Raw genomic sequence first — 55,727 nt, 5'->3', positions numbered from 1 at the left:
GCAAACGAATCACTGCTCCCAGTCGGACGGGCCCCACCCGGGGAAAAGGCATGGACGGGCAGGGCGAAGGCGGGCAGCACGCCCGCCACTCCGTTTCGAATCTACCCGTGAGCACGGACAACGCCTGACCGTCCTACCCGGCACGAACCGACGCCACGCGCACCGGTACGGCGATTGACGTGAACGTTGGGTGACCACTCGGAAATTCCCGGCGACTTCCGGGTGCGGTATTTCCGCGACCGCCGGAATCAGCTCTCCTCGTCGTCGTCGCCGCTGGTCAGGACGGGTGAACCGTGGTGGGACCAGAGCTTCCACCCGTCCGGGGTGCGACGGAACAGGTTCGTCGACACGACCTTTCCGCCGACCAGCGGCCCGAGTTCCCCCTCCTCCTCCGACTCGCCGCCGGAGAGGATGTTCTCGGTGCACGTGACAAGGGCCACATCGCCGTGCACCTCGGCCTCGACATCGGTCAGGAAGAACTGGATGTACTCCGTGTTCATCATGATCAGCATGTACGAGCGGGTCACCTGGGCCCGGCCGCGGAGCACCGGCCAGCCCGGGTGCACGCACACCACGCCGCCCTTGTCGTCGGCGTCCGCCGCGCCCAGCCAGGCGTTCTCGACCGCCTCCAGGTCCCCCCGCTCCAGCGCCTCGTAGAGCCCCCGGTTCGCCGCCAGCACGGCCTCCAGATCCGCCTCGCGGGCCCTTCCGGCCGTACCGCCGCTCAACCTGCCGTCACCCGTCACAGACCCTCCCTCACACCGACCGCTCCGCGTGCTGCCAGGCCGCGACGACCCGGACGGCATCCGCCGTGCCGGACACGTCGTGCACCCGCACCGCCCAGGCCCCGGCCCGTGCGGACAGCACCGACACCGCGGCCGTCGCGTCGTCGCGTTCCCGGGCCGGGCGCAGTTCCCCGGTTGCCGGGTCGGCGAGCAGCGTACCCAGGAACCGCTTGCGCGAAGCCGCCACGAGCACGGGACGGCCGAGCGCGGTGAGCGCGTCCAGCCGGCCCAGCAGCGCCCAGTTGTGCTCGGAGGTCTTGGCGAAGCCGAGCCCCGGGTCGAGGATCAGCTGGTCCTCCTTGGCCCCGGCCGCCAGCAGCGCGTCCACCCGCGCGGTCAGCTCGGCCACCACGTCCCGCACGACGTCGCCGTAGACGGCCAGCCGGTCCATGTCGGCGGACTGCCCGCGCCAGTGCATCACCACGAAGGGCGCGCCGGTCTCGGCGACCACCCGGGCCATCGCCGGGTCGGCGAGCCCGCCGGAGACGTCGTTGACGATCACGGCGCCGGCCTCCACCGCCCGCTCGGCGACCGAGGCGCGCATGGTGTCCACGGAGACCAGCACCCCGGCGTCGGCGAGCTCGCGCACCACCGGGATCACCCGGCGCAGCTCCTCCTCCTCGGGCACCCGCCGCGAGCCCGGCCGGGTGGACTCGCCGCCGACGTCCACCAGGTCCGCGCCGCGCGCCCGCAGCGCCAGGCCGTGCGCGATCGCCTTCGCGGGGTCGTGCCACATCCCGCCGTCCGAGAAGGAGTCGGGAGTGACGTTGACCACGCCCATCACGGCGCAGCGCTCCAGTCGCGGCAGGCCGGCCGGCAGGGAGAAGGAGGGCGAATCGTTCATGCCTCCCATTATCGAACGGGGCCCCCGCCGGGGGTTCCCGGCGGGGGCCCCGGTGCGGGCCGACGGGCCTCAGGCGGCCTCGGTGACCTCCCGGGTCGACGGGGCCGGCATCAGCCCCTCGCGCTGGCGCCGCCGGCCGAAGCGCGGCATGCCGAGCGTGATGAAGGCCTCCGCCTGCATCGCGGCGAAGCCGATCCGCGGCAGGTCCCGGGTGCTCGGGAAGACCAGGAAGCGCGGCTCCCACTCGGGCTGGAACTTCGCGTTGAACTTGTACAGCGACTCGATCTGGAACCAGCGCGACAGGAACACCAGCAGCCCGCGCCACGCCCGCAGCACCGGGCCGGCGCCGATCCGCTCGCCGCGGGCCAGCGCCGAGCGGAACATCGCGAAGTTCAGCGACACCCGGCGCACGCCCATCGCGGGCACCGCCTGGAGCGCGGCGACGATCAGCAGCTCGTTCAGGCCGGGGTCGGCGGCGCGGTCGCGGCGCATCAGCTCCAGCGAGATGCCGTCCGGCCCCCAGGGCACGAAGTGCAGCACGGCCTTCAGGTCGTCGCCCTCCTCGCCCTCCTCGGGGGCCTTGTGGGCGGTGACGACCACGCACTCGTCGTCCAGCGGGTCGCCGAAGCGGCCGAGGGCCATCGAGAAGCCGCGCTCGGTGTCGGTGCCGCGCCAGCGGGCGGCGGCGTCCGCGATCCGGTACTTCTCCTCCACGGTGAGCTCGCGGACCCGGCGCACCCGGCACGAGTAGCCGTTGCGCTCGATCCGCTTGACCATCTGGCGCACGTTGCGCATGGCCCGGCCGGAGAGCGAGAAGGTCGCGGTGTCCACGATCGCCTCGTCGCCGAGCTCCAGCGCGTCCAGCCCGGCCTCACGGGTCCAGACCTCGCCGCCGACCTCGCTGCACCCCATCACGGCCGGCACCCAGGCGTGCTCGCGGGCCTCGGCCATGAACACCTTGATCGCGCCCGGCCAGGCCTCGACGTCGCCGACCGGGTCGCCGGAGGCGAGCATCACGCCGGAGACCACCCGGTAGGAGATCGCGGCCTTGCCGGTGGGCGAGAACAGCACGCTCTTGTCGCGGCGCAGCGCGAAGTAGCCGAGCGAGTCGCGCTCGCCGTGCCGCTTGAGCAGCTCGCGGACCTTCTCCTCGTCCTCGGTGGTCAGCTCGGGCTTCGGCCTGCCCGGACGCAGCGCCAGGTAGGCGGTGGTGAAGGCGGTCAGCAGGCCGAGCCCGCCGAGCAGGTAGGCGACCAGGTCGGACATCCGCTCGTTGCTGTACCGGACGGGGCCCTCGAAGCCGAACAGTCCGTACCCGACGTGCTGCAGCCGCTCGGTCAGGCCCGGGTGGCCGATCTCGTACCTGGTCCGGGTGCTCACGATCAGCAGGCCGAGCAGCACGCTGAGGGCGCCCATGACGACCAGGTTGGCCACCGCCCGCCAGCGGGTGCGCGGGTCGGCCTTGGCGTAGAACTCGCGCTGGTGGACCAGCATCACGGCGAGGAGCACCAGCGAGACCACCGCCGGGCCGATCTGGTGCCAGCGCACGATGTGCAGCCCGGCGCTGAGCGGCAGCAGCACGCACACCGCCCGCCAGGCCCGCCGCTTGCGCCGGCGCAGCGCGTGCGCCAGCGGCACCAGCAGGATGCCGACCATCAGCGCGCCGACCGCCGCCAGGCTGGTGGTGCCGCCCGGCAGCTGCCCCGCGAAGGTGTGCACCTTCGTGTGCCGGAGCTTGGGGAACACCGCGCTGGCTATGTCCACGAGTCCGATCAGCAGGCAGGCGTAGCCGACCGCTCCGGGGAGCCAGGCCCTCGGGACGGCGGACGCCTGGGTGCGCAGCGTCTGCAGGCCGCGGCGACGGCGCGACGGCTGCTCGGGGCTCGGCTCAACGGACACGGGAACGCTCATGGAAGCTCAGCGTAGAGGCTGCGGTGCGGTGTCCCGTCACTCCGGGGGAGGACGAGTGATGGACCTTCATGCCTATTCCTTCATCAGGCAATGCGCATACCAAGGACCCGGAAACGATCGGTAAACCGGGGCCGGGGCGGCGCTGCGGGTTGAGCCGGCGGTGGGAGCCGGGGGCCCGCCGCAGCGTGGCGCGACGGAACCCTCCGGGACGCGTTACGTACGGTGGACGCCGCATTCTAGGGCGCCGGTTGCCTGCGGTTCGCCCCACCCCGCGCCGGCCGCCCCGGCATCCGGACGGCCTAGCCACGGTGGCCCGGCCTGACGGAGCGCCAGACGATGAAGCCTGCACCGACAGCGTCCCACCGGAAGGCCGACGGCATGGAACTGACCAGCGACGCGCTGGTGAACTCACTGCTCGCACTCGGCGTCGCGGCGATCGTCACGACCCTGTGGATCTGGCCGCGGCTGGCGCCGCAGCGCCCGCTGCCGGTGCTCGGCCGGATCGGCCTGCTGACGGTCGTTCAGGCCTCCGTCCTCGCCGTGCTCGCGCTGTCGGTGAACAACTCCTTCGGGTTCTACACCTCCTGGGCCGACCTGCTCAGCCCGGGCGGTGCCAAGCTCGCGCTGACCAGCAACGAGAACCACAAGGGCGGCACCCCGGTCGCCGACGCCCTGGTCCAGCCCACCACCGAGGGCGGCCTGGAGACCATCACCAACCTGCCGAAGGGCCCGCCCGAGGAGGTCGGCCGGGTCGAGTCGGTCCGGGTGAGCGGCAAGGAGACCGGCTTCTCCGACCAGATGTTCGTCTACCTGCCGCCCGCGTACTTCGACCCGAAGCTCGCCCTGGTCCGCTTCCCCGTCCTGCTGGCCATCGCCGGCTACCCGGGCACCACCCTGAACCTGCTGCACGAGCTGCCCCTCGCCCAGACCGCGATCGAGCTGATGCGCACCGGCAAGATGCCGCCGACCGTCCTGGTGATGGCCCGTCCCGCGGTCGTGCCGTCCCGGGACACCGAGTGCGTGGACGTCCCCGGCGGGCCGCGCACCGAGACCTGGTTCGTCAAGGACGTCCCCGAGGCCGTCCGCAGCAGCTACCGGGTCGGCCGCACGGCCGGCTCCTGGGGCACCCTCGGCTACTCCACCGGCGGCAGCTGCGCGCTGCGCCTGGCGATGCGCTTCCCGAACGTCTACGGCAACGCGGCGAGCCTGCACGGCGACTTCACGGTGCGCCAGGACAACTACACCGGCGGCGACCTCTTCAACGGCGACAAGGCGCTGACCCAGCAGCACGACCTCGGCTGGCGGCTGCAGAACCTGCCCGTCCCCGAGCTCAACCTGCTGGCGGTCTCCACCCGCACGGAGGGGGACTACCCGCAGACCGTCCAGTTCGTCGAGCAGGCCACCCGGGCCGCGGCCGCCAACCCGCAGTTCACGGTCGACTCGCTGTACCTGGACGACGGCGGCCACAACTTCGACAGCTGGACCAGGGAGCTGCCGGCCACCCTCGAATGGCTCGGCGCGCACCTCGGCTAGGACGGTGCCCCGGCTAGGGCGTGTGAGTGACTACCCGCCGGTCGGGCCGGACGGCCGGCGCTCCGGGGGAACGTATCGCGACCGCCCGTCGGCCCCCGCCGGGCGCCGCCCCGGACCCGTGCAGGAGGCACCGTGCTGAGCACCCGCTCGCTCTTCGACGAGATCTACCGGAACGACCAGGCGTACCAGCTGTTCTGCAGCATCGCGGCCGGCGGCGAGGACCAGGGCGGCTGGGAGAACGAGCGGATCTCCGCACTCGTCCGGGACCCGGTCCTCGCTCCGAAGGTCGCCCGGCACGGCGCCGACGAGCGCAAGCACGGCCGGATCTTCACCCAGCTGCTGAACAAGCGCGGCCTGCCCAAGGTGCCGGTGCCGGACGAGGCCGACTACTGCATGCTGCTGGAGCGCCAGGGCGTGGGCCTCTCGCACGAACGGCTGAACGGCGACCACCCGCTGACCGAGCGCGAGATCATCACCTACCTCGCGCACAGCAGGGTCACCGAGCAGCGCGCCGCCGAGCAGATGCGCCAGCTGGTCGCGGTCTACGGGGACAACCCCGACCTCGGCCGGGCGATGCGGATGATCTCCGCCGACGAGGACGACCACCTCGCCTACTGCCACGAGGAGCTGCTGCGGATGGTCGCCGCGGGCCACGGCCCGTACGTCCGGCACGCCCTGGAGACCAGCGCCCGCGGCGAGATCCGCACCCACCGGGACGTCGGCCTCGCCGTCACCGCCCGGATGGCCCGGATCCTGCGCTGGCCGCGCTGGCAGCTGGCCCTGGTCACCCTCGGGGTGCACGCGCTCTACCTGTACGACCGCGCCTACGGCTGGCGCCGGATGGTCACGCTGCGGATGCCCGAGCGCCGCAACGCGCTGGGCACCCCGGCCCCGCCGCACGCGGAGCGCGAGGTGCTCTGAACGCCGCCCCGCGGGCCGGCGCCGCTACCGGCCGATGATGAGGCTCATCGCCTCGGCCCGGGTGGCCGGGTCGCGCAGCTGGCCGCGTACGCAGGAGGTGATGGTCTTGGCGCCGGGCTTGCGGATGCCGCGCATCGACATGCACATGTGCTCGCACTCGACCACGACGATCGCCCCGCGCGGCTCCAGGATCCGCATCAGCGCGTCGGCCACCTGGCTGGTCAGCCGCTCCTGCACCTGGGGGCGGCGGGCGTAGACGTCGACCAGCCGGGCGAGCTTGGACAGCCCGGTGATCTTGCCGGAGGTGGACGGGATGTACCCGACGTGCGCAACGCCGCGGAACGGCACCAGGTGGTGCTCGCAGACCGAGGTCAGCTCGATGTCCTTGACCAGGACCATCTCGTCGTGGCCGAGGTCGAAGGTGGTGGTGAGGACGTCCTCGGGCTCCTGCCACAGGCCCGCGAATATCTCCTTGTAGGCGCGCGCCACCCGGGCCGGGGTCTCCAGCAGGCCCTCGCGGTCCGGATCCTCCCCGACGGCGAGCAGCAACTCGCGGATGGCGTTCTCGGCCCGCTTCTGGTCGAAGGCCCCGACGGCGGGCGGACCGTCGAGCGTCACCGGGTCGATCATGCGGGCCTCGCTTACGTGTGGGAAGACTGGCTGAACAGCACGGATGCCGCGCCTCCAGGGTACAAACCCTGGTGACGCGGCATCCATTCCCCTCGGAGTCGGGGTCAGCCCTCGGTCGGCGGCTCGGAGGTCGGCAGCGGCGGGAGCTTCACGACGTCCACCGGGGCGCCCTCGGCGGGGACGGCGCCGTTGGTGAGCGCCAGCTCCTTCGGGGACTGCACCGGCGGCCGGGTGGACGGCGTGCGGCGGGCGGAGCCCGTCCAGGCCGGCCGGGCCGGGCGCTTGACGATCGGGGCGAAGATCTCGGCGATCTGCTCCTTGTTCAGGGTCTCCTTCTCCAGGAGCTCCAGGACGAGGTTGTCGAGCACGTCGCGGTTCTCGACCAGGATCTCCCAGGCCTCGTTGTGCGCCGTGTCGATGAGCTTCTTGACCTCTTCGTCGACCAGCCCGGCGACCTCTTCCGAGTAGTCGCGCTGGTGGCCCATCTCGCGGCCCAGGAACGGCTCCGAGCTGTCGGAACCGAACTTGATCGCGCCGAGGCGCTCGGTCATGCCGTACTGGGTGACCATCGCCCGGGCCGTCGCGGTGGCCTTCTCGATGTCGTTCGAGGCGCCGGTGGTCGGGTCGTGGAAGACCAGCTCCTCCGCCGCGCGCCCGCCCATCATGTAGGCGAGCTGGTCGAGCATCTCGTTGCGGGTGGTGGAGTACTTGTCCTCGTCCGGCAGCACCATGGTGTAGCCCAGGGCCCGGCCGCGGGACAGGATGGTGATCTTGTGCACCGGGTCCGCGTTCGGGGAGGCCGCCGCGACCAGGGCGTGGCCGCCCTCGTGGTACGCGGTGATCTTCTTCTCCTTGTCGGACATGATCCGCGTGCGCTTCTGCGGACCGGCCACGACGCGGTCGATCGCCTCGTCCAGGATGGCGTTGTCGATCAGCTTCTTGTCCGAGCGGGCGGTCAGCAGGGCCGCCTCGTTGAGGACGTTCGACAGGTCGGCGCCGGTGAAGCCGGGGGTGCGCTTGGCGACGGCCGACAGGTCGACGTCGGGCGCGATCGGCTTGCCCTTCTGGTGCACCTTGAGGATGTCCAGCCGGCCCTGGAGGTCGGGGCGCTCCACCGCGATCTGGCGGTCGAAGCGGCCCGGGCGCAGCAGCGCCGGGTCCAGGATGTCGGGGCGGTTGGTCGCGGCGATCAGGATCACGCCGCCCTTGACGTCGAAGCCGTCCATCTCGACCAGCAGCTGGTTGAGGGTCTGCTCGCGCTCGTCGTGGCCGCCGCCGAGGCCCGCGCCGCGGTGCCGGCCGACGGCGTCGATCTCGTCGACGAAGACGATCGCCGGGGCGTTCGCCTTGGCCTGCTCGAAGAGGTCGCGGACGCGGCTGGCGCCGACACCGACGAACATCTCGACGAAGTCCGAACCGGAGATGGAGTAGAACGGCACCCCGGCCTCGCCCGCGACGGCGCGCGCCAGCAGGGTCTTGCCGGTACCGGGCGGGCCGTAGAGCAGCACGCCCTTGGGGATCTTGGCGCCGACGGCCTGGAACTTGGCCGGCTCCTGGAGGAACTCCTTGATCTCGTGGAGCTCCTCGACCGCCTCGTCCGCGCCCGCGACGTCCGCGAAGGTCGTCTTCGGGGTGTCCTTGGTGAGCAGCTTGGCCTTGGACTTGCCGAACTGCATGACCCGGGAGCCGCCGCCCTGCATCTGGTTCATCAGGAACAGGAAGACCAGGACGATGATCACGATCGGGAGCATCGACAGCAGCAGGCTGACGAAGGTGCTCTGCTTCTCGGGGCTGACGGTGTAGCCCTCGGCGAGCGTGCTCGCGTCCTTGTCGTTGACCTGCGCCTGGAGCTTGTCGGCGATGGCGACGCCCTGGTCGCCGATGTACGAGGCCTGGAACTTGGTGCCGGACGGGGCCTTGCCCGTGCCGGCGGGGGACAGCGTGGCGCCGTCCTTCAGCTGGATCTTGATCGTGTTCGAGTCACCGGTGGTGATCTGCGCCGACTTGACGTTGTGCGCGTCGATCGCTGCGACGACCTGACCGGTGTCCACCGTCTTGTAGCCGTTCGAGTCAGAAACGACCTGCATCAGAACGATGACGGCGAGGACGGCCAGCACGATCCACATGATCGGCGCACGGAAGTATCGCTTGACGTCCATCCATGCGGGGCGTTGCCGCCCCGTCCCTCCTGCCACTCAACGGCGCCGGGGGGCTTGTGGGCCGCGGCGCATCCGATTGGTGCTCATGTGAAGAGCGGTTTATTGGACCGTACCGCAGTCCGACCCGCCCGTGGCGGGAGCACAGCGAGACGGCTTTGGTTCCTTGTCCCCCGGATCCAACGGGCGGGAACGGCCAACTGTTCCCGCCCGTAACCCGAACGGGGCCGTCAGCCGCCGTAGACGTGCGGGGCGAGGGTCCCGATGAAGGGGAGGTTGCGCAGCTTCTCCGCGTAGTCCAGGCCGTAGCCGACCACGAACTCGTTGGGGATGTCGAAGCCGACGTACTTGACGTCGATCTCGACCTTGGCCGCGTCCGGCTTGCGGAGCAGGGTGCAGACCTCCAGCGAGGCCGGACCGCGCGAGCCCAGGTTGCCGAGCAGCCAGGACAGCGTCAGACCGGAGTCGATGATGTCCTCGACGATCAGGACGTCACGGCCGGCGATGTCGGTGTCCAGGTCCTTGAGGATCCGTACCACACCGGAGGACTTGGTGCCCATGCCGTACGAGGACACGGCCATCCAGTCCATGGTGACCTGCGAGTGCAGGGCCCGGGCGAGGTCGGCCATGACCATCACGGCCCCCTTGAGGACGCCGACGATCAGCAGGTCCTTGCCTGCGTAGTCCCGGTCGATGCGCTCGGCCAGCTCCAGGAGCTTGGCGTCGATCTCGTCCTTGCTGATGAGCACCTTCGCGAGGTCAGCGCCCATGTCGTTCTGGTCCACCGGGGATACGTCCTCAAACGTTCGGGGTCTGTGTGGCCGGCGGCCGGCTCCCCCGGGGCATGCCTCGCCCGTCAGTCGCCCTGCCGCCGAAAGACCAGCGTGCCACACCTGCGGGTGGCCTCGACGCCCCCGGGTAGGTGCAGCGGGCCCTGTCCGCGCCATCCGGTGACCAGCAGGTCGATCGTCTCCAGGTGCCGGGCGAACAGGTCGCCGGCCGGGCAGCCCGCCCGCAGCGCGGCCCGGCGCAGCACCCGGCGGCGCACCGCGGGCGGCAGTTCGGCCAGTTTCACCGCGTCCAGGGCGCCGTCGCCCGTGCGGACGTCGCGTTCCGCCAGGGAGGCCCACTGGTCGAGGGCGTCGGCGTCGTCGCGGAACAGCCGGGCGGTGCGGGCCAGCGCCTCCACCACCCCGCCGCCCAGGTGCTTCTCCAGGACGGGCAGCACCTCGTGGCGGACCCGGGAGCGGGTGTAGGCGGGATCACAGTTGTGCGGGTCGTCCCAGACCGGGATCGACTGGGCGGCGCAGGCCTGCCGGGTGGCCGCCCGGTCCAGCTCCAGCAGCGGGCGGCGGTAGCGGCCCTTGTGGGCCGGCATGCCGGCCAGCGAGCGGGCGCCGGAGCCGCGGGCCAGGCCCAGCAGCACCGTCTCGGCCTGGTCGTCCCGGGTGTGGCCGAGCAGCACCGCGATCGCGCCGTGGCGGTCGGCGGCCGCGTCCAGGGCGGCGTAGCGGGCGTCCCGGGCGGCGGCCTCCGGGCCTCCTGCCCGGCCGACCCGCACCGGGACCGCCTCCACCGGGTCGAGGCCGAGCGTGCGCAGCCGGTCGGCCACCTGGGCGGCACGCTCGGCGGAGCCGGCCTGGAGGCCGTGGTCGACGGTGACGGCGCCGACCCGCAGGCCGATCTTGGGGGCCTCGAAGGCGGCGGCGATGGCCAGCGCCATCGAGTCCGCGCCGCCGCTGACGGCGACCAGGACCAGCGGCGAGCCGGGCGCGGCCGGAGTGCGAGGCAGCCCGGAGGGGTGCCGGGCGGCGTTGCCGATCAGGGTGGTGCCGACCGCGGCACCCACCAGCGGCGCCCCGGCCGGGCGCTCCCGGGGCTCGCGCACGGGCGCGGTGAAGGTGGAACCGGCCTCGGCGGCGAGGTCGGTGAGGGTACGGCGAACGGCCAGGCGTATCGCGGCGACGGCGGGGTGAGGGCCCACGGCGGACGACTCCTCGACGGAGGGGGGACAGGACGTGCGGCGGACGCGGCGGGGACCGCGCACCCGCATGAGCGCCCTGTTACCGGGCGCTCACAGATGGTGGCAGATAGTGGCGACCCGCCAGGCCACCCGCGCCCCCGGTACGACCACCGTCCCACGTTCGGGTGAATGAAGAAACGCTTCTTCACGAGCTGTCCGCCGGATTGGACCACTCGTACGAGCGGGTGCAGCCCGCCCGCGCCGCCCCCCGCCCGGCGGGCGGCGCGCCCGTCGTCCGGCCGCGCTCAGCGGGCCACCCGGGCCACCCAGGCGGCCGGGTCGTGGATCTCCTCCTTGGTCGGCAGGGTGTTCGGGGAGGTCCACACCCGGTTGAACCCCTCCATGCCGACCCGCTCCACCACGCCGCGCACGAACACCGCGCCGTCCTGGTACTGGCGCAGCTTCGCGTCCATCCCGAGCAGCCGGCGCAGCAGCAGGTCGAGCCGGTTGGCGCCGCGGTCCCGGCGCTGCTGGAACTTCTCCCGGATCTCGGCGACCGTCGGCACCACGGCCGGCCCGACGCCGTCCATCACCACGTCCGCGTGGCCCTCCAGGAGCGACATCACGGCCGTCAGCCGGCCGAGGATCTCGCGCTGCGCGGGCGACTGGACGATCTCCAGCAGGTTCCCGGCCGAGGAGCCCTCCCGCCTGCCGCCGCCCGGCAGGCCGCCGAGCGAGCCCGCCGCGTCCCGCAGCCGCTCCAGCAGGGCGCCCGGGTCGACGTCCGTCTCGGCGAGGAAGGACTGCACCTCGGACTGGATGTGGTCGCGCAGCCACGGCACCGCCGTGAACTGCGTCCGGTGCGTCTCCTCGTGCAGGCAGACCCAGAGCCGGAAGTCGGACGGGTCGACGTCCAGCTCCCGCTCCACGTGCACGATGTTCGGCGCCACCAGCAGCAGCCGGCCCGGCCCGGGGGCCTCCGGGCCCAGCCGCGGCTTGTCGAACAGCGCGGCCGGGCTGTCCGGCGCCTCCAGCGGCGGCTCGGCCGGGGCGAAGGTCTCGTACTGGCCCAGCACCTTGGTGGACAGGAACGCCAGCAGCGCCCCGACCTCGATCCCGGTCGCCTTCTCGCCCACCGCGCCGAACACCCCGGCCGCCGCGCTGTTCGCCCGGCGCGCCTGGAGCTTGTCCACCAGCGGCTGGACGACGGTGCGGAAGCCCGCCACGTTGGCCCGGATCCACCCGGGACGGTCCACCACCAGCACCGGCGTCGCCGCGGCCTGCGCCAGGCTGGACGAACGCATGCCGGTGAACTCCCGGACGTGCTCCTCCGCCGCCAGGGCGTGCCGCCGCAACTCGGCGACCACCGCCGCCGCTTCCTCCCGGCTCACTTCCGGACCCGGCCGCACCAACCTGGTCGCGGTTGCGACCGCGAGGTTCCAGTCGACCATGTCAGCACCGCCACTCGCGCTCGTCATGCCCTCACCGTACGTGCTCCCCACCGCCAACGGCAGCCACCCGCCGCGAACGCCTCGCGCCGAGGGGGCCGCCCGGCCGGTTCCGCGCGAGCCGGGCGGGTCAGTGGCAGCCGCAGCCGGCGAGGCGGGCGGCGATCCGGTCCATCGCGGCGCGGGCGGCGTCGGCGGGGGCGGTGGTGCGGGTCATGACGGCGAAGGCGAGCAGGCGGCCGTCGGCGTCGACGACGGTCCCCGCGAGGGTGTTGACGCCGCTGAGGGTGCCGGTCTTGGCGCGGATCAGGCCGGCCGCGTCGGCGGCGCCGGACGCGGCGCCGTACCGCCTGTCGAGGGTGCCGGTGAAGCCGGCGACCGGGAGGCCGGTGAGCACCGGGCGCAGGGCGGGGTGCTCCTCGGAGGCGGCCAGCGCGAGGATCCGGACCAGGACGGCGGGCGGGATCGCGTTGCCCTGGTGCAGGCCGCTGCCGTCGTTGAGGACCACGCCGGCCATCGGCACGCCGAGCCGGGAGAGCTCCTGGGTGACGGCGGCCGCGGCGCCCTCGAAGCTCGCCGGCTGGTGGGCGGCGAGGGCCACCTGACGGGCGATCGCCTCGGCGAGCTGGTTGTCGGAGGTGGTCAGCAGGCGCTCGACCAACCGGGCGACGGTCGGTGAGACGACCTCGCCGAGCGGGGCGGGGCCGGCGGCGGGCGTGGGCGCGGCGGTCGGACCGGCGGGTGTGGGCGCCGCGGCCGGGGCGGCCTTGCCGGTCACGGTGATGCCGCGGGCCCTGAGCAGGGCGGCGAAGGCCTCGGCGGCCGCGGCCGCCGGGTCGGCGACCCGCTCCGGCGCGTCGTCCCGGCTCTTCGGGTCCGCCTTGCCCTCGTCCACCATCAACGGGACCACCAGGGCGATGTTCTGACCGTCGTGGTTCCGGTGCTGCGGGGCGCCCGCGTACAACGACAGGTCGTAGTCCAGCCGGACGGTCGTGGTGCCGAGGCCCTTGAGCGCGTCGGCGGTCTGCTGGGCGAGGGAGTCCAGCGAGGCGGGGGCGGTGTCGGCGTCGGCCGGCTGCCCGCCGACCTGCACCTGGTCGGCGGGCAGCGCGGTGAGCGTCGGGTCCCCGCCGCCGACGAGCGTGATCGTGCCCGGGTCCGCGCCCCGGACCACCCGGGTGCGCAGCCGGGTGTCGCCCGGGATCAGGGACAGGGCCGCGACGGCCGTCGCCAGCTTGGTGGTGGAGGCGGGGGTGGCCGGGCTGTTCTCCCCGGAGCCGTACAGGAGCCGGCCGGTGCCGGCGTCCGCGACGGCGACGGTGACCTCGCCGAGGCTGCGGTCGGCGAGGGCCGCGGCGAGCGCCTGCTGGAGGCCCTGCGCGGTGGGGACGGCGGCGCCCGCGCCGCCGTCGACGGCGGTCAGCACGGCGCCCGGCGCGGGGGCCGGGCGCGCACCGGGCGCGTCTCCGCTCGCGGAGGGCGCGGGGGCCGCCGGCGCGGAGGAACCGGGCTGGGCGGCCCGGCGGGTGGGCGCGGTGGCCGGGCCGTCGGCCGACCGGGCGCCGCCCCTGCCGTGCTCGCCCTTGCGCCCGTCGTGGTCCTCGCCCCCGCCGTGCCCGGTGCTGTGCCCGCCCGGCGGCGGGGACGGCTGCGCGTACGCACCACCCGTGGTCAGGACGGTGCCCGCGACCAGGAGCGCCGCTCCGAACAGCCCCGCGGCCGTCCCCCCGCGGCGGCGCGCCGCCCCTCCCCGTGCTCCCACCGACCGGCCCCTTTCCCGAGCACCCGCTCCCGTAGGAGACACTTGGATTCTGTCAGTCCCTACCTTGGAGGAACCGTTGGAGTTCGACGTCCTTATCGAAATCCCGAAGGGCTCTCGTAACAAGTACGAGGTCGACCACGAGACCGGTCGTCTGCGGCTCGACCGGATGCTCTTCACCTCGACCCGCTACCCGGCCGACTACGGCTACGTCGAGGGCACGCTCGGCGAGGACGGCGACCCGCTGGACGCCCTGGTCATCCTGGACGAGCCGACCTTCCCGGGCTGCCTGATCAAGTGCCGCGCCATCGGCATGTTCCACATGACCGACGAGGCCGGCGGCGACGACAAGCTGCTCTGCGTCCCGGCGACGGACCCGCGCTGGGAGCACCTGCGCGACATCCACCACGTGTCGGAGTTCGACCGCCTGGAGATCCAGCACTTCTTCGAGGTCTACAAGGACCTGGAGCCGGGCAAGTCGGTCGAGGGCGCCAACTGGGTCGGCCGCGCCGAGGCCGAGGCCGAGGTCACCGCTTCGATCAAGCGTCTGGCGGAGCAGGGCGGCCACTGAGCCGTCGTTCCGATCTCATTCGATCGAGGACGGTTCGAGGCAGGTCGGGACAGCCAGGGGCCGGGGTTCGCGGGTTCTCCCGCGGGCCCCGGCCCTCGTCGTGTCCGGGGGCGGGGCGGCTTGCCGACAGGCCGTCGGCAAGGGGCCGTCTCCGCGGCCCGCCCCGTCGTCCACGGGCGGTCAGTCGTCCAGGCGGAAGCCGACCTTGATGCACACCTGGTAGTGCTTGATCCGGCCGTCCTCCAGGTGGCCCCGGACCTGCGAGACCTCGAACCAGTCGAGGTTGCGCAGCGTGCGGGAGGCCCGCTCCACCCCGTTGCGGATCGCGGCGTCGACGCTCTCGGTCGAGGACCCGACGATCTCGGTCACCCGGTACACGTGGTCGGTCATGGCGGACTCCCTCAGCTGTGCGACGGCCCCCGGTCCTCCACCGTGCACCGACCCGGGGCCGCCCGCACCCCGGCGGACGGCCGCCGGGTGCCCTCGCGTCGCCTAGAACGCCGCCCGCACCGCGCCCACCGGAACCCCGCCGCCATGCAGCGGGGCCGCGCCGATCCGCTCGACGGCCTCGTCCGCCCCGGTCACCCCGAGGCGGCGCAGCGCGGCCGCCAGCACCGGGCCGCGGGCCCGCTCGGCGCCGTCCTCGATCTTGAACGCCAGCGCCCGGCCGTCCGGCAGCGCGACCACCTGGACGGCCTCGGCGCCCATCTTGGACAGCGCGCCCGGCACCGCCCGCATCAGCCAGGTGTCGGCCCGGCGGGTGCCGGCCACGTACTCGGGGTGGGCGCGCATGGCGTCGGCGACGCGGCGCGGCGCGGTGCCCTCGGCGGCCAGCACCAGGCCGCGGTAGCCGCGGGCCAGGCCGGCCAGCGAGACGGCCAGCAGCGGGGCTCCGCAGCCGTCCACCCCGGCGTGCACCGCGGTCTCGCCGGTGCCCTCCTCCAGGGCCTCGCGGGCCAGCCGCTGGATCGGGTGGGCCGGGTCGAGGTAGCTCGCGGTGTCCCAGCCGTTGGCCGTGCAGGCGGCCAGCCAGCCGGCGTGCTTGCCGGAGCAGTCCATCAGGATCGGGGCGCGTCCGCCGCCGCCGGCCAGCAGCAGCTCGGCCTCGGTCTCGTCCAGCGGCAGGTCGGCCGGGGTGCGCAGGGCGGCCTCGTCGAGGCCCGCAGAGCCGAGGATGGTCCGCACCCCATCGAGGTGAAACGATTCTGCAGAGTGGCTGGAGGCCGCCAGCGCCAGCAGCGCGCCCTCGATCGCCAGCCCGGCCCGCAGCGTGGCCACCGCCTGGAACGGCTTGGCCGTCGACCGGGGGAAGACCGGGGCGTCCGGGTCGCCGAGCGCGAACTCGACCGAGCCGTCGGCCGCGAGCAGCACCAGGGAGCCGCGGTGGCGGCCCTCGACGAAACCGGAGCGCACGACCTCGGCGAGGACGGGCGCGGTGGCGGGCAGGGACATGGCGGTTGTGCCTTCCGGGGCGAGGGTGGGCCGGGAGCGAGCCGGGCCCACCGCCCGCGGCGACTCACCCGGTCAGAGCGGCCCACCTGCGAGCAGGTCGTCGACCCGTGCTTCCCCATCACGGTACCTGCGGGTGATCTCGGCATTGCAACCGTCCGCCGTGCGCAGCAGCCGCTGGCGCCGTCCGGACACCTCGCGCTCGTACGCGCGCAGCCGCTCCAGGGCGGCCAGCAGCTCCTCGGCCGGGTGCGCCGCGAGGTCGGCGAGCTGGACGTCGCCCATCAGCGCGTCCGCCTCCAGCCGGGACTCCCGGGTGCGCGGCGGGCCGAGGGTGACGTGCCGGGCCGAGCGCCGGACGGTGGAGGGCGCGTCGGTCAGGATGGCCGGCAGCCGGTCCAGCAGGTCGCCGGGCGCCTGGTCCGGATCCGGGCCGGACGGGCGCACCGGGCCGCCGCCGGGGCGCCGGTCGAGTTCGGCGCGCAGGATGTCCATCCGGCCGTGCAGCAGCCGCCGCAGGTAGGACAGGTCGGCCTCCTGCTCCATCGTCTCCCGGCGCAGCACCCGCAGCTGCTCCAGGCCCAGCCGTTCCAGGTCCGGCTCGCCCGGCTCGCCCGGCTCGCCCGCCGCCGGCCCGTGCGGGCCCTCCGGAGCCCGCGCCACCGGCCCGGACCGGTCCCGCGCCACGCTGCTCGCGTCCATCACCCAACCACCTGACGTCGTCCGATCCCGCCCGCTCGCGGCACCCCGTCCCTGCCGCCGGTCCCGGCCCGTCCCCCGACGGGCCGCGCGTCCCGTCCACCGGCCCGCCCGGGAACCCGGGAGGCTCCGGTCCCCGGCCGCGACCGCCCACCGGGGCGGCACCGCCAGACGCCTGACCTACCGGCTCGACCGCCCGGTCGAACCCGGGCCCGGCGCGGCGGACCTCCTGGCGCCCCGGACCCTCGTACGGTCCACCAGCGTGCCACCCCACCCGGCGCACGCGCACCGCCCGTGCACCCGAACGGCCCCCTGGCGAACGGGGGTGGCTGATATGACCGGCCCTTTTCCCAGGAAGAACGGCGCCCGATCCAGCGCAGGCGCGCACCCCGGGGCGTGCGAATCCCCTTCGCGCGCCCCTGGGGTGCGCCCTCGGGAGTCCGCCGGGGCGGGCGGGGCGGGAGCCGGGGGCGGGGCTGCGGCCAAACAGCGGGGCAGGGCCGCGGCGCGGGGCCGGGGGCGCGGCCGGCCCGCGGGCGCGCGCGGGCAGCGGACGCGCGGGCGCGCCGTGCGCGGGAAGTCCGCGGAACGTCCCCAGGGCCTGGGAGCCTCCACGGCGCTCCGGCACAATGGCGGCATGCGAGCAGTGGTGCAGCGAGTGACCGAGGCCCGGGTGACCGTGGCCGGTGAGACCGTCGGCGCGATCGAGGGGCCCGGGCTCTGCGTCCTGGTCGGCGTCACCCACGACGACGGCCCCGCCGAGGCCGACCGCCTGGCCCGCAAGCTCTGGACGCTGCGGCTGCTGCCCGCGAACGACGAGGGCGTCGAGCAGAGCTGCTCGGACCTCGGCGCCCCGCTGCTGGTGATCAGCCAGTTCACGCTCTACGGCGACGCCCGCAAGGGCCGCCGCCCCACCTGGAACGCCGCCGCCCCCGGCCCGGTCGCCGAGCCGCTGGTCGACGAGGTGGTGGCCCGGCTGCGCGCGCTGGGCGCCAAGGTGGAGACGGGCCGGTTCGGCGCCGACATGCGGGTGGCGCTGGTGAACGACGGCCCGTTCACCGTCCTCGTCGAGGTCTGAGCGGCCCCGCCCCCTACTGCGGGACGATCACGTCCTGGGTGCCCGGCACCGTGCCGGCCAGCAGCACGGCGTCCACCGGGACGTTCCGCTTGACGATCGCCAGCGCGATCGGCCCCAGCTCGTGGTGGCGCGCCGAGGAGGTCACGAAGCCCAGCGCCCGCCCGTCCGGGTCGGTGGCCAGCCGCACCTCGGCACCGTGCGGCGGCAGCGTCTCCTCGGTGCCGTCCAGGTGCAGGAAGACCAGCCGGCGCGGCGGGCGGCCCAGGTTGTGCACCCGGGCGACGGTCTCCTGGCCGCGGTAGCAGCCCTTCTGGAGGTGGACGGCGGTGCGCAGCCAGTCCACCTCGTGCGGGATGGTCCGGTGGTCGGTCTCGAAGCCCAGCCGGGGCCGGTGGCCCTCGATCCGCAGCGCCTCGTACGCCCAGACGCCGGCCGCCGGCCCGTACCCGGCGGTGAGCCGCTCCAGCTCGCCGCGCGGCACGAACAGGTCGCGCCCGTACGGGAGTTCGCGGACGGCGGCGGCGCCCTCGACGGAGGCGGTGGAGCCGGCCGGCAGGTGGACCACGGCGTACTCGGCGGTCGCGTCGGCGACCTCCACCCGGTAGAAGAACCGCATGCTCTCCAGGTAGGCCACCAGCGCCTCCCGGGTGCCGGGCTCGACGTGCGCCCAGGTGGTGGTGCCGTCGTCGACCAGGTAGAGGGCGTGCTCGACGTGCCCGTTCGGGGAGAGCACCAGCGCCTCGGCGGCCTGCTGCGGCGGCAGCTCGCTGACGTGCTGGGTGAGCAGCAGGTGCAGCCAGGCGAGGCGGTCCCGGCCGGTCACGGTGATCACACCGCGGTGCGAGAGGTCGACGAAGCCGGCGCCCTGCGACAGGTTGCGTTGCTCGCGGAAGATGTCGCCGTAGTGGGCGGCGACACCCTCGTCGGGCCCCTCGGCGGGGACGGCTCCGGGCAGGGAAAGCAGCGGGCTCTTCACACCGGTCATACCGGCCAGCTTACGGCTGCTCCCCGGCGAGCTTGGCGGTGCAGTCGGCGCAGCGGCCGAAGATGGCGAAGTGCTTGAGGTCGGTGTCGAAGCCGTGCCGCTCGCGCAGGCTGTCGATCAGCGGCTGGGCGATCTCGGTGCCGGTCTCGGTGACCTGCTCGCAGTCCCGGCAGACCAGGTGCAGGTGGTGGTGGCGCCCGGCCAGGTGGTAGGTGGGGGCGCCGTGGCCGAGGTGGGCGTGCGAGACCAGGCCCAGCTCCTCCAGCAGCTCCAGGGTCCGGTAGACGGTGGAGATGTTGACGCCGCTGGCCGTGCGGCGGACGTGGCAGAGGATGTCGTCGGGGGTGGCGTGGTCGAGCTCGTCGACGGCCTCCAGCACCAGCTGCCGCTGCGGGGTGAGCCGGTAGCCGCGTTCGCGCAGGTCCGTCTTCCAGTCGCCGGAGAGCTGCCAGTCGGTGGTGCCGGTGTCCGCCACGCTACTGTCCCTGCCATTGGTCGGGGGTCCTGATGCCAGTGTAGGGACCGGCCCGGGGCCGGTCCCTACCTCGTGCGCGCGGGTGCCGGTCGCCCGACGCCCGCCCGACCCGCCTACTTGAAGAAGGCGATGCCGTCGTCCGGCAGGTCGTTGATGTCCTTGACCAGCTGGGCCGGGCTGAGCACCTTCCTCAGCTGGGCGGACATGTACGGGCGCAGCGGCACGTTCGGGGCGGCCTTCTCACCGACCCAGAGCAGCTCGCCGTTGACGAAGCCGTACAGCCGCTTGCCGCCCGAGTACTCCGGCGAGCCCTCGATCCGGGCGACCGCGTCGGTCGAGACGTCGACCTGCGGCTTGCCGTCGGCCAGCTCGCCGTACCAGATCTCGACCGTGCCGTCGTCGCGGACGGAGGAGATCTCGATCCCCCGGGCGCCGCTGGTGCCCTCGTGGTTGCTGGTGATGCGCCAGAAGGCGTGCTCGTTCTCCAGCGGGCGGACCTTCTCGCCCTCGTTGTCCAGCACCCAGGTGCGGGAGCGGAACTCCAGGAAGGGGCGGCCGTCGTGGCGGATCACGATCTCCTGGCCGAAGTTGCACTTCTCCGCGCCGGGGAAGTCGAAGACGCCCGCGCCCTCCCAGGTGCCGAGGAGGAAGGCGAGCGGGACGACGTCCCTGTGGAGGTCAGAGGGGATCTCGATCATGTTCCTGGTCGCTGTTCTCGTCGGTGTGGGACTGCCTCAACCGTACGGCAGGCTCAGCGCTGGCCCTGGTAGAGCTTCATCACCGAGAAGATGGCGAACCAGGTGATCAGCACGGCCATGAGGGCCAGCAGACCGTCGAAGAAGATTTCCAGACCGGACACGGGGGGCTCCCAGGCGGCGACAGTGTGGTGGATTTTGCTCCGCTCACTCTATCCGCCGGCCTCCGGCGGGTCGCGGTGAGCCCCACCACGTCGCCGTCCGCGCCGCGCCCCCGCGGCTTCCCAAGCTTTGCCCAAGGGTTCCGGGGATGCCGGACGGCGCGGGCTCCGGCACCTCTAAGGTGGCGCCATGCCGAAGAAACTGGTCATCAAGGTCACCGCAGGGGCGGACGCGCCGGAGCGGTGCTCGCAGGCGTTCACGGTGGCGGCGGTGGCCGTCGCCAGCGGGATCGAGGTCTCGCTCTGGCTGACCGGGGAGTCCTCCTGGTTCGCGCTGCCGGACCGCGCGGCGGAGTTCGAGCTGCCGCACGCGGCGCCGCTGCCGGACCTGCTGGAGTCCGTCCTGGCGGCCGGCTCGGTGACGCTGTGCACCCAGTGCGCGGCCCGGCGCGGGATCGAGCAGAAGGACACCGTCGAGGGCGTCCGGATCGCGGGCGCCCAGGTCTTCGTCAGCGAGATCATGGCGGACGGCGTCCAGGCGCTCGTCTACTGACGCCGCCGGGGTCTACGGGTGCTCCTCGTGGTCGGGGCGGTCCCGGTCGTGGCCGGGCTCGTCCCACTTCGGGTCGTCCCAGCGCGGGTCGTCCCACCAGTCGTCCTCCGGGTCGCGCTTGTTGGCGAACACCGCGGCGGCGGGCGGGATGACCATCGCGACCACGCACATGCCGATCGCCGCGCCGACCGAGAAGAACCGCACGACTCCCCAGGCCATGACGAACAGGCCCAGGCACACGCCCATCATGGCGAAGTAGTAGCGACGCCGCCGCCTTGCCTGCACCCCTCCACGGTACGGCCGAGGGCCCCTGCTCCGCAGGGGCCCTCGGGGTGTTCCGGTCCCGTTCCGGCTCCGGTCAGACCGCGATCGCGACGTCGACGGGGGTGCCCTGGGAGGCCACCACCTGACGGTCCACGGTCTGGCCCGGGACCAGCGCGCGCAGGGTCCACCTGCCCGGGCGGGCGAAGAACCGGAACTGGCCGGTCGCCGAGGTGGGCACCTCGGCCGTGAACTCACCGCCCTCGTCCAGCAGCCGGACGTAGCCGTTGACCGGCTCACCGTCGCGGGTCACCGAACCCTGGATGATCGTCTCGTTCGCCACGTCAACTCCTGCCAGGTCCGGGCCGCCGGCCTTCGCACCGCACATGTCTGTCTTCCCTTCTGACTTACGGGTCGAGCCGGGGCTCAGTTGCTGCCGAGCTCGATCGGCACGCCGACGAGGCTGCCGTACTCGGTCCACGAGCCGTCGTAGTTCTTGACGTTCTCCTGGCCGAGCAGCTCGTGCAGCACGAACCAGGTGAGCGCGGAGCGCTCGCCGATGCGGCAGTAGGCGATGGTGTCCTTCGCCAGGTCGATGCCCTCGGCCTCGTACAGCGCCTTGAGCTCGTCGTCGCTCTTGAAGGTGCCGTCGTCGTTGGCGTTCTTGGCCCACGGGATGTTGCGGGCGCTCGGCACGTGGCCGGGGCGCTGCGACTGCTCCTGCGGGAGGTGGGCCGGGGCCAGCAGCTTGCCGGAGAACTCGTCGGGCGAGCGGACGTCGACCAGGTTCAGGGTGCCGATGGCGGCGATCACGTCGTCGCGGAAGGCACGGATCGAGGAGTCGGCGGGCTGCGCCGTGTACCGGGTGGCCGGGCGGGCCGGCACCTCGGCGACCAGGTCGCGGGAGTCCAGCTCCCACTTCTTGCGGCCGCCGTCCAGCAGGCGGACGTCACCGTGGCCGTACAGCTTGAAGTACCAGTAGGCGTACGAGGCGAACCAGTTGTTGTTGCCGCCGTACAGGACGACGGTGTCGTCGTTGGCGATGCCCTTGGCGCTGAGCAGCGCCTCGAAGCCGGCCTGGTCGATGAAGTCGCGGCGGACCGGGTCCTGGAGGTCCTGCTTCCAGTCGATCCGGACGGCGTTGCGGATGTGGTTCTTGTCGTACGCGGAGGTGTCCTCGTCGACCTCGACGATGACGACCTTCGGGTCGTCCAGGTGGGCCTGGACCCAGTCGGCGTCGACCAGGACGTCGCTGCGGCTCATGGTGGTGTCTCCATCCGAGGGCGGTTGTGCGGAAGTGCTGCTCAGGAGGGTGCTGCAGGGCGCCGGACGGGGTTGTCCACACAGGCGTCCGAATACCGGGACGGGAGGCGGACCGGTGCGACCGGGCGGATGCTGCGGAGTACCTCGGCGACCACCCGCTCGCGGAGCCGGGCAGGATCGCCGGAAAGATCGGCGGCGGGCGTCAACTGCCCGGCCGGGGGCGCCGAATCAGCGCATTCGACACAGACAGGCGGCCACGCGGCACAGGTCTACCGCCCGCCGCTTCGTGAGGTCCGTCTGTCGCTTCATGCCGACGATGCTAGGGACACCCGAGGCCCGCTGTCACCAGCGTATCGAATGGTGGGACCAGAACGACCGCATCGCGGGATTTCTCCGGGAACCGCCCCGTCGGTGCCCGGCCGGGGGTGCCCGGGAGGGCCGACCGGGGCCCGGACGACACCGCTCCGCGGTCCGCGCTGGACAGCGCGTCTCGCGGAGCGGAACGATTCGGCAGGGCCGGGGCTCAGCCCAGGAGCTTGACGCCCTTGCCGTCGAAGGTCAGCTGAAGGCCCTCCGGCAGCGGCGCCACCCCGCCGGTGCCGTCCTCCCTGTCGGCCAGTTTCAGCCCGGCCGGCAGCGAGTCCAGGGTGAAGCTCAGCGGCTCCAGCTGCTGGTTGGCGGCGCCGGCCACCAGCCCCGCCAGCGAGGTCAGCCGGAAGCCGTCCACCGTGACGGTGTTGCCCTTGTTGTGCACGGTGCCCTCGCCGATCGCGACCGGCCCCAGCGAGGCCTTGACCTTGCCCGGGCCCGCGTAGGACAGGCTCAGCCGGGAGCCGCTGCCCACCGGCAGCTTGGCCCCCTTCAGCAGCTGGGAGGCGGGCGGCAGCAGCTGGGCGAGGTCCTGGTAGGAGATCACCCCGGTGCCGGAGCCGCTGTCCACCGTGGCGCTGTTCATGCTGTCGCTGACCTTGACGCCGGACAGCCGCGCCGTGAACGACCGCAGCGCCACCTGGTGGCCGCCCTCGCCGACGGTCAGGCCGTCGGCGGAGATCCGGACCTCGTCCAGCTTCATCGACAGCACCTGGGTGAGGAACGGGAAGCCCTCGATCGAGACGTCCGGGCGCTGGCTCATCCGGCCGCTCTTCACGATCCGGTCGGCGGCCTCGTCCTCGGCCACCCCCACCGCGATCCGGTCCGCCCCCAGCAGGAGGCCGGAGAGCACCGCCAAGCCGATCGTGGCCTTCAGCCATCCGCGCATCGTGTCCCCCGTCGTCGCCGCTCGCCGTGGTCGTCGTTCGTCTTCTGTGGTCGTTCCCGTGGGCCGTGCACCGTCGCGCCGCGGACACCGGAGACGTCCGCCCCCGTCCGACCGTACGACGTCCCGCCCCGGAACATGGTTCCGGGACGGGGACCCGGCCCCGGCCGGACCGGGCCGGCCGGCGGGTCAGGCCAGCAGGTCGGTGGCGATCCAGACCAGCGGCGCGGCCACCGCCAGCGGCAGGGCCACGCCCGCCGTCATGTGCACGAAGCGGGACGGGAAGTCGTACGCCGCGACCCTGCGGCCGACCAGCGCGCCCAGCCCGGCCAGCGCGCCCAGCGCCACCGGGGCCCCGACCAGCAGGCCCAGCGCCACCGCCGCGGCCAGGCCCAGCACCGGGCCCAGCTGCTTCGGGCCGGGCAGCGGCGCGGCCGCCAGCAGGGTGGCCAGCGCCACCGCCCCCACCGCGGCCGGCACCCAGTCGGCCAGCAGCAGCGCGGTGCACAGCACCGTCACCACGGTGGCCGAGCCGAGCACCGTCAGCGCGTAGAACCGCTCCTTCGGGTCCGAGGGGCGGAACGTCTGCAGCACCAGGACGAGCAGGAAGAACCCGCCCAGGGTGCCCACCACGGCCGCCACGCCGCCGTCGGCGTCGGCCAGCAGCACCGCCGCGTCCGCCGTGAACCCGGCCAGCGCGGCGAGCAGGATGCCCTGCCGGGCCGGCCACATGCCGTTCAGCCGGAACCAGCCGGCCGCCGTCATCAGCTGGAGCAGCGCGACCACCAGGGCCAGCGCGACCTGCCCGAGCGCGGCGCCGCCGGCCAGCAGCGCGGCCGCACCGGCGGTGACCAGGGCCGGCTGCAGGCCGGGGTCGATGATCGGCGAGCCGGTCCGCCCGCGCGGGCCGGCCGGCGGCGCGGGCTGCGCCGGGGCGGCCACCGCACCGGCACCGGGACCGGCACCGTACGGCGGTGCGGCAAGGGTGCCCAGCGGGTCCGGGGCGCCCGGGGCGACCGGGCGCTTGAGCGTCATGGTGGGCGGGTCGAAGCCCTCCGCCGCCTGCGGCGCGGGGGCGGGCTGCGGCGCCGGGGCGGCGTGCCGGGCCCGCGGCCGGGCCGGCTGGCGGAGCTGGAGCTGGATCGTCGGGTCCGGCTGGGCCTGCACCGGCCGCTGCGGCTGCTGCTGCGGGTGCTGTTGCTGTTGTTGCTGTTGCTGCTGGTGCTGAACCGGCTGCTGCTGATGCTCGACCGGCTGCTCCGACCGCCGCCGCCGCTGCCGCGCCTGCTGGAGCTGCTCCTGGAGCTGCGGGGCCGGGGCCGGCTGCGGAACCGGCGGCGGGCCCGCCAACGGGCCGGACACCACCACCGGCGGCAGCAGGGCCGTCGCCTCGGCGTCGTCCACCGCCGGCACCGGCGGCAGCAGGGCGGTCGCAGGCGCGTCGTCGAACGCGGGCACCGGCGGCAGCACCGCGGTCGCCGCCGCGTCGTCCACCGGGTAGCCGTACGGCGGCTGGTGGCCGGGCTGCTGCGGCGGGTACGGGTGCTGCTGCGGGTACGGCTGCTGCTGCGCCTGGGGCGGGTACGGCTGCTGCCCCTGACGGGGCTGCTGCGGCCAGCCGCCGTGGCCGCCGTGGTTCGGATGGTTCGGATGGTTCGGGTTGTTCATGTCCGTCACGCCGCTCAGCCTCCCGCGAACGGCGGGAGGACCTCCACCGTCCCGCCCTCGGTCAGGGCGACGGTCGCGTGGTCGCGGCCGCCCACCTGGGCCCCGTCGACCAGGTACGAGCAGTGCCCGAGCAGCCGGACGAACGCCGGCCGGTCGGCGTGCCGCTCCCTGGCCGCCGCCAGCGCCTCCGCCAGGGTCGCCGCCTCGTACGGCTCCTCGGCCAGCCCGGCCTCGGACTTCGCCGCCGCCCAGTAGCGGATCGTCCCGCGCACCCGGGCGCCGCTCGCGGGCTCGGTGGTCGCACCCATCGGGCCACCCCTTCTCGTCGTCCTCGCCCGGCCCCGGTGTCCCGGTCCGGCTCGGCACCCGACGGCGGCCGACCACCCGAACGGTGGACCCGAACAGCGCCTGCGATGCGCGTCCCATGATGGCGTGTCCGCTGCCACGAGCGGCAACCGCCCTGGCCGGACGGGTGGGGCGCACGCGCCCGGCCACCCGTCAGGGGGCGCCGGACCGGCGCTCGAAGCTGTGTCCAGCCTCACCCGGCGCACGCCCGTTTTGGGCGAACCGCCGGATTCGGGCCCTCCCGGCGGCCGGGGCCGTCGGCTATCCTCGACCACCAAGAGGGATCCGGGCAGAGTCGCCCCCGGATCCTTTTGTGCTTCCAGGACGACAGTACGGACGTTCTTGCGATTCGTCGGCCCACCCCCGGCGCGCCGCGGGAACCGCCCCGGCCCGACACGGCACGACGACGTGCCCGCGCCGGCCGGGGCATCGCCACCCGGCACCGGGCCGCCACCCGGCACCGGACCAGACCGGAGGGCTCGCGGTGAGGAACAGGGCAGAAACGGTGCGCCAGGGGTCGCGGGCCCCCCGGCGGACCCGCCGCCGCGCCCTGCACGCCGTCCGCCGCCCCGGCCCGAAGCGGCCTGCCGTCGTCCTCCCCTCCCCTCCAGCACGTGCGCCATCCGGCTGTGGCGGCAGCCGTCATGCGACCGCGACGACCCGGAAAGGGGACCACCGGGTATGAGTTCTCTCCTCCTCCTCACCAACGCGCTGCAGCCCTCCGCCGAGGTACTGCCCGCCCTCGGCCTGCTGCTGCACAACGTCCGGGTCGCCCCCGCCGAGGGCGCGGCCCTGGTGGACACCCCCAGTGCGGACGTCATCCTGGTCGACGGGCGGCGCGACCTGCCGCAGATCCGCAGCCTCTGCCAGCTGCTGCGCTCCACCGGCATCGGCTGCCCGCTGATCCTGGTGGTCACCGAGGGCGGCCTGGCCGCCGTCACCGCCGAGTGGGGCGTCGACGACGTCCTGCTGGACACCGCGGGGCCGGCCGAGGTCGAGGCCCGGCTGCGGCTCGCGCTCGGCCGCCTCCAGGTCGTCACCGACGACAGCCCGATGGAGATCCGCAACGGCGACCTCTCGGTCGACGAGGCGACCTACTCCGCCAAGCTCAAGGGCCGGGCGCTCGACCTCACCTTCAAGGAGTTCGAGCTGCTCAAGTACCTCGCGCAGCACCCCGGCCGGGTCTTCACCCGGGCACAGCTGCTCCAGGAGGTCTGGGGCTACGACTACTTCGGCGGCACCCGGACGGTGGACGTCCACGTCCGGCGGCTGCGCGCCAAGCTCGGCGTGGAGCACGAGCAGCTGATCGGCACCGTGCGCAACGTCGGCTACCGCTTCGTCGTCCCGGAGAAGCCCGAGAAGGGCGAACGGCCGGAGCTCGCCCCGCGCCCCGCCGCCCCGCTGGAGGCCTGACCGCCCACCTTCCGCGAGCCGGGCGGGCCGTCCCCCGCCCGGCTTGTCCGGTTCCTCCCGGAGCCGCCCGCCGGCCGTCCGAACGGCGCCCCGGTCCCACTGCCACCCCGGAGGCCACACGCGTAGACTCCCCCCCGTGGCCAAAGTGACGCGCGACGATGTAGCCCGACTGGCTGGTACCTCGACCGCGGTCGTCAGCTACGTCATCAACAACGGGCCGCGGCCGGTCGCGCCCGCCACCAGGGAGAAGGTCCTCGCGGCGATCGAGCAGCTCGGCTACCGGCCGAACAGCGTCGCCCAGGCGATGGCCTCCCGCCGCACCAACCTCATCGGCATGGTCGTCCCGGACGCCCGCCAGCCCTTCTTCGCCGAGATGGCGCACGCCGTGGAACGGGCCGCCTCCGAGCGCGGCAAGCTCGTGCTGATCGGCAACTCCGACTACGCGGACGACCGCGAGGTGCACTACGTCCGCGCCTTCCTCGGCATGCGCGTCTCCGGCCTGATCCTGGTCAGCCAGGGCCCCTCGCAGCGCGCCGCCGAGGAGTTCGCCGCGATGGAGGGCGCCAAGGTCGTGCTGCTGCACCGCCGGCCCGAGGCGATCGACGACGTCGCGGTGGTCACCGACGACGTCGCGGGCGCCGAGGCGGTCGTGCGCCACCTGCTGGAGGTGCACGGGCACCCGTACGTGGCCTGCTTCGGCGGCCCGGTGGAGTCCCCCGCCCCCGGCGACCCGGTCATCGACCACGTCGAGGGCTGGCAGCGCGCCATGGACGCGCACGGCATCCCCACCGAGCCGCACCTGGTCGACGCGCCCTTCCACCGCTACGGCGCCTACGACGTCGCACTCGGCCTGCTCCGCTCGCCGGACCGGCCCCGGGCGATCTTCTGCTCCACCGACGACCAGGCGATCGGCGTGCTGCGGGCCGCCCGGGAGGTCGGCCTGCGGGTCCCGGAGGACCTCGCGGTGGCCGGCTTCGACGATGTGCCGGAGGCCGCGCTCGCCGACCCGCCGCTGACCACCGTCGCCTCCGACCGCGACGCGATGGCCCGGGCCGCCGTGGACCTGGTCCTGGACGACTCCCTGATGGTGCCCGGCTCCGACACCGAACGGGTCCGCACCTTCCCGTCCCGGCTGGTCATCCGCCGTTCCTGCGGCTGCGGCGCCGCCGCCCCCGCCCGGCCCGTAGCGGAGTAGCCGACTCCGCTCGCTGGGCGGCCTGACCAGGCTTTATGAGAACCCAACGGGCTTCTCTCCCCGTTCTGAGCCGGTTCTCATGCACTCCTCATGCACCGGCCCGAGCTTGGTCGGCATGAGCGAACAGCGGCAGCACCCCAGCGAGCAGTACGACCCGTACGAGCCCCGGCAGCCCCGGGTGATCGAGGGCACCGTGCTCGGCAACGGCCCGAGCGTCACCGGCGCCACCGACCCGTACGGCTACGGGCCCGGACACCCCCACCGCGAGGTCCACTCCGACGGCGGCTTCGACGGACCGCCGCCGCCCCCGCCGATCCCGCCCGAGCCGCCCACCCTCCTCGGCCCGGGCTCCCCCGAGGGCCCCGGCCACCACGGCGGCCGCGCCCGGCGCGGACTGCTGCGCGGCCGGCTCGTCCTGGTCACCGCCGTCGCCGCGGTCGCCGCCGCCCTCGGCGGGGTCACCGGCGCACTGGTCGCCGCCGGCCACCAGAGCGGCGGCAACCGCGTCGGCACCGTCGCCAGCCCGGTCTCCGCCCGCTCCGACGGCAGCGCCGACGTGGCCGCCGTCGCCGCCGCCGTCTCGCCCAGCACCGTCCAGATCACCGTCCAGACCGGCAGCGGCACCTCCACCGGCACCGGCGTCGTCCTGAACGCCGACGGGCAGATCCTCACCAACTACCACGTCGTCGACGGCGCGGTCGGCGGCCGGACCACCGTCACTTTCAAGGACGGCTCCACCGCCCAGGCCACCGTCACCGGCACCGACAAGGCCCTCGACGTCGCCGTGGTCACCGCCACCGGCGCCAGGAACCTCACCCCCGCCGTCCTCGGCGACTCCTCCACCGTGGCCGTCGGCGACCCGGTCGTCGCCATCGGCAACCCCGACGGCCTCACCGGCACCGTCACCTCCGGCATCATCAGCGCCGAGAACCGCGACGTCACCGTCCGGCTCGACGAGGGCAGCACCAGCGGCAACGGCGGCTTCGGCCTCCCCTTCCTGCCCGGCCTGCGCGGCACCGCCCCGCAGTCCACCGGCGGCAGCACCACCACCTACAAGGCCTTCCAGACCGACGCCGCGCTCAACCCCGGCAACTCCGGCGGCCCGCTGATCAACGCCGGCGGCCAGGTCATCGCCGTCAACTCGGCGATGTACTCGCCCGACGGCTCCGCCGCCTCCGGCAAGTCGGCCGGCAGCGTCGGCCTCGGCTTCGCCATCCCGATCAACGACATCAAGCAGGTCCTGCCGAAGCTCGAAGCGGGCCAGAGCCTGTGACCCGCACCCGCTGAGACGGACAATTGCACCCAGCAGGCCCTCCGGCCGACGAGAACCCAACGAGAAAGGGCACCCGCCCATGACCCCGTCCGCCGACGACCGCACCAGCGCCGAGGCCGGCCAGCCCTGTGCCCGGCTCCTCGTGGTCGACGACGAACCCGCCCTCCGGGACGCCCTGGAGAGCAGCCTGGCCTTCGAGGGGTACGAGGTCGCCACCGCCACCGACGGCTACGAAGCCCTGGAGTCCGTCGAACGCGACCGGCCCGACCTCGTCCTGCTGGACATCATGATGCCCCGGATGGACGGCCTCACCGCCGTCCGCCGGATGCGCTCGCGCGGCGACACCGTCCCGGTGCTGATGCTGACCGCCCGCGACGCCGTCGGCGACCGGGTCACCGGCCTCGACGTCGGCGCCGACGACTACCTCGCCAAGCCCTTCGAGCTCGACGAACTGCTCGCCCGCGTCCGCGCCCTGCTGCGCCGCAACGCCCTCGCCGCCGAGGCCGCCGCCCGCGCCGCCGTCGAGGACGAGAGCGAGGTGCTCGCCTTCGCCGACCTGCGGATGAACACCGCCACCCGCGAGGTCACCCGGGCCGGCAAGCCGATCGAGCTCACCCGCACCGAGTTCATGCTGCTGGAGATGTTCCTCGCCCACCCCCGCCAGGTCCTCACCCGCGAACAGATCCTCAAGGCGGTCTGGGGCTTCGACTTCGAGCCCTCCTCCAACTCCCTGGACGTGTACGTGATGTACCTGCGCCGCAAGACCGAGCAGGGCGGCATGCCGCGGCTGATCCAGACCGTGCGCGGCGTCGGCTACGCGCTGCGCCCGGCCGCCGGCACGAACGCGTGAACAACGTTCCGCCCCCGCCCCTGGCCCCACCCCAAACCCGGCCCCGCACGCCCGGCCGCCGGCAGGGCCTCGTCCACTGGTACCGCTCGCGGTCCCTGCGCGGCCGCCTCACCTTCCTGAGCGCGGCCGCGGTGGCGGTGGCCATCGCGCTGTCGGCGCTGGCGTGCTGGTTCATCGTGGAGAAGCAGCTCTACGGGCAGGTGCGGACCGACCTGGCCAACGCGACACTGCCGCCGCCGCCCCGGGTCCCCGCCCTCCTCTGCTACCCGACCCCGGAGCAGGCCCTGGCGGAGCAGCCGACCAGCGCCGGCCAGGAGAACGGTGGCGCGGTGGCCCGGGACACCCAGTACGTGGTCGCCAACCCGACCGGCGTCTGCCTGCCGCCGAACGCCACCAAGGCGATCGTGCTCCAGCCCGGCGACGCGGCCGGCTTCAAGCTCAAGAACGGCGATTCGATCATCCGCGACGGCCGCTTCACCGACGGCACTCCGGCGGTCGTCCGGATCTCGCTGACCCGCGTCGGGGCGCGCCCGGCGCTGCTGATGGTGGCCACCTCGACCCAGCCCGTCAAGGACGCCCTCCAAGGCCTCGCGATCCTCCTCGGCTCGGTCTCGGCCGGCGGCATCCTGCTCGCCGCGGTGGCCGGCCGCCTGGTCGCCCGCTCCTCCCTCAGGCCCGTCGACCAGCTCACCGACGCCGTCGAGCACATCGCCCGCACGGAGGAGGTCGGCACCACCATCCCCGTCCACGGGCACGACGAGATCGCCCGGCTCTCCACCTCGTTCAACTCCATGAGCACCGCCCTCGCCAACTCCCGCGAACGGCAGACCCGGCTGATCGCCGACGCCGGGCACGAGCTGCGGACCCCCCTGACCTCCCTGCGCACCAACGTCGACCTGCTGATCCGCAGCGACGACACCGGCCGCCCGCTGCCCGCCGCCACCAGGACCAAGCTGCTCGGCAACATGAAGGCGCAGATGCAGGAGCTCACCGTGCTGATCGGCGACCTGCTCCAGCTCTCCCGCCCGGACACCCCGAAGAGCGGACCGGCCCCCACCGTGGTCGCCCTGCACGAGATCGCCGCCCGGGCCGTCGAGCGGGCCGAGCTGCGCGGCCCCGGGCTGGTCTTCGAGACCGACACCGAGCCCTGGTACGTGCACGGCGACGCGGCCGGGCTGGAGCGGGCGGTGATCAACCTGCTGGACAACGCGGTCAAGTACAGCCCGCCCGGCGGCACCATCGACGTCCGGCTGCACGGGGGCGTGCTGACCGTCCGCGACCACGGCCCCGGCATCCCGCCGGACGAGCTCCGGTACGTCTTCGACCGGTTCTGGCGCTCGCCCTCCTCGCGCCAGCTGCCCGGCTCCGGGCTCGGCCTGTCGATCGTCGCGCAGAGCGTCCGGGAGGCGGGCGGCGAGGTCACCCTCGGCCCGGCCGCCGACGGCGGTCCGGGCGCGCTGGCCACCGTTCGGCTGCCCGGCGGCCCCGCCCCGGAATGACGGGAGGGGCGGGCGGGGCGCCCCGACAGCGCCCCACCCGCCCCTCACCGGGGCCGGCTCACGGTCAGTCGATGTCGCTGCCCGGGCCGATGACCTTGATCCGGTCCTGCGCCGGGGCCCGGAGCGGCTGGGCCGCCGAGCTGTGGCTGCTCAGGTAGGCCGTGAAGACGTCCAGGTCCGAGGCGCCGACCAGCTTGTCGGTGCCGGCCGCGAAGGCCGGGAAGCCGTCGCCGCCGCCGGCCAGGAACTCGTTGGCCGCGACCCGGTAGCCGGCGGCCGGGTCGACCGGGGCGCCGTTCAGCCGCACCGAGTCCACGACCACCCGGTCCGCACCGGTCTTGCGCATGTCCAGGGTGTAGTGCAGGTTCGAGGACACCTGGAGGATCTTCGGCGCGGCCGCGTTGGAGCCGCTCACCTGCTGCTGGAGCAGCTGGATCAGCTGGGCCCCGGTCAGCGTCTTGACCTGCATCATGTTGGTGAACGGCTGGACGGTGAAGGCCTCGCCGTAGGTCACCACGCCGTCGCCCTCGCCGCCCGAGGCCTTGTAGACCAGGTCGGAGCGGATGCCGCCGGGGTTCATGAAGGCGACCTGCGCGCCGCCCTTGTCGGCCGGGGCCAGGCCGGCGAGCTGGGCGTCGGCGATCACGTCACCGAGCGGCTTCTCCAGGTCGCCGTTGCCGCGGCCGTTGATGTCCGAGGCGATGTAGCCGATCGGCCGGTTGGCGATCGGGGCGGCCAGCTTGGAGTAGTGGTCGACCAGCGCCGTCAGGTCGGGCGCCTTCTCGACCGTGCGGCGCACCACGTGGTTCTCGGCCTTGACCGAGGGGCGCACGATCGCACCGGTGGTCCTGTCCAGCTTCATGTCGATCTCGGTGAAGAGCCGGCCGAAGGAGGCGGCACTGGTCACCGAGCGCGGGACGCCGTCGGGGTCGGGGATGCTGCAGGCGTACGCGTTGTGGGTGTGGCCGGTGACGATGGCGCCGACCGCCGGGTCGAGCTTCCTGGCGATGTCGACGATCGGGCCGGAGATGCCCTGGCCGGCCGCGCCGCAGTCGTAGTTGTAGACGCTGCTGGCCGGGTAGCCGCCCTCGTGGATCAGCGCGACGATCGAGTTGACGCCCTTGGCCTTCAGCTCCGCGGCGTACCGGTTGATCGTGGTGACCTCGTTGGCGAACTTCAGGCCCTTGACGCCCTCGGCGGTCACGATGTTCGGCGTGCCCTCCAGGGTGACGCCGATGAAGCCGACCTTCACGCCCTGGGACTTGGTGACCCAGTACGGGGCCAGCAGCGGCTTGCCGGTCTTCTCGTCGGTGACGTTGGCCGACAGGAAGTTGAAGTTGGCGCCCTTGAAGGTGCGGCCGGGCTCGTAGCAGCCGTCGGTCGGGTGGCAGCCGCCGTCCTGCATGCGCCGCAGCTCCTGCGCGCCCTCGTCGAACTCGTGGTTGCCCACCGAGGTGACGTCCAGGCCGAGCTTGTCCATCGCCTCGATGGTCGGCTCGTCGTGGAAGAGCGCCGAGGTCAGCGGGCTGGCACCGATGATGTCGCCGGCGGCGACGGTGATCGAGTCGTCCGCCGGGATCCGCGCCTTGCGCAGCTCGGTGGCCAGGTACTCGATGCCGCCCGCCGGGGTGGCGACCTCCTTGCCGGTGGCCGGGTCGATCTCCTTGATCGTGCCGGCCGAGCCGGCCGGGGGCTCCAGGTTGCCGTGGAAGTCGTTGATCGCCAGCAGCTGGAGGTTGACGGTCCTGTGGCGCTTGGCGTTGGCGTCGGCGGCCTGGGCGGCCGTCGGCACGGCCACCGTGCCGAACAGACCTGCGGCGGCGACGACGGCGAGCGCCGTCCGTCGGGATCTGACGGTGAGCATGAAGGGTTCCCCTGCACCTTGGAAGGAGCACCGGCTGCGGACAGCGGCGGCGTTCGGGCGTGTGACATGTGCTGCGACTGCGAAGCCTAGGGTCAACGCGCGTAGCTGTCAGGACGTCGAACGTAACGAGAGGATTACCTCCGAACGAACCGTCACCGTCCGCCGGGTGCGGACCCTGCGGAGGGCGGCCGCCTCAGACGCCCGGCTCGGCCGCCAACTGCCGCTCCGCCCGCACCCGTTCGGCCACCGCGTCCTCGGTCATCGCGCGGTCGGTGTAGACCAGCGGACGCTCCGCCTCGGTGATGATGTGCTTGACCACCTGGACGTTGCCGTTGACGTCCCAGACCGCGATGCCCGGCGACAGGGTGGGGATGATCTCCACCGCCCAGCGCGGCAGGCCGAGCACCCGGCCGGTGGCTCTCGCCTCCTCGGCCTTCTGCATGTAGATCGTCCGGGTGGAGGCCATCTTCAGGATCGCCGAGGCCTCCTTGGCGGCCGCGCCGTCCACCACGTCCGACAGGTGGTGCACCACCGCGACGAAGGACAGGCCGAGCCGGCGTCCGAACTTCAGCAGCCGCTGGAACAGCTGCGCCACGAACGGGCTGTTGATGATGTGCCAGGCCTCCTCGACCAGGAAGATGCGCTTCTTCCGGTCCGGCCGGATCCAGGTGTGCTCCAGCCACACCCCGACGATCGCCATCAGGATCGGCATCGCGATCGAGTTGCGGTCGATGTGCGAGAGGTCGAAGACGATCAGCGGCGCGTCCAGGTCGATCCCGTCGGTGGTCGACCCGTCGAACATGCCGCGCAGGTCGCCGTCGACCAGCCGGTCCAGCACCAGCGCCACGTCCAGGCCCCAGGACTGCACCTCGTCCACCGCCACGCCCAGCGACTCCACCGAGGACAGCTCGGGGCTGCGCAGGGTGTCGATGATGTCGTTCAGCACCGGCTGGCGGTCCGTGACCGACGCCACCACGTGCGCGTGCGCGGCCTTCAGCGCGAAGCCGGCCCGCTCCTCCAGCGCGCGTCCCATCGCCACCTCGACGATGGTGCGCAGCAGCGACAGCTGGCCGGTCTGGGTGATCGCCGGGTCCAGCGGGTTGAGCTTCACCCCGCCGTCCCGGGCCGCCATCGGGTCCAGCCGGACCGGCTTTATGCCCAGCGCGTCGGCGATCAGGTTCCACTCGCCGACGCCGTCCTCGCCCTGCGCGTCCAGCACCACGACCTGGCGGTCGCGGAACCTCAACTGCCGCAGCACGTAGGTCTTCTCCAGCGCCGACTTGCCGTTGCCCGACTCGCCGAGCACCAGCCAGTGCGGGGCGGGCAGCTGCTGCCCGTACAGCTGGAAGGGGTCGTAGACGTACCCCTTGCCGCTGTACACCTCGCGGCCGATGATCACGCCGGAGTCGCCGAGCCCGGGCGCGGCGGTGGGCAGGTAGACGGCCTGCGCCTGGCCGGTGGAGGTGCGCACCGGCAGGCGGGTGGTCTCCACCTTGCCGAACATCAGGCTGGTGAACGCCTCGGTGAGGTTGCCGAGGGCCATGGGCGGCCTCCTGACGGGTCAGCGGTGGACGTGCGGGTGGCGCGGGTGGTGCGGGTGGTGCGGGGGTCGTACGTGGCCGCGCGGGGTCGTGCGGGCCGCTCAGCGGCGGATGCCGGTGGCGAACGGGAGGGTGTTGACGAAGGCCCGGTGGTGCTCGCGGTCGCACCACTCCAGCTTGAGGTAGCTCTTGCCGGCCGAGGCGCGGATGGTCCGCTTGTCGCGGGCCAGCGCGTCGGGGTTGCGCGAGGAGACCGTGATGTAGCCGACCAGGTTGACCCCGGCCGCTCCGGAGGCCAGGTCGTCACCGCGCTGGTCCACCCGGCCGGTGTGGGCCAGGTCGCGCGGGTCGACGGTGCGGTTCATCTTGGCCGCGCGGCTGGCCTCGGCCTCGTCGTTGGTCTTCTCGGTCAGCATCCGCTCGATCGCGACGTCCGTGGGCTCCAGGTCCATCGTCACCGCGACCGTCCGGATCACGTCCGGGGTGTGCACCAGCAGCGGCGCCAGGAAGTTGACGCCCACCGGGGTGAGCGGCCACTCCTTGATCCACGCGGTGGCGTGGCACCAGGGCTCCCTGGTCGCCGACTCCCGCGTCTTCGCCTGGAGGTACTGCGGGTGCGTCGCGTCCAGCTCGGCCGGCCAGGCGTTGCGCCGGGACATCGCCTGGATGTGGTCGATCGGGTGGTCCGGGTCGTACATCGAGTGCAGCAGCGACGACAGCCGGGCCTGGCCCAGCGGCTGGCGCACCCGGATGTCCGCCTCGGCCAGCCGGGCGCAGATGTCGGTCAGCTCGCGCGCCATCACGGCCGCCAGCCCCTCGTCGTCCCGCGCCCGCCGCCCGGTGGCCGTGCGGCCCATCGCGTGCGCCTCGGCGGCCAGGTCCCGGGTGTAGTGCATGCAGGCCACCAGGTACGCCCGGTGCTGCTCCGAGGAGGTCGACACCATCGACTGGAGCTGGTCGTACGACTCCTGCAGCCAGCGCGGCGACGACGGGTCACCGCGCCGCTCGACGTCCTTGGCGTGCGCGTCCGGGTCGGCCGGCAGGGTCCGGGCCAGGATCTGCAGCCGGGTCACGAAGCCGTCCCCGTTGGCCACGTGCTTCAGCAGCGTCCCGAAGCGGTCGACCAGGGCCTCCTGGTCCTCCGAGTCGCGCAGGCCGACGCCCGGGCCCTCGATCTCGATCGCGGCCGTCACCGTGCGCCGCTCCAGGTGCATCAGCACCCCGACCTCGTCCGGCCCGAACGGCGCCGTCAGCCAGCGCAGCCGCCCCACCCCGGGCGGCGGGCCGACCTCCACCTCCCGGCCGTCCAGCCGGGTGCCCGCGTCCATCACGTCCGAGCGCCACACCGCCCGCCCGCTGCGGACCGTCCGGCGGTAGGTGCGGTTGATCTCCGCCCACTTGTAGAACGTCCGCTTGCGGTACGGCACGTACACCGCCGCGATGGCGAGCGCCGGCAGGCCGACCAGGCCGCCGATCCGCAGCGGCAGGACCGGCATCAGCAGGCCCCAGAGCATGCCGAGGAAGGCCCCGAAGATGATCAGCATGATCTCGCCGGACTCCCGGTTCCGGCCGATCGGCGCGTTCGGGCGGGCCTTGCCGATCAGGTAGGTGCGGCGCTGGTGCACGTACGGCTGGGCGTACTGGGCGCCGTACTGGCCGAGCGGTTCACTGCTCACTTACCCGTCACCCTCCCTTCGCTGGATTGCTGTCGCGGATCGGGACCGGGCCCGACTTCGGCCCGCCCTGCTGCGGCGGTGCCGGCGTCCGGCCGGCGTGGGCGGCGATCCCCGGCGCGACCGAGCCGCCGCCGGCACCCCCGCCGCCACCCGTGCCGGCCGCCTGCGGACCGCGGTCGCCGTGGGTGGTGATGCCCTGCTTCATCAGGTTCGCGGTGCCGTTGATCATCGCCGAACCGGCCTGCACGGCGTTGGCCCGGGCCCCGCGCATGTTCAGCAGCTCGTCGCCGAAGCCCGGCACGAAGCGGTACACCGCGGCGCTCGCGAAGATCGACAGGAACAGGATCGCCAGCCCGGACAGCACCCGCGCGAAGTCGTCGTCCGCCCCCGAGCCGGTCGCCACCGCCCCCGCCAGGCCCAGGATGACCACGATGATCGGCTTCGCCAGGTCCACCGCCAGCATCACCCCCGCCCAGCGCCGCACGTGCTTCCACAGCTGCCGGTCCACCAGCCCCGCGTACACCGCCGTCCCCAGCAGCGCGCCCACGTACAGCATCGCCGCCCGGATCAGCAGCTCGATCCAGAGCACCGCCGCCGCCAGCACCGCGACCAGCGACACGATCACCAGGATCAGCGGACCGCCGCCCACGTCACCCTTCTCCAACGTGTCGGCGAACCCGCCCAGGTACGACCCGGTGTCCGTCTTCGTCCCGACCGCTATCGCCTTGGTCAGCCCGTCCGTCACGCTCACCACGGTGTACAGGATCAACGGCGTGAACGCGGACGCCACCACCGTCAGCCACAGGAAGCCGATCGCCTCCGAGAACGCCGTCGCCAACGGCGCCCCCCGCACCGCCCGCTTCGCCACCGCCAGCAGCCACAGCACCAGCGTGATCACCGTCGACACCGCGAACACCACGGCGTACTGCTGCAGGAACGACGCGTTGGTGAAGTCCACCGCCGTCGTCCCGTCGATCGCCCCCGACAACTTCCGCACCACCCACGCGGCGGCCTGCGCACAGCTCTTGGCCAAAGCCCCGAGCGGATCGGTCACGGCCCCGACGGCGCCGCCGCCGGGGAAGGAACCGCCACCAGGCGGAGCACAGTAGACATCATTGCCAGGAAGCGGAACACCCGGGCAACTCGTGTTGGTCGCCCCGGAGCCCGGTGTGGGTGTCGGCTCCGCCAGCGCGCGATGGGCCGTTGCCACGACCGAGACGGCGCCGAACAGCGCAGTCCCCGCCACCCGGACCACGGTCTTCCGAACGGCGCCCGAACTACCGTCAACGGGCATAGTGGAAGCCTCCGAACTGCGAGACGGCACCAGTGATCTCCTCGGCGGTCGCGGCCTGCTGGTCCGGCGGGATCGGAGCCGGCCCCGCCACACGGCTGTAGTCGCTGAGCTTCCAGTCGGTCCCGGTCCATCGAAGGCTGAGAGTGAGGGTGAACCACTCCTCGGAGACCGGCTTGGTGGAACGCTCGCCAGCCAGACCGAACAGGCCCGTGCACCAGACATCGACCTTGACGCTGTCCTCGGTGTAGCCACTGCTCTTCGCCCCGACCGGGATCGTCCGGCTCACGAAGGTCAGCCCCTTCGGGGGCTGCCCCTGGCTGTCGACCCCGAACCTGGTCGCCGTCTCGGGTGAGAAGCCCTGGTCCAGCCGGCTCTGGAGCGCCGCTAGGGCGCCCGGGTCGGCGATGGTGGTGATGATGCCGTGGCGGCTGTCGGTGCGGAACATGTCCGCGGAGCCGATCGCCACCGCGTAGTTGGTGGCGGCGGACTGGGCCCCGGGCTCGGTGTGCGGGTAGCCGGTCGGGATGCCGTTGACGGTGGTGCCGACGGGCTGGTCGCCGCTGGGGGCGGGCCCGGCGCCGGAGCCGGCGCGGTCGGCGGAGGTGCCGCCCCCGGTCCCGCCCCCGGTCCCGCCGGGCGTGACGCGGTTGGCGATGGCGACGGCCACCACGAGCAGGGTGACGACCACCAGGACGGCCAGCAGGGCTCGCAACGGCCGTGCCTGACGGTGACTCTGCTGGGGGGAGGACTGTTCGCCGACCGGCAGGCGCGTACGGGTCCGCGGCTGGTCGTCGGACAACGGCACGGCGGCCCTCCTGGTGCGGGGAGCCGGGGCGGCTCCGGGGGCCCTCCGCCCGGGGGCGGGCGCGGACGGAGGGTGGGAACGGGGGTGGATTCCTGGCGGGCCGGCCGTCAGAGGGGTCCGGACGGGGACCCGGCCTCGGGCAGGTCGGACGACTCCTAGTGCTGTCCGATCGTCAGATCGCCATGCCGTAGACAATGGTGAACAGAGTGCCGAGCGATCCGATGATGAACACGCCGGTCAGTCCGGCGACGATCAGCCCCTTGCCCTGTTCGGCGCCGAAGCTGTCGCGCATCGCGGTCGCTCCGATCCGCTGCTTGGCCGCACCCCAGACCGCGATGCCGAGGCAGATGAGGATGGCGACGGCCATGATGACCTCGACCATCACCCGTGCCTCCGAACCGAGGGTCGCGAACGGCCCCCAGTCCGGCGCGATCCCGCCGATGATGGTGTCGATGTTCGGCTTCTTGGGGGGGTCCTCGGCCAGGTGGCCGACCGCACTGGTGTGCACGCTGCTCAGGTTCATTTCCATCTCACCGCCCGATCAGGCAAATTCAAGGGCCCGGACCCGGCCCGCGCGAAGGGTCGGTACCTATTCTTGGCCGGATCTGATGTCGACTTGGCTACTTCTCGCGGATTGGTCGTGAGACGCCGGACACGTACGCGAGGATGTACACCGTACGAAGGATAGCGCTCACTGTTCGTATCTCTGATGATTGCGGTGAGCAACGCCTTCCGGGACACTTCGACTGACGATTCGTCGGGATGGTGCTGATGGTACTCCGGAAGGCCGGTACGGCCGCCGCCGCTGCGGGAGTTGTTGCGTTCGGGTTCATCGGGCTGGTGACGATGGGGACTTATGCGGCAAGTGGGACGCCGCAGCAGGCGGCGAATCGTTCCGCCCTGTCCCCCGGAACGGTCCCCGCGGCCTACCAGGACCCGATCCAGCGGTGGGGCTCGCTCTGTGCGGCGATCTCCCCGCCGATGCTCGCGGCGCAGCTGTACCAGGAGAGCGGGTTCGACCCCAGGGCGCGCTCCGGGGTCGGGGCGCAGGGCATGGCGCAGTTCATGCCGGGCACCTGGCCCCAGTACGCCACGGACGGCAACGGGGACGGCAAGGCGGACGTCTGGGACCCGCTGGACGCGATCGCCTCGGCGGCGACCTACGACTGCGCGATCGCCAGGCGGATCGCGAAGGTGCCGGGCGACCCCCAGGCCAACCTGCTGGCCGCCTACAACGCCGGCGAGGGCGCCGTGGAGAAGTACAACGGGGTGCCGCCGTACAAGGAGACCCAGGGCTACGTGCGGAACATCCAGGCGATGGCCCGCAGCTTCACCGCGCCGGCCTCGCCGAGCGCTCCGCTGGAGGTGTCCCCGCAGTCGTCGGCCGCGATCTACTTCGCCCAGACCAAGCTCGGCACCCCGTACCTGTGGGGCGGCGAGGGCCTGCCCTCGCAGAACGGGCGCTTCGACTGCTCGGGCCTGACCCAGGCCGCGTTCGCGAGCGTGGGCATCACCCTGCCCCGGGTCGCCAACGACCAGTGGTACGCCGGGCCGCACCCGTCGCGCGACCAGCTGCGGCCGGGCGACCTGGTGTTCTGGGCGACGGACCTGAGCGATCCGCGGAGCATCCACCACGTCGGGATCTACGTCGGCGGCGGGTACATGATCAACGCGCCGCACACCGGCGCGGTGATCCGCTACGACAGGATCGACACCAGGGAGTACATCGGCGCGACCCGGGTCACCTCGGACGGCGCCCAGGCGCTGCCGACCCGCAACAACGACGGCACCGTCAACGCCCCGAGCCGTCCGAGCGGGACGGAGCCCACGGCCCCGGCCGGCGGCCAGGCCGGGGCCCAGGGCGGGGCCCAGGCGGCCCCCGCCCGGCCGACGGCCGCGGCCCCGCCCGCGCAGGCCGGGCCGAGCCCCGCCGGGGCCGGCCGGTAGGCCCCGCGGAGGGCCGGGACGGCCGGGACCTGTGTGCGCGCTGTGGACGCTGAGTCAAGTTTCCATAACCGCGCGTTTCCGTGGAACGCTGTGTCCCGGCGATGACGTTGGGTCCGGTGGTCCCTCGTCAGCTTTCGTCGCCGGGCGGGCCCCGGCGGGAACGTACAGGTGCAGCGGACCAGAAGGAGGTGCGGCGTGTCGACGCCGCTTGCCGACACGACCAACCCCGACCTCGACCTGCTCTACGCCGTCAACGGCCTGGCCAAGCGCTCCCCGCAGTGGCTGGACCACCTGGTCTCGTGGGTCGGCGAGTACGGCATCCTGATCGGTCTGGCGATGCTCGGGCTGGTGGCCTGGCTCCAGGCCAGACGCCGCCCGGACGCACCGGTGGCGATGGCCGGGCTGCTCTGGGTGCCGCTCTCGGTGGCGGTCGCCGAGCTGGCCAACCTGCCGATCGCCGCGATCGTGGACCGCCCGCGCCCCTTCGTCGACCACCCGGGGCTGCTGGTGCTGGTGGACGGCAAGGCCGGCACCCACTCCTTCGTCAGCGACCACTCGACCATGACGATGGGCGTCGCGGTGGCGCTGTTCCTGGTGAACCGCCGGCTGGGCTGGATCGCCGGCGGGCTGGCGCTCCTCCAGGGCTTCTGCCGGATGTTCATGGGCGTCCACTACCCGACCGACGTGATCGGCGGCTTCGCGCTGGCCGTCGCCGTGGTGCTGCTGCTGGCGCCGATCGCGATGGCGGTGCTGGTGCCGTTCTGCCACGCGCTGGGGCGCACGGCACTCGCCCCGCTGATCCGGGCGCCCGAGCGCGGCGGCGCGGCCCGCGGCGGGACCGGTCCGCGCGGGCGTCGGCGCGGGGCGGTCCGGGCCGGGGAGCAGCCGCCGGAGTCCGACCTAGCGGCCTGACGCCGTCCCGGGCCCGCCCAGGGCCCGGAACGGTCAGTCCGGCCCGGCGCCGTTCTCGGCGAGGTGGTCGGTCCCCTCGCGGCGGGCCAGTTCGCGCGAGCGGCGGGCCGGTGCGTACCAGCCGCAGCTACAGCTCGCGAAGGCGAAGGAACCGCGCTCGGTGACCGCGAGGCGGTGTTCGGGCATCCGGGCGGTGCCGGGCGCGGCCGGCAGCTCACTGTGCACGTGGTTCACCGTAACGCGCCGCACGCCCGCCGCGCGAAGCGCCCGGGGCACCCCGGCCCCCGTAACCCTTCGCGCCTCAACTCGTTTGCCCGGAAAGAGCTCTGCCCACCCGGTGGTGTCCGGCGGAGCAGTCGGGCCCGAGGGGGTTGTCGCGAGGATGAAGATGACCGACCAGCAGCGCACCGGACGGCCGCAGTGCCGTCCCGGTCCGCACCTGCGCTCGGCGGCCGGGGCCGCCCTGCTCGCCGCCGTCCTGGCCGCGGGGGCCGCCGGCTGCTCCGGCGGCTCCACCGGCGGCTCCTCGGACCAGCAGTCGGGCGCCCCCGACCAGCTGGCCGCGGACCCGCTGACGGCGGTGCGCAACGCCGCCGACATCACCGGGCGCACCGGCTCGGCGCGCACCACGACGGAGCTGGTCACCGAGTCCGCGGAGAAGAAGGCCTCGTTCAGCGGCACCGGCGGCTACGACTACGTGAAGCGGATCGGCCGGCTGGAGATCCAGGTGCCGCCGGGCGCGGCGACCACCGGGAAGATCGTCGAGGTGGTCCTGCCGGGCACCGTCTACCTCCAGAACAGCGGCGCCAAGGTCCCCGAGGGCAAGTGGGTGAAGCTGGACGTGCGCCAGCTGCCGGACGGCAACCTGGTCAGCAGCGGCGCCACCGACCCGGCCTCGTCGGCGGGGGCGCTGCGCGGGGCGCAGAAGGCGGAGGCGGTGGGCACCGAGACGGTCGACGGGGTCGCGCTGCACCACTACCGGGGCACGCTGGACCTGGCGAAGGCGGCCGACGCGACCGGCGGCCGGGGCGGGGACGGCCTGCGGATGGGCGGCCAGACCTTCACGGTCAAGGAGGTCCCGTACGAGGTCTGGCTGGACGACCAGGGCCGGCTGCACAAGGTGGTCGAGGTGTTCACCTTCGCCGGGGTCGCGGGGTCGAAGGAGCCCAAGGACCAGGTGAAGGTGACGTCGACGACCTCGCTGACGGACTTCGGCAGGCCGGTGGAGGCGGCCGAGCCGGCGGCCTCGGACATCTACCAGATGAAGCCCACGGAGAGCCCGAAGTAGGAGGGTCCGAGACGCCCTGGGCCGCCGGGGCAGCGCTCCGGCGACGGGGCGAGACGGGGTGCGGCCGGGGCGGGTGGCCGCCCGGGGAGCGGCGGCCACCCGTTTCGGCGGCGCCGAGATGGCCCGTCCGTGCCATGTGGACGGGCCCCGAAGTGCCTAGGCTGGACTCCGGGTGGCTGCCGCCCGGGCTGGCGAGGCACTGAAGGGGTGGTGCAGGTGGTGTCGTCCACGGGCGGCCGCAGCGGCGGCCACGACGACGCGGCCCTCGACGAGATCGATCTGGCCGGCGAGCTGATGATCGCCGCGACGGCCAGCTCCGGCGACCGGCTGCCGACCGAGCGGATCGACGAGGTGCTGCTGGACCGGACCGAAGCCGGGCGGACCGACCGGGAGGCCGACGGCTGACCGGCCGTACGGCCGACGGGCCCCGGGAACCGCGGAGCCCTGGGAGCGGCGGGCCCCCGGGGCGGCGGACGGTCAGGGCGTCAGGTGCGGCGACGGCCGAGGGCTCAGCTGCGCAGCAGCCGGCTGATCGCGGCGGTGGCCTCCGCCACCTTGGCGTCCAGCTCGGCGCCGCCCTCCTCGGCGGCCGCGGCGACGCAGTGCCGCAGGTGCTCCTCCAGCAGGGACAGCGCGAAGGACTGCAGCGCCTTGGTGCCGGCCGAGACCTGGGTGAGCACGTCGATGCAGTAGACGTCCTCGTCGACCATGCGCTGGAGGCCGCGGATCTGGCCCTCGATCCGGCGCAGCCGCTTGAGGTGGGCGTCCTTCTGCGCGCTGTAGCCGTGCGGGCCGTGGTGCCCCGCCGGGCCGTGGCCGGCGTGCGGGTCGCTCCCCTGCGCGTGCTCCGGCTCGGTGCGCGCTTGCGTCGTGGTCATCGGCCCCGCCTTCGTCTCAGTGCCTGGTGGCTGCGTCGGCCACCAGTGTCCAACACCGGGGCCCTCCGTGGTGTTCCGACGGCCGACCCGGCACATGCCACCGGGCCCGGGAGACGGGGTGTCCGGGGGTTCGCCCGTCTGGGCGGCGCCCCCCTCTTCCGTGCGCAGGACGGGGACAATCCGGGCGGGGTTCCGTCAGACTGAGGGTTCGGGTCGTACGTGGCGGTGCGGCCCCGACCAGTCGGCGCGGCAGCCGAACGGAAGGGGAGGTTCCGGCTCCTTCCCCGGCACCCCGTTTGCATGATTGCGCTCGGTTGCACCTAGCATCGTTCAGTCCCTACCCCGCACATCGGAGATTTCCGTGCGTTTTAGCCTGACCCCGAAGGAGACGAGCTTCTACGACATGTTCGCCGCCGCGGCGGAGAACCTCGTCGTCGGATCGAAGCTCCTTCTGGAGCTGCTGGGATCAGACGTGTCGGCCCGTGCGGAGATCGTCGAGCGCATGCGCGCCGCCGAGCACGCCGGGGACGACACCACCCATGCCGTCTTCCACCAGCTGAACTCGTCCTTCATCACGCCCTTCGACCGCGAGGACATCTACAGCCTCGCCTCGTCGCTGGACGACATCATGGACTTCATGGAGGAGGCCGTCGACCTGGTCGTCCTCTACGACATCCAGACCCTCCCGAAGGGCATCGAGCAGCAGATCGAGGTCCTGGCGCGCGCCGCGGAGCTCACCGCCGAGGCGATGCCGAACCTGCGCAGCATGTCCAACCTCACCGAGTACTGGATCGAGGTCAACCGGCTGGAGAACCAGGCCGACCAGATCCACCGCAAGCTGCTCGCCCACCTGTTCTCCGGTCAGTACGACGCCATCGAGGTCCTCAAGCTCAAGCAGGTCGTGGACGTCCTTGAGGAGGCGGCGGACGCGTTCGAACACGTCGCCAACACGGTGGAGACCATCGCCGTCAAGGAGTCCTGACCCTCGTGGACATGGCAGCACTCATCGCCGTCATCGGCGTTGCGTTCTTCTTCACGTACACCAACGGCTTCCACGACTCGGCCAACGCGATCGCCACCTCGGTCTCCACCCGGGCGCTCACCCCCCGGGCGGCGCTGGCGATGGCCGCGGTGATGAACCTGGCGGGCGCGTTCCTCGGCAGCGGCGTGGCGCACACCGTCTCCAAGGGGATCATCGAGACCCCCACCGGCAACCAGGGGATGGCGATCCTGTTCGCCGCCCTGGTCGGGGCGATCGCCTGGAACCTCGTCACCTGGTACTTCGGCCTGCCGTCCTCCTCCTCGCACGCGCTCTTCGGCGGCATGGTGGGCGCGGCGCTGGCCGGCGGCGTCGAGGTGATCTGGAGCGGGGTCCTCGACAAGATCGTCATCCCGATGATCGTCTCGCCGGTGGTCGGCCTGGTCGGCGGCTTCCTGGTCATGCTGGCGATCCTGTGGATCTTCCGCCGGGCCAACCCGCACCGGGCCAAGCGCAACTTCCGGGTCGCCCAGACCGCCTCGGCCGCCGCGATGGCCCTGGCGCACGGCCTCCAGGACGCCCAGAAGACCATGGGCATCGTGGTCATGGCACTGACCATCTCCGGCCACCAGTCCGGCGGCGGCATCCCGGTCTGGGTGAAGATCTCCTGCGCCACGATGCTCTCGCTGGGCACCTATGCGGGCGGCTGGCGCATCATGCGGACGCTCGGCCGCAAGATCATCGAGCTGGACCCGCCGCAGGGCTTCGCGGCCGAGGCCACCTCCGCGGCGGTCATGTACATCACGTCGTTCGTCTTCAAGGCGCCGATCTCCACCACCCACGTGATCACCGCGGCGATCATGGGCGCGGGGGCCACCAAGCGGATCCGCGCGGTGCGCTGGGGCGTCGCCAAGAACATCGTGCTCGGCTGGTTCATCACGATGCCGGCGGCCGCCCTCGTCGCGGCGCTGGTGTACTGGTTCGTCCACCTGTTCTGGGGCTGACGGGCCCGCAGGCCGCCCGGACGAACACGGGCCCGCAGGCGCCCGGACGAACGGACAGGGCCCGCCCCCACATCTCGGGGGCGGGCCCTTCTCCATGTCCCACGGCGGCACCGCCATGCAGCACCGCGGGACAGCTCGCGGCCGTCCCGCTCCCGCGGCGCCGCGGGAGCGGGACGGGGCAGTCCTAGCCGAAGCGGCCGGAGATGTAGTCCTCCGTCGCCTGGACCTGCGGGTTGGAGAAGATCCGCTGGGTGTCGTCCAGCTCGACCAGCTTGCCCGGCTGGCCGACGCCGGCCAGGTTGAAGAAGGCGGTGCGGTCGCTGACGCGGGCCGCCTGCTGCATGTTGTGGGTCACGATGACGATGGTGAACCGCTCCTTGAGCTCGCCGATCAGGTCCTCGATGGCGAGGGTGGAGATCGGGTCGAGCGCCGAGCAGGGCTCGTCCATCAGCAGGACCTGGGGCTCGACCGCGATGGCGCGGGCGATGCACAGGCGCTGCTGCTGGCCGCCGGAGAGGCCGGCCCCCGGCTTGTTCAGCCGGTTGTGGACCTCCTGCCAGAGGTTGGCGCCCTTCAGCGAGCGCTCCACCACCTCGTCCAGCACGGACTTCTTCTTCACGCCGGACAGCCGCAGCCCCGCGATCACGTTGTCGTAGATCGACATCGTCGGGAACGGGTTCGGGCGCTGGAAGACCATGCCGACCGAGCGGCGCACGGCGACCGGGTCGACGTTGGAGGCGTAGAGGTTCTCGTCGTCCAGGAGGACCTTGCCCTCGACCCGGGCGCCCGGGATCACCTCGTGCATCCGGTTGAGGGTCCGCAGGAAGGTGGACTTGCCGCAGCCGGAGGGGCCGATGAAGGCCGTGACCGAACGGGGCTCGATGCTCATCGAGATGTCCTCGATGGCCTTGGTGGTGCCGTAGAAGGCCGACAGTCCGCTGACGTCGATGCGCTTGGCCATGATCTTTTGCTTCTCTCGTCCGTGTCGTACGTCAGTCGGTCGCTCAGTGCCCGCCCCTGGGCGAGCGCCAGCGCGCGAAGCCCCGGGCGACGAGGTTGAGCCCCATCACGAAGGCGATCAGCACCAGCGCCGCACCCCAGGCACGGGCGTAGCCGAAGTCGTTGTTGACCTGCGAGTACTGGAGCCAGATGTACATCGGCAGGGACTGCTGCGGGCCGTTGAACGGGTCGCTGTTGATGTAGTCGGCGCCGAACACCAGCATCATCACCGGGGCGGTCTCGCCCGTGATGCGGGCGACCGCGAGCATCACACCGGTGGTGATGCCGCCGATCGCGGTGGGGAGGACGATCCGCAGGATGGTCTTCCACTTCGGCACGCCGAGCGCGTACGACGCCTCGCGCAGCTCGTTCGGGACGAGCTTCAGCATCTCCTCGGTGGACCGGACCACGATCGGCATCATCAGGATGGCCAGCGCGAGGCTGCCCGAGAAGCCGGAGTAGCCGAAGCCCAGGGCGAGGTTCCAGAGCGAGAGGATGAACAGACCGGCGACGATCGACGGGATGCCCGTCATGACGTCGACGAAGAAGGTGACCGCCTTGGCGAGCCTGCCGCGGCCGTACTCGACCAGGTAGACGGCGGTCAGCAGACCGATCGGGGCGGCTATCGCGGTGGCCAGGCCGACCTGCTCCAGGGTGCCGATCAGCGCGTGGTAGATGCCGCCGCCGGGCCCGGACTGGATCACGCCCTTCATCGAGTGGCTCAGGAAGAACCCGTCGACCACGTGGATGCCCTTCTGGACGGTGTAGACCGTCAGGGCGACCAGCGGGATGACCGCCAGGATGAAGGCGACCCAGACCACCGAGGTGGCGAGCCGGTCCTTGGCCTGCCGGCGGCCCTCGACCCGGGCCGAGAGGGCGTAGCCGACCAGGACGAACAGCAGCGCGGAGATCAGGCCCCACTGGAGGTGGCTGGCCAACCCGCCGGCCGCGCCGATCCCGCAGCCGAGGGCGATCGAGCCGACGGCGACGGCGGCCGGGGCCCACCTGGGCAGCCGGTTGGCGGTCAGCGGACGGCCGACGGGCCGGGCGTCCTCGGCGACGACGGTGACGGTCATGCGTTGGCCCCCGAGTACTCCTTGCGGCGGGCGATGATCAGTCGCGCTGCGCCGTTCACCAGCAGGGTGATGACGAACAGGACGAGGCCGGAGGCCATCAGCGCGTCGCGGCCGTTGCTCCCGGCCTCGGCGAACTTCAGCGCGATGTTCTGCGCGAAGGTGCCGCCGCCGGCGTCGAGGATGTGCAGCGACAGGACGTTGCTGGCGGAGAGCACCACCGCGACCGCGATGGTCTCGCCGAGCGCGCGGCCGAGGCCGAGCATCGAGGCCGAGATGATGCCGGGGCGGCCGAACGGCAGCACCGCGGTGCGGATCATCTCCCAGCGGGTCGCGCCGAGCGCGAGCGCCGCCTCCTCGTGCATCCGCGGCACCTGGCGGAACACCTCGCGGGAGACCGCGGTGATGATCGGCAGGATCATGATCGCCAGCAGGATGCCGACGGTGAACAGGTTGCGCGGGGTGCCGGTCCTGGTCTGGTCGAAGATGTACGTCCAGCCCAGGTACTCGTTGAGCCAGCTGGTCAGGCCGTCCAGGTGCGGCACCAGGAAGAGCGCGCCCCACAGGCCGTAGACGATGCTGGGGACGGCGGCGAGCAGGTCGACCAGGTAGGCGAACGGCTGGGCGATCCGGCGCGGCGCGTAGTGCGAGATGAACAGCGCGATCCCGATGGCCACCGGGACGGCGATCACCATCGCGATGATCGCGCTGACGACGGTGCCGAAGGCCAGGACGGCGATGCCGAAGACGGGCTTCGGAGCGTCCGGCGTCCACTCGAAGGTGGTGAGGAAGTTGCCCTCGTTGGTGCTCAGGGCCAGGACCGACCGCCAGGTGAGGAAGGCGGCGATGGCGGCCATGACGACCAGCAGGAGGATGCCCGAGCCGCGGGCGAGGTTCATGAAGATCTTGTCGCCGACCCGGCTGTCGCGCGGCCGGCGTTCCCTGCCTCGCGGGGCGGCAGGGGAGGATGAAGTCATTGGTCTACTCCGGTCTGGTGGTGCCGCCCCGGAAGGGGGACGGCACCATGGCGGCGGTGCCCCGGACGTGGTGCTGGGTGTGGTGCGTTCCGGTGGGGCGGCCCCGGCCCCCCCTCGCTCACGGGGCCGCCCCACCGGGGGCCGGTCGGGTCAGGCCAGGGTGGCGATGACGCCGTTGACCTTGTCGGTGACGGCCTTCGGCAGCGGGACGTAGCCCTTCTCGCCGACGGCCTTCTGGCCCGCGTCGCTGGCCGTGTAGGTCAGGAAGGACTTCAGGGTGTCGAGGGTCTCGGCCTTGTTGCCCTTGTCGCAGACGATCTCGTACGTGACGAGGACCAGCGGGTAGGCGCCCTCTTCCTTGGTCGCGTAGTCGAGCTTCAGCGCGAGGTCGCTGCCGGTGCCGGCGGACTGGGCCTTGGCGATGGTGGTGGCGGCGTTCTCGGCGGTGGCCTCGACCGGCTTGGAGGCACCGGTGTTGATCGCGGCGCTCTTCAGGTTGTTGGTCTGGGCGTAGGCCAGCTCGACGTAGCTGATCGAGTTCTTGACCTGCTTCACCTGGGCCGAGACGCCGGCGCTGCCGTTGGCCGACTGGCCGTCCTTGCCCGCCCAGGCCTTGCTGGCCGGGTAGGACCAGGCACCGCCGCCGGCGGCGGCGAAGTACTTGGTCAGGTTCTCGGTGGTGCCGGCGTCGTCCGAGCGGTGGAAGGTCTGGATGGCCGCGTCCGGCAGCTTGGCGCCCGGGTTGAGGGCGGCGATCGCCGGGTCGTTCCACTTGGTGATCTGCGAGTCGAAGATCTTGGCGGCGGTCGGGCCGTCCAGGACCAGGTTGTCCACCCCGTCCACGTTGTAGACCAGCGAGATCAGGCCGCCGACCATCGGCAGGTCGATGCCCTGGCCCCCGGGGCAGGCCGCCTTGGAGGCCTCGATCTCGGCCGGCTTCAGGGCCGAGTCGGAGCCGGCGAACTGGATCTTGCCCTGGGTGAACTGCTGGATGCCGGCACCGGAGCCGCCACCCTGGTAGTTGATCGAGGTGCCGGAGCACGCGGCGGCGAAGCTGGTCTTCCAGACGTCCATCGCCGCACCCTGGGCGGTCGAACCGGCGGCGATCAGCGAACCGGGCTTGCCACAGTTGATCGCGCTGCCGGCCGCGGCGGAAGCGCCGGAGCCGCCGGAGGCGGTCGTGTTGTTGTTGTTGTCCGACCCGCAGGCGGCGAGCGACAGCGAGCTGACGAGCGCCATGGCACCGATGGCGAGGGCCTTGGAGCGGCCGTTCCGCTGGAGCTTCACAGGGGTGTCCCTTTCTGTGGCATTGCCCTCTGCGCGGGCCGTACGCGTACGGCCGACGCGGGTTTTGCTGTGGTCCGGGGCCCGTGCGGCCCTCCGGTGGTCCCGAAGTTAGGCCGGGTAAGTGACACGACAGCCGGTCGCAAGTGAACGGTGAGTGAACCTCGAACGGATGACAGGAAACTACGTCAGGTAGTAACGGTTGCGTCACGGCAAGAGCGCAGGCAGATCACTTCCACCGTTCCTTCACCGCCGCCGCCCCGGCCGCGCGCACCGGCTTCGCCCCCAGCACCGCCAGCAGGGCGTCCACCAGCTCCCGGTCGTGCTCGTGCGTCAGCCGGGCGCGGGCCTTCCCGGCGGGCAGCCACTCCAGCCGGTCCACCTCCCGGTTCGGCCGGAACGACCCGCCCGACGGCACCGCCGCCCAGTAGCGGACCTCCTTCGGCCGGCCCTGCACCCGGTAGTGCCGGGTCGGCAGCTCCGGGCCCAGCAGACAGCGGAACCCGGTCTCCTCCAGGACCTCGCGCACGGCCGCGTCGGCCACGCCCTCGCCGGCCTCGAGCTTGCCCTTCGGCAGGCTCCAGTCGTCGTACTTGGGCCGGTGGATCAGCGCGATGAGCGGCCGCCCCAGCCGTCCGCTCTTCTTCAGCCGGCCCGGCAGCCACAGCACCGCGCCCGCCGCCAGGACCACCGGCCCGTGCTCCGCCCCGGCCCCCGCCGCCCGGCCGCTGCCCGGGCGCTCGCCCACCTCAGACCGTCCGGGGTGCGGCGGGGTGCCCCCAGGCGTCCGCCGGGACGAGCTCCAGCCAGCCGTCCGGGCCCGGCGGCAGGTCGGGCCAGCGCCGGCCGACGGCGTACCGCGCCGACTCCACCTCCAGCCGCTGGTCGGCGTGCACCACGCCCAGCACGTACGCCGTCGCCGGGGTGATCCGCGGCGTGCGCGCCGCGGTGGCGGCGGTGACGGCGGCGTCCGCCGCCTCCTGCTGCCGGGCCAGCACCACGTCCAGCTCGTCCAGCCCGGAGGACGCCCGGCCGCACACCTCCAGGGCGTACCGGGCCCGCTTCACCAGGATCCGCAGCCGCGACCAGGGCGCGTCGTCGGCCGCCAGCGCGGCGTCCGCGTCCACCGCCCCGCGGGCCGTCGGCACCGCGCCCAGCCGGCGCAGCCCGTCCCCGCCGTACGGGGTGGCGGCCCGCTGCAACGGCAGCTGCTGGGCGGCCGCGGCCAGCGCGGCGAACGCGGCGGCGGCCTGCGGCAGCAGCACCGCCGGGGCCCGGCCGCCCGCCGACTCCAGCAGCGGCGCCTCGCCGACCAGCAGGGTCATCCGGTCCGCCAGCGCGTGCAGCCGGGCGGACCGCAGCTCCTGGAGCACCGTGGAGTGCGCCCTGGTCCGGGCCAGGGTCAGCTGCCGGTCCAGCAGCGCGCGCGCCTTGGGGGCGCCCGCGTGGCCGGCCAGCATGCCCGTCCCGTCCGGGTCGGCACCGCTCAGCAGGTCCAGCGCGCCCAGCAGCCGCGCCGAGCGGCGGACGTAGCCGGGCTCCAGCGCCAGCAGGTTGAGCAGCCAGCGCAGCTCGGTGCGCGACTCCTGCGCCCAGGTCTGCTCGAAGACCGAGCCGAAGGTGTGCAGCAGCCCGCCGATCCGCCGGACGGCCCGCAGCAGGTCCGACGTACCGGCCGACGGGACGAGCGAGGCGGTCCCGGGTCTGGCGCCGACCTCGCCCACCGCCAGCGGCAGCGCGCGCAGGAAGGCGCCGGCCTGGACGGTGAGGTGGCGGGAAAGGATGTCCCCGGCGGTCGCTGTGGAGGCCGCCTGGGCCGTCATCGGCGCTTCGGTCATGGCGTGGTAGATCCCCGTTCCCCCGGGGCGGTCCCCGGAGCTGGTGGCCGACCGCCGGAAGCAACTGCCCGCCAGTGTCCTGTGGGCCGACTGCTCCGGCGGCTTCGCATCAGTGGACGCGTCAGCGCGAGGTGGCGGCCCGCCGGCGCTGGCGTGAGTCGATCAGCAGGTCCTGGACGTGTCGTAGCGGCCGGCCCTCGGCGTCCTGCGAGTGCCGGGCCCAGGCGCCGTCCGGCCCCAGGTGCCAGGACTCGGTCTCGTCCGACACCCCGAGGTCGATCAGCCCCGACAGCTCGGCGCGGTGCGCCGGATCGGTGATCCGCAGCAGCGCCTCGATCCGCCGGTCCAGGTTGCGGTGCATCATGTCGGCGCTGCCGATCCACACCTCCGGATCGCCGTTGTTGCCGAACACGAAGATCCGGGAGTGCTCCAGGAAGCGCCCCAGGACGCTGCGGACCCTGATGTTCTCGCTCAGCCCCGGCACGCCCGGGCGGATCGCGCAGATCCCGCGCACCCAGACGTCCACCGGCACCCCGGCCTGGGAGGCCCGGTACAGCGCGTCGATCACGGCCTCGTCGACGATCGAGTTGACCTTGAGCTTCACGTAGGCCGGACGGCCCGCCCGGTGGTGGGCGATCTCGTTGTGGATCCGCGAGACCAGCCCGTCGCGCAGGCCGCGCGGGGCGGTCAGCAGGCGCCGGTAGGACTCCCGGCGCGAGTAGCCGGAGAGCCGGTTGAACAGGTCCGAGAGGTCCGCGCCGACCTGCGGGTCGGAGGTGAGCAGACCGAGGTCCTCGTACAGCCGGGCCGTCTTCGGGTGGTAGTTGCCGGTACCGACGTGGGAGTAGCGGCGCAGGGTGTCGCCCTCCTGCCGGACCACCAGCGAGAGCTTGCAGTGCGTCTTCAGCCCGACCAGGCCGTACACCACGTGGCAGCCGGACTCCTCCAGCTTGCGGGCCCACTTGATGTTGGCCTGCTCGTCGAAGCGCGCCTTGATCTCGACCAGCACCAGCACCTGCTTGCCGGACTCGGCCGCGTCGATCAGGGCGTCGACGATCGGCGAGTCGCCGGAGGTGCGGTACAGGGTCTGCTTGATCGCCAGTACGTCCGGGTCGGCGGCGGCCTGCTCCAGGAAGGCCTGCACCGAGGTGGAGAAGCTGTCGTACGGGTGGTGCAGCAGGACGTCGCGCTCGCGCATCGCGGCGAAGATGTCCGGCTGGGAGGCCGACTCGACGTCGGTCAGCCCACGGGCGGTGCCCGCCACGAACTTCGGGTACCTGAGCTCCGGGCGGTCCAGGTCGGCGATCGCGAACAGCCCGGTCAGGTCCAGCGGCCCGGGCAGCGGGAAGACCTCCGCCTCGGTGATGTTCAGCTCCCGCACCAGCAGGTCCAGGATGTACGGGTCGATCGATTCCTCGACCTCCAGCCGGACCGGCGGGCCGAAGCGCCGCCGCATCAGCTCCTTCTCCAGGGCCTTGAGGATGTTCTCGGTGTCGTCCTCCTCCACCTCCAGGTCCTCGTTGCGGGTGACCCGGAAGGCGTGGTGGGCCAGCACCTCCATCCCCGGGAAGAGCTCCTCCAGGTGGGCGCCCATCACGTCCTCCAGCGGGACGTACCGCTGGGGCGAGGCCTCCAGGAAGCGGGCCAGCGACTGCGGGACCTTGACGCGCGCGAAGTGCTTGTGCCCGGAGACCGGGTTGCGCACCACGACGGCCAGGTTCAGCGAGAGTCCCGATATGTACGGGAAGGGGTGCGCCGGGTCGACGGCCAGCGGCGTCAGCACCGGGAAGATCTTCTGCCGGAACAGGGTGTGCAGCCGGGCCTGCTCCTTCTCGGCCAGCTCCGGCCAGCGCACGACCTCGATGCCCTCGGCGGCGAGGTCCGGCAGCACCTCCTGCTGGAAGGCGGCGGCATGGCGGGCCATCAGCTCGCGCGAGCGGGTCCAGATCAGGTCCAGCACCTCGCGCGGCTGGAGGCCGGACGCGCTGCGCTGGGCGACACCGGTGGCGATCCGGCGCTTCAGGCCGGCCACCCGGACCATGAAGAACTCGTCCAGGTTGCTCGCGAAGATCGCCAGGAACTTCGCCCGTTCCAGCAGCGGGATGCCCGGGTCCTCGGCCAGCTCCAGCACCCGCTCGTTGAACGCGAGCCAGCTGCGCTCGCGGTCCAGGAAGCGGCCCTGCGGCAGCGCTTCGAACTCCTCTTCGTCCGTGGCCGGCAGCTCCGGCGGCACCCCCAGTGCGCCGGACATCCGGGCCGTGGGCGACAGCGGGGCAGAGACGGGGCGAGGGATGCTCATGGGCTCCAGCTCCTCCAGCAGCAGGACGGCGTCCGGACGCGATGGGCTCTGCGGGCCGTCGCCCTCGCCCCGGGCCGGACCCGGGGACAGCACCCACCCGCCGGGTGCGGTCCGTACAGGACCGGCCGGTGCGTGGCGGTCGACTCTGCACGAGCGAGACACTACGGACTTCATCCTGTGATCTTCGCGGCAGCAATTGAATCCACGGTAAACACCGCATGGCCAGGAGGAAAGCTGAGTCGGTCGGGGCAACGGGCGGGGCCCTCCGGCCGCCTCCGCCGGGGTCCGAAGGCCCGGGGCCTCCGGCCACGGCGCGGCCGGAGCACCGCTAGAGCGACCGGTCCGCCCGGTACGGCGCCCGGTACATGAGGTCCACCTCGTGGACGGTGAACCCCAGCCGCTCGTACACCCGCACCGCCACCGGGTTGTCCGCGTCGACGTAGAGGAGGACGGTGTCCAGGCCGCGCTCGCCGGGGCCGGTGCCGGTCAGGTGGCGCAGGCCCGCCGCCGTCAGCGCCCGGCCCAGGCCGCTGCCCTGCTCGGCCGGGTCCACGCCCACCACGTACACCTCGCCGAGCTCGGGCTCGGCGGCGGTGGCCGGGTGCACCTTGGTCCAGTGGAAGCCGACCACCCGGCCGTCCCGGGTGGCGAGGAAGAAGCCGGCCGGGTCGAACCACGGCTCGGCGATCCGCTCCGCGAGGTCCTGCGCGGTCCAGCTGCCCTGCTCGGGGTGGTGGGCGAAGGCCAGGGCGTTCAGCCGCAGCCACTCGGCGTCGTCCTCCCCCGGGCGGAAGGTGCGGAGTTCGATGCCCTCGGGGAGGGCCACGTCCTCGGTCTGCGGGCCGGTGCGGCGCATCTGCCGCAGCTCGCGGACCAGTTCGGCACCGTACGCCCCGGCCAGGTGCCGGGCCGCCGGGTGGCCGCCGTGCACCCAGAAGTCCACCGCGTCCCGCCCCGCCCGGTGGGCCTGCGCCAGGACGGCGTCCACCAGCGGGCGGGCCAGGCCGCGGCCGCGGGCGGCCGGATCGACCACCAGCTCGGCGGCGGGGTTGGCGGCCGACTCCTCGGGCACCTCCAGCTGGCCGTAGCCGAGGACGGCCTTGTCGTCGGTCTCGACGAGGTGGATGACGCCGGGGCGCGGAGAGTCGGCGTTCCGCAACCGGAGCCGGCCCTGCTCGGAGACGGCGGCCCGGCCGTCCACCGCCTGGGCCTCCGCCAGAACGCGCAGCGCGCCGTCGCGCTGCTCGGGCCGGAGCACATCGTTCGCCATGACCGCTGTCTGATCGTCCATGCCCTGACGATACGTCACCGGAAACGCGAAGAGCCCCTGATCCGCAAGGGATCAGGGGCTCTTCTGAAGAATTGTTCGGCGGCGTCCTACTCTCCCACAGGGTCCCCCCTGCAGTACCATCGGCGCTGTAAGGCTTAGCT

54 protein-coding genes and 1 pseudogene (1 of these 55 running past the window's edge) are annotated in these 55,727 nt (G+C 73.0%); 16 read left to right on the top strand and 39 right to left on the bottom strand.

Annotation, left to right across the window (positions count from 1 at the left end; translation table 11 throughout):
* From folB to ACH5AR_RS28950, 4 genes are all read right to left on the bottom strand, one after another.
* A protein-coding gene (gene folB / locus ACH5AR_RS28965; protein WP_224281670.1) for a dihydroneopterin aldolase crosses the window boundary here: on the bottom strand, position 1 shows a 1-nt sliver of it. Its footprint begins 359 nt before the window's first position; a 1-nt sliver of its 360-nt coding sequence is all that appears in the window; only part of the start codon is in view: it crosses the left edge, with 1 base visible at position 1; its stop codon lies beyond the left edge, outside the window.
* Between the two features lie 247 nt (positions 2-248).
* The gene (locus ACH5AR_RS28960) at positions 249-746 is read right to left on the bottom strand and encodes a nuclear transport factor 2 family protein (RefSeq protein ID WP_396304476.1); all 498 of its coding nucleotides are present in this window, start codon (positions 744-746) and stop codon (positions 249-251) included.
* A gap of 10 nt (positions 747-756) precedes the next feature.
* Positions 757-1,629, bottom strand: coding sequence for a dihydropteroate synthase (gene folP, locus ACH5AR_RS28955; RefSeq protein ID WP_396304475.1), 873 nt, complete (start codon positions 1,627-1,629; stop codon positions 757-759).
* Between the two features lie 69 nt (positions 1,630-1,698).
* Positions 1,699-3,540 (bottom strand): phosphatidylglycerol lysyltransferase domain-containing protein, encoded by a 1,842-nt coding sequence (locus ACH5AR_RS28950; protein WP_396304474.1) that lies wholly within the window; start codon positions 3,538-3,540, stop codon positions 1,699-1,701.
* A gap of 378 nt (positions 3,541-3,918) precedes the next feature.
* Between ACH5AR_RS28950 and ACH5AR_RS28945 the strand changes: the two genes are divergently transcribed.
* Both ACH5AR_RS28945 and ACH5AR_RS28940 read left to right on the top strand, forming a co-directional pair.
* Positions 3,919-5,073: an alpha/beta hydrolase gene (locus ACH5AR_RS28945; protein ID WP_396304473.1), complete on the top strand. Its 1,155-nt coding sequence runs from the start codon at positions 3,919-3,921 to the stop codon at positions 5,071-5,073.
* Positions 5,074-5,205: 132 nt separating this feature from the next.
* Positions 5,206-5,994 (top strand): ferritin-like domain-containing protein, encoded by a 789-nt coding sequence (locus ACH5AR_RS28940; protein ID WP_396304472.1) that lies wholly within the window; start codon positions 5,206-5,208, stop codon positions 5,992-5,994.
* Between the two features lie 24 nt (positions 5,995-6,018).
* Here the strand turns inward: ACH5AR_RS28940 and folE are convergent, their stop codons facing one another.
* The 6 genes from folE to dacB form a co-directional block, all read right to left on the bottom strand.
* Positions 6,019-6,624 (bottom strand): GTP cyclohydrolase I FolE, encoded by a 606-nt coding sequence (gene folE / locus ACH5AR_RS28935; RefSeq protein WP_396304471.1) that lies wholly within the window; start codon positions 6,622-6,624, stop codon positions 6,019-6,021.
* 104 nt (positions 6,625-6,728) lie between these two features.
* A complete protein-coding gene (gene ftsH, locus ACH5AR_RS28930) occupies positions 6,729-8,783 on the bottom strand; it encodes an ATP-dependent zinc metalloprotease FtsH (protein WP_396304470.1) in 2,055 nt (684 codons plus the stop codon).
* A gap of 227 nt (positions 8,784-9,010) precedes the next feature.
* Positions 9,011-9,565 (bottom strand): hypoxanthine phosphoribosyltransferase, encoded by a 555-nt coding sequence (hpt, locus tag ACH5AR_RS28925; RefSeq protein ID WP_030059589.1) that lies wholly within the window; start codon positions 9,563-9,565, stop codon positions 9,011-9,013.
* Between the two features lie 71 nt (positions 9,566-9,636).
* Positions 9,637-10,764, bottom strand: a complete 1,128-nt coding sequence (gene tilS / locus ACH5AR_RS28920) for a tRNA lysidine(34) synthetase TilS (protein ID WP_396304469.1) — start codon at positions 10,762-10,764, stop codon at positions 9,637-9,639.
* 284 nt (positions 10,765-11,048) lie between these two features.
* A complete protein-coding gene (locus ACH5AR_RS28915) occupies positions 11,049-12,221 on the bottom strand; it encodes a zinc-dependent metalloprotease (RefSeq protein WP_396304468.1) in 1,173 nt (390 codons plus the stop codon).
* 100 nt (positions 12,222-12,321) lie between these two features.
* Positions 12,322-13,953: a D-alanyl-D-alanine carboxypeptidase/D-alanyl-D-alanine-endopeptidase gene (dacB, locus tag ACH5AR_RS28910; protein WP_396304467.1), complete on the bottom strand. Its 1,632-nt coding sequence runs from the start codon at positions 13,951-13,953 to the stop codon at positions 12,322-12,324.
* Positions 13,954-14,029: 76 nt separating this feature from the next.
* Here dacB and ACH5AR_RS28905 point away from each other — a divergent pair, with 76 nt between their 5' ends.
* Entirely contained in the window at positions 14,030-14,521 is a 492-nt protein-coding gene (locus ACH5AR_RS28905; protein WP_030059594.1) for an inorganic diphosphatase, read from the top strand.
* A gap of 180 nt (positions 14,522-14,701) precedes the next feature.
* Here ACH5AR_RS28905 and ACH5AR_RS28900 read toward each other — a convergent pair whose 3' ends face one another.
* The 3 genes from ACH5AR_RS28900 to ACH5AR_RS28890 form a co-directional block, all read right to left on the bottom strand.
* Entirely contained in the window at positions 14,702-14,911 is a 210-nt protein-coding gene (locus ACH5AR_RS28900) for a dodecin (RefSeq protein WP_396304466.1), read from the bottom strand.
* Between the two features lie 102 nt (positions 14,912-15,013).
* On the bottom strand, positions 15,014-15,973 hold the full coding sequence (locus tag ACH5AR_RS28895) for an asparaginase (RefSeq protein WP_396304465.1): 960 nt from the start codon (positions 15,971-15,973) through the stop codon (positions 15,014-15,016).
* A gap of 72 nt (positions 15,974-16,045) precedes the next feature.
* On the bottom strand, positions 16,046-16,672 hold the full coding sequence (locus ACH5AR_RS28890; RefSeq protein ID WP_396304464.1) for an ABC transporter substrate-binding protein: 627 nt from the start codon (positions 16,670-16,672) through the stop codon (positions 16,046-16,048).
* A 634-nt stretch (positions 16,673-17,306) separates the two neighbouring features.
* On the opposite strand from ACH5AR_RS28890, the gene dtd reads away from it, so the two are divergent.
* Positions 17,307-17,747: a D-aminoacyl-tRNA deacylase gene (gene dtd, locus ACH5AR_RS28885; protein WP_396304463.1), complete on the top strand. Its 441-nt coding sequence runs from the start codon at positions 17,307-17,309 to the stop codon at positions 17,745-17,747.
* Positions 17,748-17,760: 13 nt separating this feature from the next.
* On the opposite strand, the gene ACH5AR_RS28880 is transcribed toward dtd, so the two are convergent.
* The 3 genes from ACH5AR_RS28880 to ACH5AR_RS28870 form a co-directional block, all read right to left on the bottom strand.
* Positions 17,761-18,723, bottom strand: a complete 963-nt coding sequence (locus ACH5AR_RS28880; protein ID WP_396304532.1) for a YgfZ/GcvT domain-containing protein — start codon at positions 18,721-18,723, stop codon at positions 17,761-17,763.
* Positions 18,724-18,742: 19 nt separating this feature from the next.
* Positions 18,743-19,207 carry a Fur family transcriptional regulator gene (locus ACH5AR_RS28875; protein ID WP_396304462.1) on the bottom strand — a complete coding sequence of 155 codons (465 nt, stop codon included), beginning with the start codon at positions 19,205-19,207 and terminating at the stop codon, positions 18,743-18,745.
* Positions 19,208-19,320: 113 nt separating this feature from the next.
* Entirely contained in the window at positions 19,321-19,905 is a 585-nt protein-coding gene (locus tag ACH5AR_RS28870; protein ID WP_396304461.1) for an FABP family protein, read from the bottom strand.
* A gap of 348 nt (positions 19,906-20,253) precedes the next feature.
* Between ACH5AR_RS28870 and ACH5AR_RS28865 the strand changes: the two genes are divergently transcribed.
* Positions 20,254-20,616 (top strand): DsrE family protein, encoded by a 363-nt coding sequence (locus tag ACH5AR_RS28865; RefSeq protein ID WP_396304460.1) that lies wholly within the window; start codon positions 20,254-20,256, stop codon positions 20,614-20,616.
* Between the two features lie 12 nt (positions 20,617-20,628).
* Here ACH5AR_RS28865 and ACH5AR_RS28860 read toward each other — a convergent pair whose 3' ends face one another.
* The 7 genes from ACH5AR_RS28860 to ACH5AR_RS28830 all read right to left on the bottom strand — a co-directional run bounded on the left by ACH5AR_RS28860 (position 20,629) and on the right by ACH5AR_RS28830 (position 25,371).
* Positions 20,629-20,901, bottom strand: a complete 273-nt coding sequence (locus ACH5AR_RS28860) for a DUF3099 domain-containing protein (protein WP_396304459.1) — start codon at positions 20,899-20,901, stop codon at positions 20,629-20,631.
* 73 nt (positions 20,902-20,974) lie between these two features.
* The gene (locus ACH5AR_RS28855; RefSeq protein WP_396304458.1) at positions 20,975-21,265 is read right to left on the bottom strand and encodes a DUF1416 domain-containing protein; all 291 of its coding nucleotides are present in this window, start codon (positions 21,263-21,265) and stop codon (positions 20,975-20,977) included.
* A 38-nt stretch (positions 21,266-21,303) separates the two neighbouring features.
* Positions 21,304-22,140, bottom strand: coding sequence for a sulfurtransferase (locus tag ACH5AR_RS28850; RefSeq protein WP_396304457.1), 837 nt, complete (start codon positions 22,138-22,140; stop codon positions 21,304-21,306).
* A gap of 228 nt (positions 22,141-22,368) precedes the next feature.
* Entirely contained in the window at positions 22,369-22,449 is an 81-nt protein-coding gene (locus tag ACH5AR_RS28845; RefSeq protein ID WP_350517234.1) for an Ms5788A family Cys-rich leader peptide, read from the bottom strand.
* Between the two features lie 214 nt (positions 22,450-22,663).
* On the bottom strand, positions 22,664-23,398 hold the full coding sequence (locus tag ACH5AR_RS28840) for a DUF2993 domain-containing protein (RefSeq protein WP_396304456.1): 735 nt from the start codon (positions 23,396-23,398) through the stop codon (positions 22,664-22,666).
* Between the two features lie 186 nt (positions 23,399-23,584).
* The gene (locus tag ACH5AR_RS28835) at positions 23,585-25,072 is read right to left on the bottom strand and encodes a hypothetical protein (RefSeq protein WP_396304455.1); all 1,488 of its coding nucleotides are present in this window, start codon (positions 25,070-25,072) and stop codon (positions 23,585-23,587) included.
* Between the two features lie 5 nt (positions 25,073-25,077).
* Entirely contained in the window at positions 25,078-25,371 is a 294-nt protein-coding gene (locus tag ACH5AR_RS28830) for a MoaD/ThiS family protein (protein WP_396304454.1), read from the bottom strand.
* 718 nt (positions 25,372-26,089) lie between these two features.
* On the opposite strand from ACH5AR_RS28830, the gene ACH5AR_RS28825 reads away from it, so the two are divergent.
* The 5 genes from ACH5AR_RS28825 to ACH5AR_RS28805 all read left to right on the top strand — a co-directional run bounded on the left by ACH5AR_RS28825 (position 26,090) and on the right by ACH5AR_RS28805 (position 31,638).
* On the top strand, positions 26,090-26,821 hold the full coding sequence (locus tag ACH5AR_RS28825; RefSeq protein ID WP_396304453.1) for a response regulator transcription factor: 732 nt from the start codon (positions 26,090-26,092) through the stop codon (positions 26,819-26,821).
* Positions 26,822-26,957: 136 nt separating this feature from the next.
* Positions 26,958-28,016, top strand: coding sequence for a LacI family DNA-binding transcriptional regulator (locus ACH5AR_RS28820; protein ID WP_396304452.1), 1,059 nt, complete (start codon positions 26,958-26,960; stop codon positions 28,014-28,016).
* Between the two features lie 115 nt (positions 28,017-28,131).
* Complete coding sequence (locus ACH5AR_RS28815; protein WP_396304451.1) at positions 28,132-29,289, top strand: S1C family serine protease; 1,158 nt, start codon at positions 28,132-28,134, stop codon at positions 29,287-29,289.
* Between the two features lie 79 nt (positions 29,290-29,368).
* The gene (locus ACH5AR_RS28810) at positions 29,369-30,139 is read left to right on the top strand and encodes a response regulator transcription factor (protein WP_396304450.1); all 771 of its coding nucleotides are present in this window, start codon (positions 29,369-29,371) and stop codon (positions 30,137-30,139) included.
* Complete coding sequence (locus ACH5AR_RS28805) at positions 30,136-31,638, top strand: ATP-binding protein (RefSeq protein ID WP_396304449.1); 1,503 nt, start codon at positions 30,136-30,138, stop codon at positions 31,636-31,638. The genes ACH5AR_RS28810 and ACH5AR_RS28805 overlap by 4 nt, the downstream gene beginning before the upstream one ends.
* Positions 31,639-31,702: 64 nt before the next feature.
* On the opposite strand, the gene ACH5AR_RS28800 is transcribed toward ACH5AR_RS28805, so the two are convergent.
* From ACH5AR_RS28800 to ACH5AR_RS28775, 6 genes are all read right to left on the bottom strand, one after another.
* Positions 31,703-33,502, bottom strand: a complete 1,800-nt coding sequence (locus ACH5AR_RS28800; protein WP_396304448.1) for a bifunctional metallophosphatase/5'-nucleotidase — start codon at positions 33,500-33,502, stop codon at positions 31,703-31,705.
* Positions 33,503-33,695: 193 nt separating this feature from the next.
* Entirely contained in the window at positions 33,696-35,045 is a 1,350-nt protein-coding gene (locus tag ACH5AR_RS28795; protein ID WP_396304447.1) for an ATP-binding protein, read from the bottom strand.
* A gap of 99 nt (positions 35,046-35,144) precedes the next feature.
* Positions 35,145-36,719, bottom strand: a complete 1,575-nt coding sequence (locus ACH5AR_RS28790) for an SCO6880 family protein (RefSeq protein ID WP_396304446.1) — start codon at positions 36,717-36,719, stop codon at positions 35,145-35,147.
* A 7-nt stretch (positions 36,720-36,726) separates the two neighbouring features.
* Positions 36,727-37,773 (bottom strand): hypothetical protein, encoded by a 1,047-nt coding sequence (locus ACH5AR_RS28785; protein WP_396304445.1) that lies wholly within the window; start codon positions 37,771-37,773, stop codon positions 36,727-36,729.
* A gap of 229 nt (positions 37,774-38,002) precedes the next feature.
* Positions 38,003-38,725: a hypothetical protein gene (locus tag ACH5AR_RS28780; RefSeq protein ID WP_396304444.1), complete on the bottom strand. Its 723-nt coding sequence runs from the start codon at positions 38,723-38,725 to the stop codon at positions 38,003-38,005.
* A gap of 265 nt (positions 38,726-38,990) precedes the next feature.
* Complete coding sequence (locus tag ACH5AR_RS28775) at positions 38,991-39,341, bottom strand: hypothetical protein (protein WP_396304443.1); 351 nt, start codon at positions 39,339-39,341, stop codon at positions 38,991-38,993.
* A 248-nt stretch (positions 39,342-39,589) separates the two neighbouring features.
* Here ACH5AR_RS28775 and ACH5AR_RS28770 point away from each other — a divergent pair, with 248 nt between their 5' ends.
* Positions 39,590-40,765, top strand: coding sequence for an NlpC/P60 family protein (locus ACH5AR_RS28770; protein ID WP_396304442.1), 1,176 nt, complete (start codon positions 39,590-39,592; stop codon positions 40,763-40,765).
* Between the two features lie 195 nt (positions 40,766-40,960).
* Positions 40,961-41,677, top strand: a complete 717-nt coding sequence (locus ACH5AR_RS28765) for a phosphatase PAP2 family protein (protein ID WP_396304441.1) — start codon at positions 40,961-40,963, stop codon at positions 41,675-41,677.
* A gap of 33 nt (positions 41,678-41,710) precedes the next feature.
* Here ACH5AR_RS28765 and ACH5AR_RS28760 read toward each other — a convergent pair whose 3' ends face one another.
* Positions 41,711-41,902, bottom strand: a complete 192-nt coding sequence (locus ACH5AR_RS28760; RefSeq protein ID WP_396304440.1) for a hypothetical protein — start codon at positions 41,900-41,902, stop codon at positions 41,711-41,713.
* A gap of 163 nt (positions 41,903-42,065) precedes the next feature.
* On the opposite strand from ACH5AR_RS28760, the gene ACH5AR_RS28755 reads away from it, so the two are divergent.
* Together ACH5AR_RS28755 and ACH5AR_RS28750 are read left to right on the top strand one after the other, a co-directional pair.
* Positions 42,066-42,965 carry a hypothetical protein gene (locus ACH5AR_RS28755; protein ID WP_396304439.1) on the top strand — a complete coding sequence of 300 codons (900 nt, stop codon included), beginning with the start codon at positions 42,066-42,068 and terminating at the stop codon, positions 42,963-42,965.
* Between the two features lie 216 nt (positions 42,966-43,181).
* Positions 43,182-43,370 carry a hypothetical protein gene (locus ACH5AR_RS28750; protein ID WP_396304438.1) on the top strand — a complete coding sequence of 63 codons (189 nt, stop codon included), beginning with the start codon at positions 43,182-43,184 and terminating at the stop codon, positions 43,368-43,370.
* 104 nt (positions 43,371-43,474) lie between these two features.
* Here ACH5AR_RS28750 and ACH5AR_RS28745 read toward each other — a convergent pair whose 3' ends face one another.
* Entirely contained in the window at positions 43,475-43,843 is a 369-nt protein-coding gene (locus tag ACH5AR_RS28745; RefSeq protein ID WP_396304437.1) for a metal-sensitive transcriptional regulator, read from the bottom strand.
* A gap of 361 nt (positions 43,844-44,204) precedes the next feature.
* On the opposite strand from ACH5AR_RS28745, the gene ACH5AR_RS28740 reads away from it, so the two are divergent.
* Together ACH5AR_RS28740 and ACH5AR_RS28735 are read left to right on the top strand one after the other, a co-directional pair.
* The gene (locus ACH5AR_RS28740) at positions 44,205-44,825 is read left to right on the top strand and encodes a DUF47 domain-containing protein (RefSeq protein WP_030059626.1); all 621 of its coding nucleotides are present in this window, start codon (positions 44,205-44,207) and stop codon (positions 44,823-44,825) included.
* 5 nt (positions 44,826-44,830) lie between these two features.
* Positions 44,831-45,826, top strand: coding sequence for an anion permease (locus ACH5AR_RS28735; RefSeq protein ID WP_396304436.1), 996 nt, complete (start codon positions 44,831-44,833; stop codon positions 45,824-45,826).
* A gap of 184 nt (positions 45,827-46,010) precedes the next feature.
* Here the strand turns inward: ACH5AR_RS28735 and pstB are convergent, their stop codons facing one another.
* The 8 genes and pseudogenes from pstB to mshD form a co-directional block, all read right to left on the bottom strand.
* The gene (pstB, locus tag ACH5AR_RS28730; protein ID WP_396304435.1) at positions 46,011-46,787 is read right to left on the bottom strand and encodes a phosphate ABC transporter ATP-binding protein PstB; all 777 of its coding nucleotides are present in this window, start codon (positions 46,785-46,787) and stop codon (positions 46,011-46,013) included.
* Positions 46,788-46,830: 43 nt separating this feature from the next.
* Complete coding sequence (gene pstA, locus ACH5AR_RS28725) at positions 46,831-47,901, bottom strand: phosphate ABC transporter permease PstA (RefSeq protein ID WP_396304434.1); 1,071 nt, start codon at positions 47,899-47,901, stop codon at positions 46,831-46,833.
* Entirely contained in the window at positions 47,898-48,875 is a 978-nt protein-coding gene (pstC, locus tag ACH5AR_RS28720; RefSeq protein WP_396304433.1) for a phosphate ABC transporter permease subunit PstC, read from the bottom strand. The genes pstA and pstC overlap by 4 nt, the downstream gene beginning before the upstream one ends.
* A 150-nt stretch (positions 48,876-49,025) precedes the next feature.
* A complete protein-coding gene (gene pstS / locus ACH5AR_RS28715; protein WP_396304432.1) occupies positions 49,026-50,162 on the bottom strand; it encodes a phosphate ABC transporter substrate-binding protein PstS in 1,137 nt (378 codons plus the stop codon).
* 226 nt (positions 50,163-50,388) lie between these two features.
* A complete protein-coding gene (locus ACH5AR_RS28710; RefSeq protein ID WP_396304431.1) occupies positions 50,389-50,907 on the bottom strand; it encodes an NUDIX hydrolase in 519 nt (172 codons plus the stop codon).
* Position 50,908: 1 nt separating this feature from the next.
* A complete protein-coding gene (locus tag ACH5AR_RS28705; protein WP_396304430.1) occupies positions 50,909-51,997 on the bottom strand; it encodes a CHAD domain-containing protein in 1,089 nt (362 codons plus the stop codon).
* A gap of 121 nt (positions 51,998-52,118) precedes the next feature.
* Positions 52,119-54,188, bottom strand: a pseudogene (locus tag ACH5AR_RS28700) (RNA degradosome polyphosphate kinase); the annotation flags it as partial.
* Between the two features lie 436 nt (positions 54,189-54,624).
* Positions 54,625-55,587: a mycothiol synthase gene (gene mshD / locus ACH5AR_RS28695; RefSeq protein ID WP_396304429.1), complete on the bottom strand. Its 963-nt coding sequence runs from the start codon at positions 55,585-55,587 to the stop codon at positions 54,625-54,627.
* Positions 55,588-55,727 lie beyond the last annotated feature (140 nt).

Origin of the sequence: Kitasatospora sp. NPDC018619, assembly GCF_044391605.1 — a bacterium.
Taxonomy (GTDB): Bacteria; Actinomycetota; Actinomycetes; order Streptomycetales; family Streptomycetaceae; genus Kitasatospora.
This window is presented reverse-complemented; position numbering and strand designations above follow the sequence as displayed.

What these genes read in the sequence shown, in the direction of transcription:
- folP (WP_396304475.1), bottom strand. Translation starts at nt 1,629, where the DNA reads ATGAACGATTCGCCCTCCTTCTCCCTGCCGGCCGGCCTGCCGCGACTG.
- ACH5AR_RS28950 (WP_396304474.1), bottom strand. Translation starts at nt 3,540, where the DNA reads ATGAGCGTTCCCGTGTCCGTTGAGCCGAGCCCCGAGCAGCCGTCGCGC.
- ACH5AR_RS28945 (WP_396304473.1), top strand. Translation starts at nt 3,919, where the DNA reads ATGGAACTGACCAGCGACGCGCTGGTGAACTCACTGCTCGCACTCGGC.
- folE (WP_396304471.1), bottom strand. Translation starts at nt 6,624, where the DNA reads ATGATCGACCCGGTGACGCTCGACGGTCCGCCCGCCGTCGGGGCCTTC.
- ftsH (WP_396304470.1), bottom strand. Translation starts at nt 8,783, where the DNA reads ATGGACGTCAAGCGATACTTCCGTGCGCCGATCATGTGGATCGTGCTG.
- ACH5AR_RS28915 (WP_396304468.1), bottom strand. Translation starts at nt 12,221, where the DNA reads ATGACGAGCGCGAGTGGCGGTGCTGACATGGTCGACTGGAACCTCGCG.
- ACH5AR_RS28900 (WP_396304466.1), bottom strand. Translation starts at nt 14,911, where the DNA reads ATGACCGACCACGTGTACCGGGTGACCGAGATCGTCGGGTCCTCGACC.
- ACH5AR_RS28895 (WP_396304465.1), bottom strand. Translation starts at nt 15,973, where the DNA reads ATGTCCCTGCCCGCCACCGCGCCCGTCCTCGCCGAGGTCGTGCGCTCC.
- ACH5AR_RS28890 (WP_396304464.1), bottom strand. Translation starts at nt 16,672, where the DNA reads ATGGACGCGAGCAGCGTGGCGCGGGACCGGTCCGGGCCGGTGGCGCGG.
- dtd (WP_396304463.1), top strand. Translation starts at nt 17,307, where the DNA reads ATGCGAGCAGTGGTGCAGCGAGTGACCGAGGCCCGGGTGACCGTGGCC.
- ACH5AR_RS28870 (WP_396304461.1), bottom strand. Translation starts at nt 19,905, where the DNA reads ATGATCGAGATCCCCTCTGACCTCCACAGGGACGTCGTCCCGCTCGCC.
- ACH5AR_RS28865 (WP_396304460.1), top strand. Translation starts at nt 20,254, where the DNA reads ATGCCGAAGAAACTGGTCATCAAGGTCACCGCAGGGGCGGACGCGCCG.
- ACH5AR_RS28855 (WP_396304458.1), bottom strand. Translation starts at nt 21,265, where the DNA reads ATGTGCGGTGCGAAGGCCGGCGGCCCGGACCTGGCAGGAGTTGACGTG.
- ACH5AR_RS28850 (WP_396304457.1), bottom strand. Translation starts at nt 22,140, where the DNA reads ATGAGCCGCAGCGACGTCCTGGTCGACGCCGACTGGGTCCAGGCCCAC.
- ACH5AR_RS28845 (WP_350517234.1), bottom strand. Translation starts at nt 22,449, where the DNA reads ATGAAGCGACAGACGGACCTCACGAAGCGGCGGGCGGTAGACCTGTGC.
- ACH5AR_RS28840 (WP_396304456.1), bottom strand. Translation starts at nt 23,398, where the DNA reads ATGCGCGGATGGCTGAAGGCCACGATCGGCTTGGCGGTGCTCTCCGGC.
- ACH5AR_RS28830 (WP_396304454.1), bottom strand. Translation starts at nt 25,371, where the DNA reads ATGGGTGCGACCACCGAGCCCGCGAGCGGCGCCCGGGTGCGCGGGACG.
- ACH5AR_RS28825 (WP_396304453.1), top strand. Translation starts at nt 26,090, where the DNA reads ATGAGTTCTCTCCTCCTCCTCACCAACGCGCTGCAGCCCTCCGCCGAG.
- ACH5AR_RS28815 (WP_396304451.1), top strand. Translation starts at nt 28,132, where the DNA reads ATGAGCGAACAGCGGCAGCACCCCAGCGAGCAGTACGACCCGTACGAG.
- ACH5AR_RS28810 (WP_396304450.1), top strand. Translation starts at nt 29,369, where the DNA reads ATGACCCCGTCCGCCGACGACCGCACCAGCGCCGAGGCCGGCCAGCCC.
- ACH5AR_RS28800 (WP_396304448.1), bottom strand. Translation starts at nt 33,502, where the DNA reads ATGCTCACCGTCAGATCCCGACGGACGGCGCTCGCCGTCGTCGCCGCC.
- ACH5AR_RS28795 (WP_396304447.1), bottom strand. Translation starts at nt 35,045, where the DNA reads ATGGCCCTCGGCAACCTCACCGAGGCGTTCACCAGCCTGATGTTCGGC.
- ACH5AR_RS28775 (WP_396304443.1), bottom strand. Translation starts at nt 39,341, where the DNA reads ATGAACCTGAGCAGCGTGCACACCAGTGCGGTCGGCCACCTGGCCGAG.
- ACH5AR_RS28770 (WP_396304442.1), top strand. Translation starts at nt 39,590, where the DNA reads ATGGTACTCCGGAAGGCCGGTACGGCCGCCGCCGCTGCGGGAGTTGTT.
- ACH5AR_RS28755 (WP_396304439.1), top strand. Translation starts at nt 42,066, where the DNA reads ATGACCGACCAGCAGCGCACCGGACGGCCGCAGTGCCGTCCCGGTCCG.
- ACH5AR_RS28745 (WP_396304437.1), bottom strand. Translation starts at nt 43,843, where the DNA reads ATGACCACGACGCAAGCGCGCACCGAGCCGGAGCACGCGCAGGGGAGC.
- pstB (WP_396304435.1), bottom strand. Translation starts at nt 46,787, where the DNA reads ATGGCCAAGCGCATCGACGTCAGCGGACTGTCGGCCTTCTACGGCACC.
- pstA (WP_396304434.1), bottom strand. Translation starts at nt 47,901, where the DNA reads ATGACCGTCACCGTCGTCGCCGAGGACGCCCGGCCCGTCGGCCGTCCG.
- pstC (WP_396304433.1), bottom strand. Translation starts at nt 48,875, where the DNA reads ATGACTTCATCCTCCCCTGCCGCCCCGCGAGGCAGGGAACGCCGGCCG.
- ACH5AR_RS28705 (WP_396304430.1), bottom strand. Translation starts at nt 51,997, where the DNA reads ATGACCGAAGCGCCGATGACGGCCCAGGCGGCCTCCACAGCGACCGCC.
- mshD (WP_396304429.1), bottom strand. Translation starts at nt 55,587, where the DNA reads ATGGACGATCAGACAGCGGTCATGGCGAACGATGTGCTCCGGCCCGAG.